Source organism: uncultured Bradyrhizobium sp. (assembly GCF_936943645.1).
Taxonomy (GTDB): Bacteria; Pseudomonadota; Alphaproteobacteria; order Rhizobiales; family Xanthobacteraceae; genus Bradyrhizobium.
In genome coordinates this window covers 1-56,908 of the sequence record NZ_CAKZJO010000067.1, presented here as the reverse complement: position 1 = coordinate 56,908, position 56,908 = coordinate 1, and the positions used below count along the sequence as shown (strand labels likewise).

48 protein-coding genes (1 of these 48 cut by a window edge) are annotated in these 56,908 nt (G+C 65.5%); 22 read left to right on the top strand and 26 right to left on the bottom strand.

The genetic code is table 11. The annotated features are described in order from the left end of the window. Positions 1 to 679, bottom strand: partial view of a creatininase family protein gene (locus Q0743_RS19510; protein WP_298243126.1) — the 5' portion only. The gene continues 128 nt to the left of window position 1, outside the view; only the first 679 of its 807 coding nucleotides appear in the window; it begins with the start codon at positions 677 to 679; the stop codon falls past the left edge of the window. A gap of 164 nt (positions 680 to 843) precedes the next feature. Here Q0743_RS19510 and Q0743_RS19505 point away from each other — a divergent pair, with 164 nt between their 5' ends. The 7 genes from Q0743_RS19505 to Q0743_RS19475 all read left to right on the top strand — a co-directional run bounded on the left by Q0743_RS19505 (position 844) and on the right by Q0743_RS19475 (position 6,082). Further along, positions 844 to 1,866, top strand: coding sequence for an ABC transporter substrate-binding protein (locus Q0743_RS19505; protein WP_298243125.1), 1,023 nt, complete (start codon positions 844 to 846; stop codon positions 1,864 to 1,866). Between the two features lie 10 nt (positions 1,867 to 1,876). After that, positions 1,877 to 2,692, top strand: a complete 816-nt coding sequence (locus Q0743_RS19500; RefSeq protein ID WP_298243124.1) for an ABC transporter ATP-binding protein — start codon at positions 1,877 to 1,879, stop codon at positions 2,690 to 2,692. After that, complete coding sequence (locus tag Q0743_RS19495; protein WP_298243123.1) at positions 2,689 to 3,507, top strand: ABC transporter permease; 819 nt, start codon at positions 2,689 to 2,691, stop codon at positions 3,505 to 3,507. The genes Q0743_RS19500 and Q0743_RS19495 overlap by 4 nt, the downstream gene beginning before the upstream one ends. After that, positions 3,507 to 4,496, top strand: a complete 990-nt coding sequence (locus tag Q0743_RS19490) for a 2-hydroxyacid dehydrogenase (protein WP_298243122.1) — start codon at positions 3,507 to 3,509, stop codon at positions 4,494 to 4,496. The genes Q0743_RS19495 and Q0743_RS19490 overlap by 1 nt, the downstream gene beginning before the upstream one ends. Next, positions 4,496 to 5,188 carry an AprI/Inh family metalloprotease inhibitor gene (locus Q0743_RS19485; protein WP_298243121.1) on the top strand — a complete coding sequence of 231 codons (693 nt, stop codon included), beginning with the start codon at positions 4,496 to 4,498 and terminating at the stop codon, positions 5,186 to 5,188. Before Q0743_RS19490 ends, Q0743_RS19485 begins: the two co-directional genes overlap by 1 nt. 89 nt (positions 5,189 to 5,277) lie before the next feature. After that, a complete protein-coding gene (locus Q0743_RS19480) occupies positions 5,278 to 5,652 on the top strand; it encodes a hypothetical protein (protein ID WP_298243120.1) in 375 nt (124 codons plus the stop codon). A 121-nt stretch (positions 5,653 to 5,773) separates the two neighbouring features. Continuing rightward, on the top strand, positions 5,774 to 6,082 hold the full coding sequence (locus tag Q0743_RS19475) for a hypothetical protein (protein WP_298243119.1): 309 nt from the start codon (positions 5,774 to 5,776) through the stop codon (positions 6,080 to 6,082). A 71-nt stretch (positions 6,083 to 6,153) separates the two neighbouring features. Here the strand turns inward: Q0743_RS19475 and radC are convergent, their stop codons facing one another. The 4 genes from radC to Q0743_RS19455 form a co-directional block, all read right to left on the bottom strand. After that, positions 6,154 to 6,867, bottom strand: coding sequence for a DNA repair protein RadC (gene radC / locus Q0743_RS19470; protein ID WP_298243118.1), 714 nt, complete (start codon positions 6,865 to 6,867; stop codon positions 6,154 to 6,156). Between the two features lie 101 nt (positions 6,868 to 6,968). After that, a complete protein-coding gene (locus tag Q0743_RS19465) occupies positions 6,969 to 8,624 on the bottom strand; it encodes an ATP-binding protein (protein ID WP_298243117.1) in 1,656 nt (551 codons plus the stop codon). Positions 8,625 to 8,725: 101 nt separating this feature from the next. After that, complete coding sequence (gene map, locus Q0743_RS19460) at positions 8,726 to 9,544, bottom strand: type I methionyl aminopeptidase (protein WP_298243116.1); 819 nt, start codon at positions 9,542 to 9,544, stop codon at positions 8,726 to 8,728. A 135-nt stretch (positions 9,545 to 9,679) separates the two neighbouring features. Then, positions 9,680 to 10,996: a mechanosensitive ion channel domain-containing protein gene (locus Q0743_RS19455; protein ID WP_298243115.1), complete on the bottom strand. Its 1,317-nt coding sequence runs from the start codon at positions 10,994 to 10,996 to the stop codon at positions 9,680 to 9,682. Between the two features lie 316 nt (positions 10,997 to 11,312). On the opposite strand from Q0743_RS19455, the gene Q0743_RS19450 reads away from it, so the two are divergent. Next, positions 11,313 to 13,106, top strand: coding sequence for a potassium/proton antiporter (locus tag Q0743_RS19450; protein ID WP_298243114.1), 1,794 nt, complete (start codon positions 11,313 to 11,315; stop codon positions 13,104 to 13,106). Between the two features lie 212 nt (positions 13,107 to 13,318). Here the strand turns inward: Q0743_RS19450 and modC are convergent, their stop codons facing one another. From modC to mepA, 5 genes are all read right to left on the bottom strand, one after another. Then, entirely contained in the window at positions 13,319 to 13,981 is a 663-nt protein-coding gene (modC, locus tag Q0743_RS19445; protein ID WP_298243113.1) for a molybdenum ABC transporter ATP-binding protein, read from the bottom strand. Between the two features lie 2 nt (positions 13,982 to 13,983). Continuing rightward, positions 13,984 to 14,679, bottom strand: a complete 696-nt coding sequence (modB, locus tag Q0743_RS19440) for a molybdate ABC transporter permease subunit (protein WP_298243112.1) — start codon at positions 14,677 to 14,679, stop codon at positions 13,984 to 13,986. Positions 14,680 to 14,706: 27 nt separating this feature from the next. After that, the gene (gene modA, locus Q0743_RS19435) at positions 14,707 to 15,492 is read right to left on the bottom strand and encodes a molybdate ABC transporter substrate-binding protein (protein WP_298243111.1); all 786 of its coding nucleotides are present in this window, start codon (positions 15,490 to 15,492) and stop codon (positions 14,707 to 14,709) included. Between the two features lie 193 nt (positions 15,493 to 15,685). Continuing rightward, on the bottom strand, positions 15,686 to 16,189 hold the full coding sequence (locus Q0743_RS19430) for a hypothetical protein (protein WP_298243110.1): 504 nt from the start codon (positions 16,187 to 16,189) through the stop codon (positions 15,686 to 15,688). A 352-nt stretch (positions 16,190 to 16,541) separates the two neighbouring features. Next, the gene (mepA, locus tag Q0743_RS19425; RefSeq protein ID WP_298243109.1) at positions 16,542 to 17,486 is read right to left on the bottom strand and encodes a penicillin-insensitive murein endopeptidase; all 945 of its coding nucleotides are present in this window, start codon (positions 17,484 to 17,486) and stop codon (positions 16,542 to 16,544) included. 543 nt (positions 17,487 to 18,029) lie between these two features. Here mepA and Q0743_RS19420 point away from each other — a divergent pair. Beyond that, the gene (locus tag Q0743_RS19420) at positions 18,030 to 20,192 is read left to right on the top strand and encodes an EAL domain-containing protein (RefSeq protein ID WP_298243108.1); all 2,163 of its coding nucleotides are present in this window, start codon (positions 18,030 to 18,032) and stop codon (positions 20,190 to 20,192) included. A 166-nt stretch (positions 20,193 to 20,358) separates the two neighbouring features. On the opposite strand, the gene Q0743_RS19415 is transcribed toward Q0743_RS19420, so the two are convergent. Both Q0743_RS19415 and Q0743_RS19410 read right to left on the bottom strand, forming a co-directional pair. Next, on the bottom strand, positions 20,359 to 22,323 hold the full coding sequence (locus Q0743_RS19415; protein WP_298243107.1) for a methyl-accepting chemotaxis protein: 1,965 nt from the start codon (positions 22,321 to 22,323) through the stop codon (positions 20,359 to 20,361). Between the two features lie 195 nt (positions 22,324 to 22,518). Beyond that, positions 22,519 to 23,673, bottom strand: coding sequence for an acyl-CoA dehydrogenase family protein (locus tag Q0743_RS19410; RefSeq protein WP_298243106.1), 1,155 nt, complete (start codon positions 23,671 to 23,673; stop codon positions 22,519 to 22,521). A gap of 199 nt (positions 23,674 to 23,872) precedes the next feature. Between Q0743_RS19410 and Q0743_RS19405 the strand changes: the two genes are divergently transcribed. Next, positions 23,873 to 25,651, top strand: coding sequence for an alkaline phosphatase D family protein (locus tag Q0743_RS19405; RefSeq protein ID WP_298243105.1), 1,779 nt, complete (start codon positions 23,873 to 23,875; stop codon positions 25,649 to 25,651). Positions 25,652 to 25,709: 58 nt separating this feature from the next. Here Q0743_RS19405 and Q0743_RS19400 read toward each other — a convergent pair whose 3' ends face one another. Further along, positions 25,710 to 26,138 carry an amidase family protein gene (locus tag Q0743_RS19400; RefSeq protein ID WP_298243104.1) on the bottom strand — a complete coding sequence of 143 codons (429 nt, stop codon included), beginning with the start codon at positions 26,136 to 26,138 and terminating at the stop codon, positions 25,710 to 25,712. Between the two features lie 135 nt (positions 26,139 to 26,273). Between Q0743_RS19400 and Q0743_RS19395 the strand changes: the two genes are divergently transcribed. The 3 genes from Q0743_RS19395 to Q0743_RS19385 all read left to right on the top strand — a co-directional run bounded on the left by Q0743_RS19395 (position 26,274) and on the right by Q0743_RS19385 (position 29,255). Next, positions 26,274 to 26,735 (top strand): GNAT family N-acetyltransferase, encoded by a 462-nt coding sequence (locus tag Q0743_RS19395; protein WP_298243103.1) that lies wholly within the window; start codon positions 26,274 to 26,276, stop codon positions 26,733 to 26,735. 39 nt (positions 26,736 to 26,774) lie between these two features. Continuing rightward, positions 26,775 to 27,932, top strand: coding sequence for a helix-turn-helix domain-containing protein (locus Q0743_RS19390; protein ID WP_298243102.1), 1,158 nt, complete (start codon positions 26,775 to 26,777; stop codon positions 27,930 to 27,932). Between the two features lie 78 nt (positions 27,933 to 28,010). Beyond that, a complete protein-coding gene (locus Q0743_RS19385) occupies positions 28,011 to 29,255 on the top strand; it encodes an acyltransferase family protein (RefSeq protein WP_298243101.1) in 1,245 nt (414 codons plus the stop codon). Positions 29,256 to 29,281: 26 nt separating this feature from the next. Here the strand turns inward: Q0743_RS19385 and Q0743_RS19380 are convergent, their stop codons facing one another. Beyond that, a complete protein-coding gene (locus Q0743_RS19380; RefSeq protein WP_298243100.1) occupies positions 29,282 to 30,502 on the bottom strand; it encodes an MFS transporter in 1,221 nt (406 codons plus the stop codon). Positions 30,503 to 30,696: 194 nt separating this feature from the next. On the opposite strand from Q0743_RS19380, the gene Q0743_RS19375 reads away from it, so the two are divergent. After that, positions 30,697 to 31,992 carry a serine hydrolase gene (locus tag Q0743_RS19375; protein WP_298243099.1) on the top strand — a complete coding sequence of 432 codons (1,296 nt, stop codon included), beginning with the start codon at positions 30,697 to 30,699 and terminating at the stop codon, positions 31,990 to 31,992. A 163-nt stretch (positions 31,993 to 32,155) separates the two neighbouring features. Then, on the top strand, positions 32,156 to 32,569 hold the full coding sequence (locus Q0743_RS19370) for an SRPBCC family protein (protein ID WP_298243098.1): 414 nt from the start codon (positions 32,156 to 32,158) through the stop codon (positions 32,567 to 32,569). A 210-nt stretch (positions 32,570 to 32,779) separates the two neighbouring features. Here Q0743_RS19370 and lepA read toward each other — a convergent pair whose 3' ends face one another. Beyond that, complete coding sequence (gene lepA / locus Q0743_RS19365) at positions 32,780 to 34,591, bottom strand: translation elongation factor 4 (RefSeq protein WP_298243097.1); 1,812 nt, start codon at positions 34,589 to 34,591, stop codon at positions 32,780 to 32,782. A gap of 126 nt (positions 34,592 to 34,717) precedes the next feature. Between lepA and Q0743_RS19360 the strand changes: the two genes are divergently transcribed. Then, positions 34,718 to 36,346 (top strand): glycosyltransferase family 39 protein, encoded by a 1,629-nt coding sequence (locus Q0743_RS19360; RefSeq protein ID WP_298243128.1) that lies wholly within the window; start codon positions 34,718 to 34,720, stop codon positions 36,344 to 36,346. Between the two features lie 123 nt (positions 36,347 to 36,469). Here the strand turns inward: Q0743_RS19360 and Q0743_RS19355 are convergent, their stop codons facing one another. The 5 genes from Q0743_RS19355 to Q0743_RS19335 form a co-directional block, all read right to left on the bottom strand. Then, positions 36,470 to 36,787, bottom strand: a complete 318-nt coding sequence (locus tag Q0743_RS19355; protein WP_018316388.1) for an HPr family phosphocarrier protein — start codon at positions 36,785 to 36,787, stop codon at positions 36,470 to 36,472. Next, positions 36,784 to 37,185: a PTS sugar transporter subunit IIA gene (locus tag Q0743_RS19350; protein WP_007597752.1), complete on the bottom strand. Its 402-nt coding sequence runs from the start codon at positions 37,183 to 37,185 to the stop codon at positions 36,784 to 36,786. Before Q0743_RS19350 ends, Q0743_RS19355 begins: the two co-directional genes overlap by 4 nt. A gap of 133 nt (positions 37,186 to 37,318) precedes the next feature. Continuing rightward, positions 37,319 to 37,873, bottom strand: a complete 555-nt coding sequence (locus Q0743_RS19345) for an HPr kinase/phosphorylase (protein ID WP_298243096.1) — start codon at positions 37,871 to 37,873, stop codon at positions 37,319 to 37,321. Beyond that, a complete protein-coding gene (locus tag Q0743_RS19340) occupies positions 37,870 to 39,666 on the bottom strand; it encodes a sensor histidine kinase (protein WP_298243095.1) in 1,797 nt (598 codons plus the stop codon). The genes Q0743_RS19345 and Q0743_RS19340 overlap by 4 nt, the downstream gene beginning before the upstream one ends. A gap of 197 nt (positions 39,667 to 39,863) precedes the next feature. Continuing rightward, a complete protein-coding gene (locus tag Q0743_RS19335; protein ID WP_008542552.1) occupies positions 39,864 to 40,565 on the bottom strand; it encodes a response regulator transcription factor in 702 nt (233 codons plus the stop codon). 241 nt (positions 40,566 to 40,806) lie between these two features. On the opposite strand from Q0743_RS19335, the gene Q0743_RS19330 reads away from it, so the two are divergent. The 3 genes from Q0743_RS19330 (at position 40,807) to Q0743_RS19320 (ending at position 46,117) form a co-directional block, all read left to right on the top strand. Then, entirely contained in the window at positions 40,807 to 41,541 is a 735-nt protein-coding gene (locus Q0743_RS19330) for a DUF2470 domain-containing protein (protein WP_298243094.1), read from the top strand. 77 nt (positions 41,542 to 41,618) lie between these two features. After that, positions 41,619 to 44,213 (top strand): CHAT domain-containing tetratricopeptide repeat protein, encoded by a 2,595-nt coding sequence (locus Q0743_RS19325; RefSeq protein WP_298243093.1) that lies wholly within the window; start codon positions 41,619 to 41,621, stop codon positions 44,211 to 44,213. Positions 44,214 to 44,500: 287 nt separating this feature from the next. After that, positions 44,501 to 46,117 carry a phosphoenolpyruvate carboxykinase gene (locus Q0743_RS19320; protein ID WP_298243092.1) on the top strand — a complete coding sequence of 539 codons (1,617 nt, stop codon included), beginning with the start codon at positions 44,501 to 44,503 and terminating at the stop codon, positions 46,115 to 46,117. Positions 46,118 to 46,378: 261 nt separating this feature from the next. On the opposite strand, the gene Q0743_RS19315 is transcribed toward Q0743_RS19320, so the two are convergent. After that, positions 46,379 to 47,194 carry a thioesterase family protein gene (locus Q0743_RS19315; RefSeq protein WP_298243091.1) on the bottom strand — a complete coding sequence of 272 codons (816 nt, stop codon included), beginning with the start codon at positions 47,192 to 47,194 and terminating at the stop codon, positions 46,379 to 46,381. 97 nt (positions 47,195 to 47,291) lie between these two features. After that, positions 47,292 to 49,808, bottom strand: a complete 2,517-nt coding sequence (locus Q0743_RS19310; RefSeq protein WP_298243090.1) for a glycogen/starch/alpha-glucan phosphorylase — start codon at positions 49,806 to 49,808, stop codon at positions 47,292 to 47,294. A 205-nt stretch (positions 49,809 to 50,013) separates the two neighbouring features. Here Q0743_RS19310 and Q0743_RS19305 point away from each other — a divergent pair, with 205 nt between their 5' ends. After that, positions 50,014 to 50,259, top strand: coding sequence for a hypothetical protein (locus Q0743_RS19305; RefSeq protein WP_298243089.1), 246 nt, complete (start codon positions 50,014 to 50,016; stop codon positions 50,257 to 50,259). 57 nt (positions 50,260 to 50,316) lie between these two features. Here the strand turns inward: Q0743_RS19305 and Q0743_RS19300 are convergent, their stop codons facing one another. Next, positions 50,317 to 51,180, bottom strand: a complete 864-nt coding sequence (locus Q0743_RS19300) for a LysR family transcriptional regulator (protein WP_298243088.1) — start codon at positions 51,178 to 51,180, stop codon at positions 50,317 to 50,319. Positions 51,181 to 51,276: 96 nt separating this feature from the next. Here Q0743_RS19300 and Q0743_RS19295 point away from each other — a divergent pair, with 96 nt between their 5' ends. Together Q0743_RS19295 and Q0743_RS19290 are read left to right on the top strand one after the other, a co-directional pair. Continuing rightward, the gene (locus tag Q0743_RS19295) at positions 51,277 to 52,188 is read left to right on the top strand and encodes a DMT family transporter (RefSeq protein WP_298243087.1); all 912 of its coding nucleotides are present in this window, start codon (positions 51,277 to 51,279) and stop codon (positions 52,186 to 52,188) included. 13 nt (positions 52,189 to 52,201) lie between these two features. After that, complete coding sequence (locus tag Q0743_RS19290) at positions 52,202 to 52,975, top strand: MBL fold metallo-hydrolase (RefSeq protein WP_298243086.1); 774 nt, start codon at positions 52,202 to 52,204, stop codon at positions 52,973 to 52,975. A gap of 249 nt (positions 52,976 to 53,224) precedes the next feature. Here the strand turns inward: Q0743_RS19290 and Q0743_RS19285 are convergent, their stop codons facing one another. The 3 genes from Q0743_RS19285 to Q0743_RS19275 form a co-directional block, all read right to left on the bottom strand. Further along, on the bottom strand, positions 53,225 to 53,995 hold the full coding sequence (locus Q0743_RS19285; RefSeq protein ID WP_298243085.1) for a TIGR02186 family protein: 771 nt from the start codon (positions 53,993 to 53,995) through the stop codon (positions 53,225 to 53,227). Next, positions 53,992 to 54,909 (bottom strand): sulfite exporter TauE/SafE family protein, encoded by a 918-nt coding sequence (locus tag Q0743_RS19280; protein WP_298243084.1) that lies wholly within the window; start codon positions 54,907 to 54,909, stop codon positions 53,992 to 53,994. Before Q0743_RS19280 ends, Q0743_RS19285 begins: the two co-directional genes overlap by 4 nt. 426 nt (positions 54,910 to 55,335) lie before the next feature. Next, a partial coding sequence (locus Q0743_RS19275) for a tetratricopeptide repeat protein (protein ID WP_298243083.1) occupies positions 55,336 to 56,908 on the bottom strand: 1,573 nt, incomplete at its 5' end.

The window sequence follows — 56,908 nt, the reverse complement described above, 5'->3', positions numbered from 1 at the left end:
TGCCGATCGCGCCGCTGACGTGAAGATCCTGCGCCTGCCAGGCGAACGGTGCCGGGCGCTGCGTCGACAGCCAGCGATATTGTTTCTCCATGGCGATGCTGCTCGCGGGAAAATCCGCAATCGCATCCTTGCGCACCTGATCGGGATAGCGCGCCAGCATGATCGAGGTCTCGACGGCACCACCGTGAATGCCGTGGCGTACCTCTTCGGTGGGGAACAAGCTGTCGGCGCCTGACAGCCGCGACCACGACGTCGTCACCACGAACAGTTTTTGGTGGGCGCGAAGGTCTTGCGCCACCAGCATCATGGCCGCGCTGTTGCCGCCATGGCTGGTGATGATGACGAGCTTCTTCACGCCGCGCCGCGCGATGTCCTCGCCGATACCAGTCCATCGCCTCAGTGCGGTTTCAGTCGGCAGCGTCTGCGTGCCCGGATAGTCGATATGCTCGGTGGAAATCCCGATCGGCTCAACCGGCAGGAAGGTCGCCGGAACGCTTCCCGGCAGCCGCTCGCGCACCCGCGCCAGATAGGCTTCCGCAATCAGCACGTCGGTTGTGACAGGCAGATGCGGGCCGTGCTGCTCGGTCGCCGCCAGCGGCAGCACGGCGATCCAGCGCGCCGTCTCCGCGGGGGTCGCATCGGCCCAGCGGATTGCGGTCCAGTCGCGAGACGGCATCATTGAGGTTTCTTTGGAGGTTTCATTGCCCGAATTTGTCACGTAATTTGGGGTATCAGGGGACGCGGGCCCGGCCGGCTCGCGTCCCCTGATGTCATGCGGTTTTATCGCGTTGCGTTCACATGAGCCAGCCGCGATTGGCCGGAAGCGATCGACGGAGTGCCATTATGTCTTCCTTTCATCTGTGGCGAGCGTTCGCAGCGGGCCTGATGGCCGCTTTTGTCTCTCTCGCGCCGGCGCGGGCCGAGACGCTCGACAAGGTCACCTTCGGCACCAACTGGGTCGCCGAGGCCGAGCATGGCGGCTTCTTCCAGGCGGTCGCCGACGGCACCTACAAGAAATACGGGCTCGACGTCACCATCGTTCCGGGCGGGCCCAACGAGAACAACCGGATGCTGCTGATCGCCGGCAAGATCGATTTCTTCATGGCCGCGAACACGCTGATGTCGTTCGATGCGGTCGCCAACAATGTTCCCGTCGTGACCATCGCCGCGATCTTCCAGAAGGATCCGCAGGTGATGCTGACGCAGCCGGATGCCAAGGTCGGCAAGATCGAGGACCTCAAGCCGCTGACGCTGTTCGTGTCCAAGGAGGGCATGGGCAGCTATTTCCAGTGGCTGAAGTCCGAATACGGCTTCAACGAGAAGAACGTCCGCCCCTATAATTTCAACCCGCAGCCCTTCATCGCCAATCCCAAGAGCGCGATGCAGGGCTACGTCACTTCCGAGCCCTTCGCGGTGGAGAAAGCCGCCGGCTTCAAGCCGAACGTGCTGTTGCTGGCCGATTACGGCTTCAACACCTATTCGACCCTGATCGAAACCCGCCGCGACATCGTCGAGAAGAAGCCCGACATGGTGCAGCGCTTTGTCGATGCCTCCATGATCGGCTGGTACAATTACATCTACCGCGACAATTCCGCCGGCAACGCCATGATCAAGAAGCTCAATCCGGAGATGACCGACGATCTGCTCGCCTATTCCGTCGCCAAGATGAAGGAGCATGGCATCGTCGATTCCGGCGACAGCTTGAAGAACGGTATCGGCGCCATGAGCGACGAGCGTTACACCTCCTTCTTCAACAAGATGGTCAAGGCCGGCGTCGTCAAGCCCGATCTCGACTTCCGGAAGTCCTACACGCTGCGCTTCGTCAACAAGGGCGTCGGCGTCGAGCTGCGCCCGAACAAGCCGTAGCGCAGGGGCGATGTCTTCAGGCAAAACCTCGTCCGCCGTCGAGACCGGCCTGACGCATCTCGCCGTCAGCCTGCGTGGCGTGACGAAGACCTACGACAACGGCGTCATGGCGCTCGGGCCGTTCGACCTTGCGGTCCGCAAGGGCGAGTTCATCTCGCTGCTGGGCCCGTCCGGCTGCGGCAAGTCGACGGTGCTGCGGCTGATCGCGGAGCTCAGCGCGCCATCCTCCGGGATCGTGCGGGTGGCGCGCCACGAAGGCGAGGTACAGCCGGGACACGGCATCGGTTTCGTGTTTCAGGAGCCGACCCTGATGCCCTGGACCAGTGTGCGCGAGAACGTGCGGCTGCCGCTGAAGCTTGCCAGCGTGCCGAAGGCGGAAGCGCGCGCGCGTGCCGACGCGGCGCTGGCGAGCGTCGGGCTTGCCGATTTCGCGGACAGCTTCCCACGCGAGCTCTCCGGCGGCATGAAGATGCGGGTGTCGCTGGCACGCGCGCTCGTCACCGATCCGGATATCCTCTTGATGGATGAGCCGTTCGCCGCGCTCGACGAGATCACGCGCTTCCGTCTCAACAACGATCTGCTCGCGCTGTGGCGGACGCTCGGCAAGACCGTCATCTTCGTCACCCATTCGGTGTTCGAATCCGTCTATCTGTCGCAGCGCGTGGTGGTGATGACGGCGCGGCCGGGCCGCATCCAGGCCGACATCCGCATCGAGACGGTCGAGCCGCGCGGCGAGGCGTTTCGCACCTCCGCTGCCTATTCCGACTATTGCCGGAAAGTGTCGGCGGCGCTGGCGCCGTCCTATCAGGGGCAATCGACGCTATGAGTGCGCAGGCGGACGTCACAGCGAAGCCGCAAGGCGCGCAACGCGCGATGCGCCTGGTGCTTCCCGTCATCGTGTTCGCGGCCGGCCTAATCGCCTGGGAGCTGGTGGTTCGCATCAAAGGCATTCCGCCTTACGTGCTACCGGCACCGTCCGTGATCGTGCTGACCCTGATCAAGGACTGGGCGGTGCTGTCGCAATCGCTCGCCACCACGCTCCTGACCACGCTCGAAGGTTTTGTCGCGGCCAGCATCGGCGGCATCGCGCTGGCGCTGCTGTTCAACCAGTCGAAATGGGTGGAATATTCGCTGTTCCCCTATGCGATCGTCCTTCAGGTCACCCCGGTGATCGCGATCGCGCCGCTCCTGCTGATCTACCTGGAACAGCAGACCGCGGTCGTGGTCTGTGCCTTCATCGTCGCCTTTTTCCCGGTGCTGTCCAACACCACGCTCGGGCTCAATTCGGTCGATCGCAACCTTGCCGGCCTGTTCCAGCTCTATGGCGCGTCCAGGCCGCAGACATTGCGCTTTCTGAAGCTGCCCGCGGCGCTGCCCTACATTCTGGGCGGCCTGCGGATCGCCGGCGGCCTGTCGCTGATCGGCGCTGTCGTCGCCGAGATCGCGGCGGGAACGGCGGGCGCCGGCTCCGGGCTCGCCTATCGGATCGCCGAATCCGGCTATCGATTGAACATACCCCGCATGTTCGCAGCGCTGCTTTTGTTGTCGCTGGCCGGGATTGTCATCTATGGGGTGCTGGCGCTAGTTTCGCACCTCGTTTTACGGCGCTGGCATGAGAGCGCGCTTGGAAAGGAAAACTAATGGCTGCCGGTTCGATTTCGTCCGAAAAGATCGACCTTCTGATCTATGGGCCGGTGCGGCCGATCCTCGAGAACGGGTTTTCCGATCATTTCGTCGTGCACAAGGCCGAGACGCGCGGCGACCTCGAGCGCCTGACCCCGGCGATCCGCGAGAAGATCCGCGGCGTCGCCGTGACCTATCATACGGTCCGTGCCGACAAGGACTCGCTGTCGCAGCTGCCCAAGATCGAGATGGTGGCGAGCTTCGGCGTTGGCTACGACCATATCGATGCCAAATACGCGGCCGAGCACAACATCATCGTCACCAACACGCCCGACGTGCTGACCGAGGAGGTCGCCGACGTCGCGATGGGTCTTCTGATCTCCACCTTGCGCGAGTTCATCAAGGCCGACCGTTATGTGCGCTCGGGGCTGTGGCAGACCCAGAACTATCCGCTCAGCGTCGGCTCGCTGCGCGACCGCAAGGTCGGCATCGTCGGCATGGGCCGGATCGGCCAGGCCATCGCGCGCCGGCTGGATGCCTCGCTGGTGCCGGTGGTCTATCACTCGCGCAACCCGTCCAAGGACGTCTCCTACAAGCACTATCCCGACCTGATCGAGATGGCGAAGGCGGTGGACACCTTGATGGTGATCGTGCCCGGGGGCGCCTCCACCAACAAGATGATCAATGCCGAGGTCTTCAAGGCGCTCGGCCCGCGCGGCGTGCTGATCAACGTCGCGCGCGGCTCGGTGGTGGACGAGCCGGCGCTGGTCCAGGCGCTGAAATCCGGCACCATCCTCGCCGCCGGCCTCGACGTGTTCGCGGCCGAGCCGACCGTGCCGGACGAGCTCAAGACCATGCAGAACGTCGTGCTGCTGCCGCATATCGGTTCGGCCTCGGTGGTGACGCGCAATGCCATGGACCAGCTCGTGGTCGACAACCTCAAATCATGGTTCTCGGGCAAGGCGCCGTTGACGCCGGTGGCCGAAACACCGTTCAAGGGGCGTTGATGTCCGTTCTTCGGGGTCTCGCATTCGCCGTCGCGGCCTCCTTGGCCGCGATCGGCATCGCGCATGCGCAGGATGCGACGACCCTGAAGAAATCGATGCCAGGCCAGTGGGAGCTCTCGACCACCGAGCGCAGCAAGACCTGCGTCGTCACGATGAAGGGCGACGCCGCAGGCCAGGGCTTCAAGCTGGAGCTTGAGCCGGCCTGCAAGACCGCGCTGCCCTTCACCAAGGACATCGTCGCCTGGAGTGTCAGGGGTCTCGATATCGTCCGCCTGCAGGACGCGACCGGTGAAGCCGTGATCGACTTCACCGAGGTCGAGGCCGGCATCTTCGAAGGCCTGCGCCAGGGCGAAGGCGTCTACATCCTGCAGGATCTCGCCGCAGCCCGCTCGATGGCCAAGTCGATGGACCAGATGATCGGCGACTGGGCGATGGTGCGCGGCAACGGCCAGCCGGTGTGCGGCTTGACGCTGACCAACACCGAGGCGGCGCCGGATAATTTCCAGGTCTTTCTCAAGCCGAAATGCGACGCGGCCATCGCGCAGTTCAACCCGACGCAATGGCGGCTCGAGCGCGGCCAGATCATCCTGATGTCGAAATCAGGCGGGACCTGGCAGTTCGAGGCCGACGACAATGCGCAATGGCGGCGCGTCCCCGACACCGCCGATCCCCTGATCATGCTGCGTCAATAGGCGGCCCGACATCCGCCGCCGCGCGAAAGCGGAACCCGCCGACCGGGGAGCTCGTTGACGGGAGAGGTGATTTCGTTGGGAGATCCGGCATGGCCAAGCGCGTCCTCGCGATCGGCATCGAGCCCGGCAGTGCCGACTATAGCGCGTTCCCGCAGCTGACACCGGAGCTCGTGCGCCATTACATCGAGGCGCAGCTGCTGCGCCTGCGCGATCTCGGCTTCGAGGTCACGAGCTGCCTGATCGATCTCGACGCCACCGCGGAAGCCGGCGTTACCGCGGCCCTGCGCGACGAGCGTTTCGACTGCATCGTGATCGGTGCTGGCCTGCGCGAGCCCAAGGAGCGCCTCGTGCTGTTCGAGCAGGTGCTCAACCTCGTCCATTGCCTCGCGCCTGACGCCGCGATCTGCTTCAACACCACCCCCGCCGATACCGCCGAGGCGGTGCAGCGCTGGATCGAGCCGTGAGAGCCGGCTTACGCTCGCCCTGTAGTCGGTGAGCCTCGATTCGCAAATGCAACCATCCGTTGACGACCCGGACTTGATCGCCAATCATGCTCGGGGAATCGTCGCCGGTGGGAAATCTTTCATGTCCAGATTTGTGCTGCTGCTCGTCTGCGCAACCATGCTTATGGGCTGCGACGCTCTCAGCACGGTGACGGAAGGGGTCAAGCAGGCGAAGGCCGTGGCGGCCGACCTCGAGCAATCCACCGGCGTCAAGCCAGAGGTCGGCTTCAATTGGCACAATGGGCGGCTGGTGTCGGTCACGGTCCAATTCCCGCGTCCCTATGACGACAAGCCCCTGAATCAGCTCGCAGGTCTCGTTCGCGACGCCGTCGCCAAGGATTTCAAGCAGACGCCCCAGCAAATCGTGCTCGCATTCGCAGTCGACAAGTGAGGTCGGCGCGACGGGCAGACGCACCCGCACGGCTGGTTCGCCGCGCCGCCTGCCGTCAGCACGTTTTCGTCCTAGATCAACCGCATCCCGCGCAGGCTCGCATGTCCGCCCTTGCCGACGATGATGTGGTCGTGCACGGCGATCCCGAGCGGCTTGGCGATGTCGATGATCGCCTTCGTCATCTGGATGTCGGCCTGCGAGGGCGAAGGATCGCCGCTGGGATGGTTGTGCACCAGGATCAAGGCGGTCGCCGATAATTCCAGCGCGCGCTTGACCACCTCGCGCGGATAGACCGGGGTGTGGTCCACCGTGCCGGTCTGCTGCACCTCGTCGGCAATGAGCTGGTTGCGCTTGTCGAGGAAGAGCAGGCGAAACTGCTCCTTGTCGGCGAACGCCATGCTGGACCGGCAATAGTCGATCACCTCGTTCCAGGACGACAGCGCGTTGCGGCTGTTGACCTCGCCCTTGGTCACGCGGCTCGCGGCGGCGGCGATCAGCTTGAGCTGGTTGATCGCGGATTCGCCGACGCCGTCGACCTCGCGCAGGCGCGCGACCGGGGCGTGCACGACCTCAGCGAACGAGCCGAAAATCTTGATCAGCGTTTTCGCCAGCGGCTTGGTGTCGCGCCGCGGCAGCGCCGGAAACAGCGCCATCTCCAGCAGCTCGTAATCGCTCAGCGCATCCGCACCCGCGCTGTAGAAGCGCTCGCGCAGCCGTTCCCGGTGGCCGTGATAATGCGGCGCGTCCTCAGGCTTGCCGGTGTCCTGGTTGGATCTCGAAGACATAGCGCTCAACCATGCCGTATCGGGTGCGTTTTGCAACCGGGAAGTGCCGCCGCGTCGCCGGGGATCCAGCACATGTGCCTCCCCGGCGGAGGAGGCCTTACTCAGGTCGTTGCAGGCTTCTGTGTCGCGATCGACTTGGTCGCCTCGATACCAGGCTCGAAATCGAGATATTCGGGGGGGCGTTGGGCCAGGCGCGCGCGTTTGATGCCGGCCTTCACGAATTCCTCGATATGGGCGGGAACGAGGTGCAGTCGGCCGAAATCGCGTGTGAGCGTCTGTTGCAGCCGGCGCCGGGTCAACTCATCGGTTACGGCGAAACGATCGAGATAGAGCTCCAGAATGCGCCGCTTGTCGTCGTCGCTCGGATAGCCCATCCGGATATGCGCATCAAAACGGCCGGCTCGTTTTGCGAGCGCTTCGTCAATGGCCTCGGGATGGTTCGTTGTGGCGATCGTGATGATGTCGTCGTAGGCCGAGCCTCCGGACAGGACCTGAAGCAACTCGCCGGTGACGTCATCCTTGTTTGTGCCCGCATAGGGATTCTGCCGGCTCTTGGTCATGAGGTCCAGATCTTCGAGAATGACGACGGCGGGAGCCAGCGTCTGCGCGAGATGATAAATTGAGCGGATATGCTCAACCGCCTCGACGATCAAAATCGTAGCCTCGCCCGCAATGTCGTTCACGAAGCATTCGATCGCAGTAGATTTTCCGTCGCCGGGTGGTCCTGACAGGAGGAGCCCGCGACGAATGCTGAGGCCTTCTGCCTTCAACATATCGCGGTTGCGAATCGATGCGGCGATGAAGTCGAGTTCGCCGCGGGCTTGCTCGTGGGGAATGACATCGTTCCAGGAGCGGTCCGACATTCGCGAACGGACGGTACGCAGGTCGCGGTTGATGAGCACCACCCTGCCCTTGAATGGCGTCGATTCGCGGAGCAGTTGACGGACCAACGCCACGACAGCCGCTTCGTCCTGCTCGTGATAGATCAATCCGACGCTGTCGAGCGAGCTTTGACCGTAGTAGCGGCGCTCCGCCATCTGGACGACGAGCATGAATTGAGCGCCGGTTTCCGGGACCGTGCCGCGAAAGACGCTACGGGGTCGAATGACCTGCAACTCGCCGTCAATGGTGAGAGTCACTTTGTCGGGCCGCCAAGCTGGAATGACGGCTTTGCGCTCGGCGGAGCCGAGACCGGGAAGCTCGCTCAGCCACATCCAGCCGGGAAGATCCGCCAGCTTCCGGGTAAGGATCGCGATGGTGGCATCGTCGGTAGAAAGCGACAGCGTGCTTGGGTCCTTGCCGCCGCAGAAGATGCGGAACAAGGTCGAATAGCCGATCTGCGGCGTCGCCGAGCGCTTGATCTGCTTGTGCTGGGCAACGATGTAGCCGAGCGCCGCCGCCATGGTCGCAAAGCCCTTGATCGTGTCTTCAGGGATCTCCGCAAGCAGCTGGTCCCGGAGAGTCAGCGACGCCGCGGCGGATTCGGCGTAGAGCTTCTTGATCAACGGGTCGTTCGCGACAGCGGCTCCTTCGCTGACCTCGTAGACGCCATAGACGAATTCACCATCGGCGTCAGAGCCATAAACGGTCGCCGTCACATTGAGCGACGAAGCCAGGATTTCGGCAGTCTTGCGGGCCTCGGTAACCCCCTTGACCAGCCGTTCCTCGATCACGGCCTTGCCGGCAATCTCCGAGTTGCAGCGGATGGCGAATTTTTGACCTGTCGACGATCGGGCCTGCTCGACCTTGAACCACATGTCCGGTGAACCTCCAGCACGCCTATTGCTCGCGGCGTTGTTGCTGGCGATTTCCTATCAGACAACTTTTGCGTGTTCCAGCGCGCGTGACCGGATCAGGCTCACCCGATCTGCTTCTCGCCGTGCCGTTCCGACAGCGTGAAGATCTCGACGCCGGTGGCGGTGACGCCGACGGAGTGCTCGAACTGCGCCGACAGCGAACGGTCGCGCGTCACGGCGGTCCAGCCGTCGGACAGGATCTTCACATGCGGCTTGCCGAGATTGATCATCGGCTCGATCGTGAAGAACATGCCGGGCTTGAGCTGCACGCCTTCGCCGGGCCGGCCGATATGGATGATGTTCGGCTCGTCGTGGAACATGCGGCCGAGGCCATGGCCGCAGAAATCGCGCACCACGCTCATGCCCTGCGGCTCGACGAAGCTCTGGATGGCGTGGCCGATGTCGCCGGTGGTGGCGCCGGGCTTCACGGCCGCGATGCCGCGCATCATCGCTTCATAGGTCACCTCGATCAGCCGCTCCGCCTTGCGGGCGATCGGGCCGATCGCATACATGCGGCTGGAATCGCCATACCAGCCGTCGACGATGAAGGTGACGTCGATGTTGACGATGTCGCCTTCCTTCAGCGGACGGTCGCCGGGCATGCCGTGGCAGACCACGTGGTTGAGCGAGGTGCAGGTCGAATAGCGATAGCCGCGATACATCAGCGTCGCCGGAAAGGCCCCGTGGCTGAAGGCAAACTCGCGGACGAACTGGTCGATGCGCTCGGTCGGCACGCCGGGGCCGACGATGTCGGTGAGCTCGTCGAGGCACTTGGCCACCAGCGCGCCCGCCTTGCGCATGCCGGCAAAGGCGGCCGGCCCATGCAGCTTTATCTGTCCGGTCTTGCGCAGCGAGGTATCGGTGGCTTCGACGTAGCTCATGCTTAAGCGGTCTTCCTTGGGGCGGGCTTTTCGGGCTGATCGCGATGTCGGCGGAAAGGCTTGATTTCAGGCCCCAATTTAATGATTGCGGGCTCTCATGCAAGCCGACCGTGGTCCTTGGGCCCGAAAGCGGGCCTAATTCGGGACTTCTACGGTGGTTTCCACCGGCAGCGCGCCGCCGCGGATGCGGATTTCGCGGACCGGATAGGGAACCCGGATGCCCTCGCGCTTGAAGGCGTCCCACAGCGCCAGCATCACGTCGCTCTTGACCTTGTCCATGCCGTCGGGGTCGGCGATCCAGAAGGTCAGCGAGAACTTCATGCCGGCCTCGGCGAACTCGGTCAGGATGCAGGTCGGCGGTTTGCCCTTCTGCGCGCGCGGATGGGCTTCCGCGGTCTCGGCGGCGAGCTTGCAGACCAGCTTCGGGTCGGCGTCGTAATTGGTGCCGAACGCGATCTTCACCAGCGTGTTCTTGTCGGTATAGGTCCAGTTGACGACCTTCTGCGTCACCAGATCCTCGTTCGGCACCAGGAATTCGCGGCCGTCACCGGCCGCGACGGAAATATAACGCGTCTTCATCGCGCTGATGCGGCCGGTGTTGTCGCCGATGGTGACGAGGTCGCCGGGCTTCACCGACTTGTCGGCGAGCAGGATGATGCCGGAGATGAAGTTGGCGACGATCTTCTGCAGGCCGATACCGATACCGACGCCGACCGCGCCGGAGAACACCGCGAGTGCGGACAAATCGATGCCGACGGCGCCGAGCGCGATGACGATGGCGACGGCCAGCAGCCCGATGCGGATGATCTTGACCAGCAGCACCTGCACCGACGGCGTCAGATCGGTGGTCGCGTTGATCCGGCTCTCGGCGAAATTGCTCGCGATGTTGGTGGCCCAGAGCGCGATGAGGAGCAGCGCGCCGGCCTTGAGCACCAAGAGCGGGGTCAGCCTGAGGCCGCCGAGCACGATCGCGTAGGAATCGAGCAGGTCGACCGTCGTATCGAGCTGGCCGAGAATAGAGAGCGCGGCGAGAAACCACGCCGTGATCGACACCAGGCGGACGATGAAGGCATTGCGCAGCACCGAGGTGACGAGCCGGATCACGAGCCAGGCCAGCCCGAGCTTGGCGGCGACCATCAGGAGATAGGACCGGCTCGGCCAGGTCGCGTGGTACATCACGAGGCGCGAGATGATCACGAGCAGGGTGAACACGGCCGTCGAGGCGCTGGAGACCATCACCCGGGCGAAGTGCCGGAGCGGCAGCGGCCAGCGCATCGTCAGCGCGGCCATGTCGACCCGGTTGCGCACGCCGGTCTCGGCCGCATAGGCGATGCCGGCCGCGGCCAGGATGAGACCGAATTGCAGGTAGAACCAGGGCGAGGAGATTTCCGCCCCGACGCTGCGCGCGGTGGTCTGCACGAACTCCATGAAGTCCTTGAGGTCCATGTCCATAGGTCTCGTCGGCAAGCGGGGAGGGATTGATTCGAGGGGGCCGCGGAATCCCACAAAGGGTGCGGCCGAGCCATCGATACACCGGCATGTGATGTACGTTAAGGCCGTAAAATACGGGCAGATTGCCGCGAGATGCGAAAATGGGTTGGCGTGCCGTGGCGGCGACGATAGAGATGCTGAAGCAGGATGATTGTTGGTCGAATAAGGCATCGCCAAGAACGCTCTTCGCCTCTCCCCGCAAGCGGGGCGAGGGGGCGCGCTGCCAGTGCGTCCCTAGTGCCATCTCGTCCGATATCGGAGTAACCCGCAGCACCGCATGGCCTCTCTCGACTCCGTCAGCCTCGCCATATTGCTCGGCGCCGTCCTCGTCATGGCCGGCATCCTGTCGAGCCTGCTTGCGTTGCGCTTCGGCGCGCCGCTGCTGCTCGTCTTCCTCGCGGTCGGCATGCTCGCGGGCGATTCCGGTCCCGGGCAGATCCAGTTCGACGACGTCCGCACCACCTATCTGGTCGGCTCGGTGGCGCTCGCGCTGATCCTGTTCGACGGCGGCCTGAAGACGCGTTTTGCCAGCATCCGCACCGTGCTGGCGCCGTCCGTGGTGCTGGCGACCGCCGGCGTGCTGCTGACCGCGCTGATCACCGCGCCGTTCGCCAAATTCGCGCTCGATCTCAACTGGACGGAATCGCTACTGGTCGGCGCCGTGGTGGCCTCGACCGACGCCGCGGCCGTGTTCCTTCTGGTGCACACTCAGGGCCTGCGCCTGCGTCCCCGCGTCGGCGCAACGCTGGAGGCCGAGTCCGGCACCAACGACCCGTTCGCGATCTTCCTCACCTTGATGCTGGTCGAGTACATCTCGCTAGGCTCGAGCTCGGCGAGCCACGTGGTGATGGAGTTCATCCAGGAGGCGGTGCTGGGCGCCGTCGTCGGCGTCATCGGCGGGCGTCTCGTCGTCATTGCGCTCAACCAGGTGGCGCTGCCGCAGGGCCTGCATGCGCCCTTCGTGACCACGGGCGCCCTGGTGATCTTCGGCGGCTCGCAGATGATGCATGCCTCCGGCTTCCTCGCGGTCTATCTCGCCGGCATCATCATCGGAAACCGGCCGACCCGCGCGCATAATTCGGTGGTGGCTTTCCTCGACGCCGCGACCTGGCTGGCGCAGATCGTAATGTTCGTGCTGCTCGGCCTTTTGGTCTCGCCGAGCCGGCTCGGTACCAGCGTGCTGCCGGCAATCGGCGTCGCCTTCGTGCTGATGCTGGTGGCGCGGCCGATCGCCGTGTTCGCCTGTCTTGCGCCGTTCCGCTTCAACTGGCGCGAGAAGATCTTCATCGCCTGGACCGGCCTGCGCGGTGCGGTCGCGATCTTCCTGGCCTCGATCCCGATGCTGGTCGGCCTGTCCAAGGCCTATCTCTATTTCGACGTCGCCTTCGTCGTGGTCATCATCTCGCTGCTGCTGCAGGGTTGGACCCTCGCGCCTGCCGCGCGCAAGCTGCACGTCGCGCTGCCGCGCGCCGAGCGCGGCCCGCGCCGCGTCGAATTGGACCTGCCCGGCCAGCTCGAGCAGCAGCTGGTCGGCTATCCCGTTCGGCCCAAGAGCCTGTATTTCCGCCGCGGCCTGATCCCGTCCTGGTCCAAGCCGACGCTGGTGATCCGCAACGAGAACATCCTGACGCCGCTGGAGGCCGACCCGATCGCGCCCGGCGACTACATCTACCTGCTGGCGCCGCCGGAAAAGGCCGAGTCGCTCGACCGCTTCTTCGTCGACATGCAGCCGAGCACCGCGCCGGACCCGCATCTGCTCGGCGACTTCATGGTCTCCGGCGAGCACACCCTCGCCGAGCTCGCCGGGATCTACGGCGTGAAGGTGAGCGAGGACGAGGGCAAGCTGACGCTTGCGGATTATTTCGACGTCCATCTCGACCGCGCGCCGAAGGAGGGCGCCGAGCTTGCGCTGGACGAGATCGTGCTGGTCGCCCGCAGCATCTCCGGCGGCCGTGTCAGCGTCGTCGGCCTGCGTCTGCCGGAAGAAGACGAGACGCCGCCGCCGCTGACGCGCACGCAGGCGCTGCGCAAGAAGCTCGCTGATGTCTGGGCCTCGGTGGCGGGGGTATAGCGAGGCGCGGTGCCTCGCCAATCTCCAGTGTCGTCCCGGCGAACGCCGGGACCCATAACTACAGGCAGGAATTTGGCGAAGACTCGCAGTTGCTCCTTCTTCGCCGGCATTTGCACCGGAATCCCTCGCTAGATCACGCGGTATGGGTCCCGGCGTGCGCCGGGACGACAGTGTTGGGTGTTGCGCCAGCCCGGCCCCACACGCACTCCCCCTCAGGCCAGCATCTTCACCCCGCCGAAGCTCGTCACCCGCCCCTGCTTCAGCATCACGATCTGGGTGGCGAGCTGGCGCAGCTCGGCGGCGTCGTGGCTGACATAGACCATGGGGACATTGGCCTCGTCGCGCAGCCGGACGAGATAGGGCAGGATCTCGAGCTTGCGGCCTTCGTCGAGCGCGCCGAGCGGCTCGTCGAGCAGCAGCAGCCGCGGCCGCGATAGCAGCGCGCGGCCGAGCGCAACGCGCTGACGCTCGCCGCCGGAGAGTTTTCCGGGACGACGATCGAGCAGCGCGCCGATGTCGAGGAGGTCGATGACGCGCTTGTGCTGCACCGGATCTGGCGCAAGGCCGTTCATGCGCCGTCCGTAGTCGAGATTTTGCGCGACGTTGAGATGCGGGAATAGCCGCGCGTCCTGGAAGACATAACCGATGCGTCGGCGCCAGGTCGGCACATGGATGCCGGCGGCGGTGTCGTCGACGGTCTCGCCGTCGATCACGATGCTGCCGCGGTCGGGCCGCAACAGCCCGGCGATCATGTTGACCAGCGACGTCTTGCCGGAGCCCGAGGCGCCGAACAGGCCGATGACGCGGCCTTCGCTGCTGAAGGAGGCCTGGAGCGAGAACTCGCCGAGCTGTTTTTCGACGTCGACGCGCAGCATGGTCAATTCCCGTGCAGTCGCGCGGTGGCGCGGCGGGCGAACCACTCGGCTGCGATCAGCGCGCCCAGCGCCAGCACGATCGAGACGATCACGAGCCGGCCGGCCGCGGCATCGCCGTCCGGCGTCTGGATCAGCGAATAGATCGCCGACGAGATTGTCTGGGTCTCGCCGGGGATGTTGGAGACGAAGGTGATGGTGGCGCCGAACTCGCCGATCGCCTTGGCAAAGCCCAGCACCATGCCGGCGAGCACGCCGGGCAGCGCCAGCGGCAGCGTCACGGTGAAGAACACTTTCCAGGGCGCCGCCCCCAGCGTCTCCGCGGCCTGCTCGAGCCGGCGATCGATCGCTTCGATCGACAGCCGCATCGGCCGTACCAGTAGCGGAAACGACATCACGCCGCAGGCGAGCGCGGCGCCGGTCCAGCGGAACGAGAACACGATGCCGAGATGATCGGCGAGAAAGCCGCCGACCAGGCCTTTGCGACCGAACGTCAGCAAGAGCAGATAGCCGGTGACGACAGGCGGCAGCACCAGCGGCAGATGCACGAACGCGTCGAGCACCGACTTGCCCCAGAAATCGCGCCGCGCCAGCAGCCACGCCAGCGCGATGCCGAAAGGCGTCGCGACCAGCGTGGCGATGATCGCGACCCTGAGCGAGAGCAGGATCGCGGTCCATTCGGCGGGAGAGATCTCGAACATCAAGTGCTGAATATCAGATCGAAGAAATTAGGTTGTCGGGCTGACCAGGAACTTGAAGCCGTATTTTTCCAGAATGGTCTTGGCGGCCGTGGAGCGCAGGAAGGCGAGATAGTCATTGGTCTCGGCCTTCGCGGTCGTGGTCGCGGCAACGGGATAGATGATTGCGGGATGCGACTCCGCCGGGAAGGTGCCGACGATCTTCACCCCGGGCTCGACCTTGGCGTCGGTGGAGTAGACGATGCCGAGATTGGCCTCGCCGCGCGCCACCAGCGTCAGTGCGGCGCGCACGCTCTCGGCCATGGCGAATTTCGGCTCGGCGGCCCGCCAGGCGCCGAGCTTTTCCAGCGCGGCCTTGGCATATTTTCCTGCTGGCACCGACTTGACGTCGCCGGTCGCGATCCGGCCGTCGCCGGCGAGTTTTGCGAGGTCGAAGCCTTGCGCGATGGTGACGTTGTCGATCTTGGAATCCTTCGGCGCGATCAGCACGATACTGTTGCCGAGCAGGTTCACGCGCGTCGGCTCGTTGATGGTCTTCTTGGAGATCGCGTAGTCCATCCAGTCGGTGTCGGCCGAGACGAACACGTCGGCCGGCGCGCCCTGCTCGATCTGCTTGGCGAGCACGGAGCTCGCGGCATAGCTGACGCTGAACTTCACGCCGGTCTTGGCGGTATAGGCGGCGTCGATCTCGTCGAGCGCGTTCTTCATCGACGCGGCGGCGAACACGGTGATGGTCTTGTCCTCGGCGGCGGCCGGCGAAAGGCTTGCGCCCGCGAGGATCACGAAGGCGGTGAAAAGTCCTGCAATGCGTAACATGGAGCGCTCCCGGCGAATCCGCGCACGCGGGATGCGCGCGCTGGACTGGCGTTGGTGGGTCGGTCGCGACGGGTGGAAGCGCTGCTCCACGGAGCCCTGGCTGCGGCTTACGGCCGGCAGGGATATCGCAATTGCGAAGATAGCAGGGGCCGCGGCCTCAGGTCAAAGGGGGCCGCTGGTCCGGCCAACAGCGCTATTGGACGGGCAGGATCGCGATTGCGACCGCATCCTCCCTGGCGCCACTGATCTGGAGCACGAAAGGCTGCGCCGACAGCTGGTATTTCACGGTCTTACGGATGCCGCTGCAATCGGTCGCACCGCTGAAGGCCAGGGGTTTCAGGACATGCCCATCCTGGACCACGTCGATCCAGGCGCCGGCGGACAGGCTGATCGTGTAGGGCCCGGCCGTGGCGGATTTGATGCTGGTGAAGCCGGCAAAGGTGCCATCCTTTGGCGCCCGCTCCGGCGGCGAGGGCAGCTTTGCCTCGCTGGGGACGACCAGTCCGAGCCTGATGGCCGAGGACGGCAAGGCCGCCTGCTCGCTGCCTGATGCGAGCCTGGCGATGTCCGGTGCGGTGAGCGCGGCACGCTCGCGCTCGATCGGCCATTTGAACTTGTCGCAGCCGCTGGGCTCGTCGGCGGCGGATGCGGAGGTCGCGCTGAACGATAGCGCAGCGAGGAGGGCGAGGACGCGCATGGGAGATCCCATCGTTGGCCTCGCGAAGGGCGCGAGGCTTGCGGTCAGGTTTTTTGAATGACGGGATGCGCGTCCCGGAATGCCGCGGGCTTACGGCGCAGCGGCGTAGGCATGTTAGCGCATTTGGTCGTTACGAACCAACCAACGAGTTCGTCATCCGGCAGCCATGCCTCAATCACCACCGTCGTCCCGGACAAGCGGAGCGCCGATCCGGGACCCATAGCCACAGGCGGGTGTGGCTACGGGGATTCGGAGTGACCTGCTTCGCGCAATAACCACGCCCTGTGGTGATGGGTCCCCGCGTTCGCGGGGACGACATCGAGAGTGTGGTGACCACCGCCATCCGCTAAAATTACGGCTTCGCATCACCCGCGTGCAGCACCGCCTTGCACGCCGCAGGCATCTGCGCCAGCGTCATCGGCGGTCGTGGCTTCGGCGGCTCCGGCGGCGGCTTGGGGTGCAGCACGGCGTCGGAGAACCAATAAGCGAGATCGGCGGGCTTGCAGCCTTCGTCCTCGGACTGCGACGGCTGGCCCTCGCATTCGCCGGCGCCCGCCGGGCAGCGCATGCGGATGTGGAAGTGGTAGTCGTGGCCCCACCAGGGGCGGATCTTCGACAGCCAGGCGCGGTCGCCCTTGGCCTCGCGGCACAGCGCCTTCTTGATCGCGGCATTGACGAAGATGCGCTGCACCGCCGGCTCACGCGCCGCATCGCGCAGCACCAGCACATGGCTCGCCGTGAACACCTTCGGATCGATGTCGAGCCGGTCGTGCCGCACCATCATCACCGCCGACATGTCCTCGCGCTCCTCGCGCGAGAGGCGGCGGTCCGGCATCGGCGTCAGCCAGATGTCGGCATCGAGACCGATCTGGTGGCTGGCATGGCCTGATAGCGCCGGCCCGCCGCGCGGCTGGGCGATGTCGCCGACCAGGATGCCCGGCCATCCCGCGTCCTTGTGCGCCTTGGCTGCGAGCCGCTTGATCAGCGCGATCATGTCGGGATGGCCGTAGCTGCGATTGCGCGACAGCCGCATCACCTGCCAATGATCGCCGTTGGCGGGAATCTGCTCCGCGCCGCCGATGCAGCCCTTGGTGTAGGAACCGATGACGTGGGCCGGCCCCTTCGACGGCAGCAGCTTGCGCGCGAACAGCTCCTTGGCGGCGACATCGGGGTCGTTCGGATTGGCGAGCGGCGGCAGCGGCTTCGGATTGACGCTGCCCTTGTCCTGGGCCAGCGCGCCGCCGGCGGCCAGAAGCGTCATGACGAGCAGGAGAGGGGCGAAGCGGCGGGGATTCATGCTGATTCCCCTTATAGCCCAACACCGCCTCAGGGTTAAGAATGTGGCTTTCGCCCGGCCCCAATCTCACGCCGTCTTTACGACTGTTGCCTCAGCGCAAAGCTCGCCCGACACGACGGCCTCCGTGTTCCATGAGCTCGTCGGAAAGTCCGCGTCGTTTCGCCGGCCGGCCCGGTTCTTAACAATGCGATAACCGTATCCTGCATTGACCAAAATTCGTGCGCGGAAAGAGGTTCGCCTCGATCCCGTATACAATCGAATGCGGGCTCGGAATTGATTCATGGAGAGGGCGTGTTTTTGCGCCACCTCTCTCCTCGATTGCGACGAGGCCGCACATTTGGCGCGTCGCGTGGTCCGCTTGCGCCTCGCAAACAGGCAAGAGAGCCCGGCTCTCGGTGCTCGCAAGGCGCTGTCCTGGCGCGCCGGGTCACCCAAGATTACTTTTTTTTCAGACACTTGCCCCAAAACTTGCGCCGCCGGGCGCGATTGGGACGAGTGAAGTTGGGTTTGAAGTCTCGAAAAGCAAGAAAACGAAACAGAAGCGTGCTTCCCCGGGCCGGCCAATCGCCGCGCAAGCCGCGCTTCGCGCGCGTGCCGCGAGCCCTTTCAGAGCGCGACGAAGTTTTGCGCAGCCGTGCCGAGGTGGAAGCCGCGATCGCGGACGCGCGCAAATCGCATGAGCGCCTGCGCCAGGCCATCGACATCCTGCCGCAGGGCATCGTGTTTCTCGATGCCGAAGGCCGCTATGTCCTCTGGAACAAGCAATACGCCGAGATCTACAGCAAGACCGCCGACCTGTTCGAGGAAGGCGCCCGTCTCGAAGACACGCTGCGCATCGGCGTCGCCCGCGGCGACTATCCGGAGGCCTTGGGCCACGAGGACGAGTGGATCGCCGAGCGGCTGCAAAAGCTCTATCAACCCGGCGCGCGCCACGAGCAGAAGCTGTCGGACGGCCGCGTCATCCTGATCGATGAGCGCCTGACCGAGGACGGCGGCGTCGTTGGCCTCCGTGTCGACATCACCGAGCTCAAGCAGCGCGAGGCCTCGTTCCGCCTGCTGTTCGACGGCAATCCCGTTCCGATGATCGTCTGTGCGCGGGACGACGAGCGCATCCTCGGCGTCAACGATGCCGCGATCGCGCATTACGGCTATAGCCGCGCCGAGTTCGAGCGGCTGAAGATCCGCTCCCTGCAGGCCTTCGACAGTGAGCCGCCCTGGACCGTCGACCGCTCCAGCGAGGAGCAGGCCGGCCGCACCTGGAAGCACGTCAAGGCTGATGGCGCGCTGATCGACCTTGCGATCTATTCCCGCGAGTTGACCTATGCCGATCGACCTGCGGTGCTGCTCGCGCTGATGGACATCACCGAGCGCAAGCGCGCCGAGGCGCGGCTGGCCTTCATGGCCCAGCATGACGCCCTGACCGGCCTGCCGAACCGCACCCTGCTGCGCCAGCAGATGGACGAGATGCTGCTGCACACGCGGCGCAGCGCCGAGAAGGTCGCGCTGCTGATTTTGGGGCTGGACAATTTCAAGGCGGTCAACGACACGCTGGGACACGCGGTCGGCGACAAGCTCTTGCGCGGCGTCGCCAAGCGGCTGCGCTCGACCTTGCGCGAGGAAGATGCGCTGGCGCGGCTCAACTCCGACGAGTTCGCGATCCTGCAAAGCGGCCTGGCGCGGCCCGAGGATGCGGTGGGACTCGCCAAGCGCCTGCTGGAAGCCATCGCCGATCCCTATCTGCTCGACGGCCATTCCGTGGTGATCGGCGCCTCGATCGGCATCGCGATGGCGCCGGGCGATGGCGAGGAGTCCGAGAAGCTGCTCAAGAGCGCGGACATGGCGCTGTCGCGGGCCAAACTGGATGCGCGCGGCAGCTTCGCCTTCTTCGAGGCCGCGCTGGATGCGAAAGCGCAGAGCCGCCGCAAGATCGAGGTCGAGCTGCGCGACGCGATCCGCAACGACGTGCTGCGGCCGTATTATCAGCCGCTGATCGACCTCTCGAGCGGCCGCATCACCGGCTTCGAAGCGCTGGTGCGCTGGCCGCATGCCGAGCGCGGCATGGTCTCGCCGGCCGAATTCATTCCGGTCGCCGAGGATACCGGTCTGATCAATCCGCTCGGCAGGCTGATGCTGCGCCGGGCGTGCCTGGATGCCGCGGCCTGGCCGGACGACGTCCGTGTCGCCGTCAATCTGTCGCCGCTGCAGTTCCGCAGCGGCAATCTGCTCTCGATGGTGACGGACGCGCTCAAATCTTCCGGCTTGCCGCCGCGCCGGCTCGAGCTCGAGATCACCGAGACGCTGCTGCTGGAAAAGAGCGCGCAGGTGCTGGCGACGCTGCATGCCTTGCGCGCGCTCGGCGTGCGCATCTCCATGGACGATTTCGGCACCGGCTATTCCAGCCTCAGCTATTTGCGCAGCTTTCCCTTCGACAAGATCAAGATCGACCAGTCCTTCGTGCGCGATCTCGGCGCCAATCGCGAGGCCCAGGCGATCATCCGCTCCATCGTCAGCCTCGGCAAGGGCCTCGGGGTCACTATCACCGCCGAGGGCGTCGAAACCGAAGCCGAGCTGAGCTGCCTGCGCGCCGAGGGCTGCGACGAAGGCCAGGGCTTTCTGTTCAGCAAGGCCCGGCCCCATGCCGAGATCGTCAGCCTGCTCGCCGCGCAGCGCGGCATCGACGGCGACGAGGACGCGCTGGTGGCGTGAGCGGCAGCTACGAAGCCGGTGTGCTCCCCCTCGCCCGCGTGCGGGAGAGGGGGGTCTCCGCAACGAGATAGTCCCCGAGAGGACAAGGCCCTCACCCGCCGACCTCCCCCGCAAGCGGGAGAGGTGCACCGAGCTCGCGACTCAACCCTTTAAATCAACTCGGATATCAAGCCGCCCGCAGCCCTGCCAGGAACCGATCCACGCTTCGCATCAGCGCCGATGCATGCTGCCCCAGCTCACCGGACGCTACCATCACATTTCCGGCCAGTGCCCGCGATTGGTCGGCGGCCTGGCTGGCGCCGGCAACATTGGCCGAGACGTCCGTGGTGCCGGCCGAGGCCTGCTGCACGCTGCGCGCGATCTCCCGCGTCGCGGAGCCCTGCTCTTCGACCGCGGCGGCGATCGTGGTGGCGATGCCGCTGATCTCGCGGATGGTGTCGCTGATGCCGGAGATCGCGGTGACGCAATTGCCGGTGGCAGCCTGGATCGCGGTGACCTGGCTCGCGATCTCGTCGGTCGCCTTCGCGGTTTGGCTCGCCAGCTCCTTCACCTCGGAGGCGACCACGGCAAAGCCGCGGCCGGCTTCGCCCGCGCGAGCCGCCTCGATCGTGGCGTTGAGCGCAAGCAGGTTGGTCTGGCTCGCGATCTCGCTGATCAGCCGCAGCACGTCGCCGATGCGCTCGGCGGCGGTGGCAAGGCTCGTGACCATCTCGGTTGTCTCGGCTGCCTTGACCACGGCGCCGCTCGCGACCTCACTGGAATGCGTGACCTGACGGCCGATCTCGCTGACCGATGACGCCAGCTCCTCGGTCGCCGCTGCCACCGCATTCACGCTGGTCGAGGCCTCCTCGGAGGCCGTCGCTGCGGCGGAGGCGCGCTGCGAGGTGCCGTTGACGCTGGTGGTGATCTCGCCGGCCACGCTCTGCATGCCTTCCGTCGCCTTGGCCACCGCGGCCACCACGCCCTTGACGTCGGCCTCGAAGCGGTCGGCCATCTGTCGCTGCAGGACCTGCTTCTCGATCTCTGCCCTGGCCTTGTCGGCCTCCTGCGTCTCGCGCAAGGTGCCCGCTTCGAGCATGTTGCGTCGGAACACGTCGACCGCCTTGGCCATGGTGCCTAGCTCGTCCGGGCGTTCGCTGCCGGGAATGGTGACGCTGGTATCGCCGCTCGACAGCCGGTTCATGACCGCGGTGATTGCGGTGAGCGGCCGCGACAGGCCGCGCCCGAGCAGCAGCGCCAGCACGATCGCGACAGCGAGGATCGCAACCGTGCCGAGGATCAGGTTGCGCTCCGCCGTGGCGAACGCGGCCTCGTATTCGGTCGTGTCCTTGATGATCTCGATCACGCCGACCGGCGCTCCAGCGTAATTCTTGATCGGCCCCGCATAGACCTCGACCGGGTGACCGTCGAGCTCGGCCTCGTGGCGGACCGCCGAACCGTCGATCGCAGCTTTCAACTGATCCATGGTGGTGACGACCGTGCTGCCGAACGTCGAAGACAGCTTGTTCAGGTTCTTGCCGTCGAGCGAGTAGACCGCGAGGTCTATGCCAAAGCGCTTCTTGGCACGGTCGACGAATTCCTTGCCGAAGGCGGCGCCGATATCGACGTTGGCGACGCTTTTTCCGTCGCGCATGATCGGTGTCATGCCGAAGATGCCAAGCGCCTCGCGGCCCGGCTCCACGCCGACGATCTGCCGGCCGCCCTTGATCGCTTCGACGACGGTCTCGCGGCGCGCCGAGACGTCGTCGCCGAACACCTTGGGAGCATGCACCCGGTAGAACGCGACCGCGGGCGGAACCTGGAAGGTGATAAGCGGGATACCTTGCGCCTTCAGGGATTTGTTGGCCTCGCCGAGCAGTGCGGCCAGGCCGTCGCGGTCGCCCTTGGCGATGGCGTCGCCGACCGGCGGCAATGCCGCGATCACGGCGGAGACGGCCAGGGCCGAGCGTCCCTCATAGTCGATCGCCGCGATCACGCTCTCATACTGCAGCCTGAGCTGCTGATCGAGCGCCATCCGGGTCAGCGCCCGTTGCTGGCTGATCGAGAAGCCGGAGAGGATGGCGCATGCCACTGCAACGGTGAGTGCGATGGCGAGAATCAGGCGGGCGGCAATCGATTTGATCTTGAACATCGAAAATTCCCAGGCATTTCCAAATCTTGCTTTGGAGAAAAGTCCCAGAAATTGCTTAACAACAAGGCCGGAGTCGCCTCCGTGTTTCAACGGAGTCGCTCCCATGCTTTTGCATGACTCGATGCAATGGGCGCATGGATGGCCGGTTGTTCGTCGCACGCAGAGGCAATACGACGCAGCCATGCCTGCCGGCGACTAGTGGTCCCCGGTCAGGATCGCCTTCCCCACGTCTTCATAATGCGTATCCCGCGCCTGGATCTGCTGGGCGATGGCGTGAATGTCGCGGAAGCGGCGCTCGAACGGGTGCTTGCGGAACACCGCCGTTGCCCCCGCCATGTGATAGGCGGTGTCGACGACCTTGGCCGATTGGTGGATGGTCCAGGTCGCGGCCAGCCGGACCGCGCTGCGATGCGCGGCGCCGAACTCGCCGGTCGCGGACAGCTCGCGCCACATCGCCTGCGCGGTGGCATAGAGATAGGCGCGTGCGGCCCGCAAGTCGCCCTCGGTGCGGCCGATCAGGCCCTGGACCGCTGCGTTGTCGCGCATGGCACTGGCTGCGAGCGAAGCATGCTTTGCGCGTGCCAGTGCGATCGCCGCATCCAGCATGGCGCGCGCGACGCCGAGCGAGACTGCGGCAAAGCCGAGGCTGAAGGTCGAGCCGGTGCCGATCCTGTAGAGCGGTCCCGGCTCGCGCAGCGCGGCCGTCACGTCGCGAAAGGCCGTGAAGCGTTCGGGAACGAAGAGGTCGCTCACCTCGTAGGAATCCGTGCCGGTGCCGGCAAGGCCAATCGCCTGCCAGACGTCGTGCAGCGTCGCGCTCGCGACGGGAAAGAGGATGGTGCGCACCTCCGGCGAGCCGTCGGCATTTTTCCGCGGCGTGCCGTCGCTGCCTACGATGCGCACATGCGCGCCCAGCCAGCTCGCTTGCCGCGAGCCCGAGGCGAAATCCCAGCGCGCCGTGACGCGATAGCCGCCCTCGACCGCGCGGGCCTCATGCGCGATCGCGCCCCAGGCGAGGATGCCGGGCGCCGTATTGAAGATCTCCTGCGCGGTCTCGTGATCAAGCGACGCCGCGATCATCGCGCAGACCGTGCACTGGCCGAGACACCAGGCGGTCGAAGCGTCCGCCTTGGCGACCTCCTCCAGCATCTGCATGAAGATCTCGATCGGAGCTTCAGCGCCGCCGAGGCTCTGTGGCAGCAGCGCACGATAGAGCCCGTTCTCGATCAGGCCGTTCACGACGACAGGCGTCAGCCGCCGCGTCCGCTCGATCTCGTCCGCCTCGCGCGCGATCAGGGGGCCGAGAGACCGCGCTCGCTCGACGAGGCCGATTGCCCTGGTCTTGTTCATGCCTCTTCCCGTGCCCTTCTTGATTGCGGTTCGACGGGGCAGGCAGATGGTGGCCCATTCGTCGGGCTCGATCAAGATTTCCGCGCCTGCGCTGCGGAAATCCTGCCTCGCGCAAAATGCCTGTCCGGCCAAACACGTTTGAGTTGCGTTACGGTCCGTTCTGAACTCTACTGATTGTTTTCAGGACGGGAGAATTTTCATGGTCAGTTTGCGCGAACCGGGATTGGGACCGATTGTCGGTCACACCACTGATACGACGGCCAGGATTTGGGTCCGCGCCGCGGACCCCGCGGATGACAGGGCGCAGCTCGACGAGAACAGGCGCACCGTCGGCGTGATCGGGATCGTGGACAACGACAAGATCGATGTCGCCTGGTACTTTCGGCTGAATCGGGAATTTGACCGCACGGGGACCTTCGTCCTCGGCTCGGACGTCCAGCTCGGATACTATGACGCGACCGACCTCGACAGCGTGGAAGAAGTTGCGGTTGCGGTAACCCTCGACAAGAACGTGGCGGCAAAGCCGCTCACGCCGAATACGGCGTACACCGTTCTCGTCGGCGTGCTCACGGTCGACGATCCCACGCCGAACACGTCCCGGACCTCGGATCTGGATCTCATCGCGAGCTTGCCGGACATCAACATCATCAAGAACGATCTGTTGAGGCTCGACAGGTCAAAATGCGAGGCGACGTTTCGCACCTTCCCGCCGTCGGGGCAGATCGCCGACTCTCTCGCCTTCCTGCTCGGATCGTGCCGCTATCCGGGGCTGCTTTGGAAGATCAAGGAGGCCGACCAGATTTTCGGACCGATGTCCCAGCACTTCAAGGACAGTCCGATCGGTCCGGCCGCCTCTTTCACAGTGATGTGCGGCGACCAGATCTATGCCGACATGCTCAATCGCTTCGTTCCGATCCTGCGCGCCGAGCGCTATGACGAATTCCAGGAGCGCTATACGACGGCCTATTCGGCGCAGAACCTGCGCAATCTGCTGCAGCGATCCAGCACCTACATGATCCTCGACGACCATGAGATCGAGGACAACTGGACCCAGGACCGGCTGAAAGGCGATCCCGGCAAGCACATGGTGTTCAACTACGCGGTCACTGCCTACATGAACTACCAATGGAGCCACAGTCCGCGCACATGGGGGCGCCTGCTGTATTACAAGTTCGATTGCGGCGGCTACCCGTTCTTCGTTCTCGACACGCGCACGCAGCGCTACAAGAACAACAGCGACCGCCAGCTGGATCACGGACTCCGCGACAACTACATGCTCGGCTATCCGACCATCGACGAGCATCATCCCGGACAAATGCGCAGGCTGAAAGACTGGCTTTCGCAGATGCAGAGGGAGCGCGCCAACGTCCCGAAATTCATCGTCTCGTCCAGCGTATTCGTTCCGAATGCGATGGACGAACGGATCGGTGACCGCGCGAAGAAAGGTCTCGATGCCCTGCTGTTCGAGGTGAACGGAAACAATCGCGACGACAGCGACAGCTGGCCGGCATTTCCGCAGACGCGAAAGGACCTGCTCGATCACATCGTCGACGAATCCATTCAGAACGTCGTCTTTCTGTCCGGCGACATTCACTGCTCCAATGTCGCCGAAATTACGTTCGAGCGGGATCAGGGCCAGAAGAAGAAGATCCTGCCCCTCAAGGCATTCTCGGTCACGTCATCGGCGTTCTACTGGCCATTTCCGTTCGCCGACGGAGACCCGAACGGGTATGTGCACGATTCCCGGCAGAGCGAGCAATGGGATGCGTTTCCGCTCAAGGATGGCAAGACGCGCATGCACTACAAATCATGGGGCTTTACCCAGGACGACAATTTCGCGCGTCTCGAGATCGACAAGACGAATTCGCAGCTCAAGGTTCGCGTGTTCGACCGCAACGGCAAACCGGTCATGAATACCGATGCCTCTGGCGCGAACGTTCGGCTGGAGACCGACCTGCAGCTGGAGCCTTGGCTTTAGCCGTGAGCAAGCCCCCTTGTGACCGCCGCGCTGCGGGGGCGTCGCTCGACCGGAAGACTCAGCGCTCCGGCGGCGGCTTGCGCGCGCGAGTTGCCTGCTCGAAGGCATACGCCAGCCGCAGCAGCTTGTGCTCGCTCCAGGCGCGCGCCCCTTCCAGCGCCAGCGAGCCCGCCGTGGTCTGCTGCTTGTCGGCGGTGGCGATGTTGTCCTTGAGCAGAATCGGCACGCCGGCCGGCGGCCGCTTCACCGATGGCCTGATGCCGTCGCGCTCGCCCGCGATCGCGCGCGCCTCGGGAATGAGCGCGCGAACCGAATTGAGCGCGGGCCCGTTGCGGTCATGGGCCTCGATACGCGCGAGATAGAGCTCGGTTAGCAGCGTGGCGGTGATCCGTCCGCCGGCCAGGGCGTCGATGATCTCGCTCATCGGCGCTTGCTGCGGCGTCGGCATGGCCGGCGCCTTCGCATCGCCGCGGATCGGCTGGTCCATCGCGTCCTCTCGGTCGGCTTGCTACGAATATGCTACCAATGGTAGCGTTGGGCTTGCTCGCGCGACAAGCCGATGGTCGGTCGTGCGGTGCAGGGTAAGGTTCCAGTCCTTCCAGCGGTTTCAGACAAGCGATCCATGGAGTGCACGATCCGGCCCGCGCGCGAAGACGACGCCGATGGCATCAGTGAGGTCATCGTGCGTGCGCTGCGCGAGACCAATGCCAAGGACTACACGGACGCGATCATTGAAAGGATCGAGCGCAGTTTTGGCCCGGACTCAGTCAGGCAGCTGATCGGGCAACGCACGGTCTTCGTTGCGGCCGTCGGCAGCCGCATCGTTGGAACGGCAGGCCTCGATGGCAGCGTCGTCCGTACCGTCTTCGTGGCACCCGATGCCCAGGCCCGCGGTATCGGCAAGCGGCTGATGGCGGAGGTCGAGCGTGTCGCACGCGAGCGAAACATTCCGGCCTTGACGCTCTCGTCCTCGGTCACCGCGGAGATATTCTATGCCAGGCTCGGGTTCAGGGTGGTGCGCGACAGCTACCATGGTGACGAACGCACGATCGTCATGGAGCGCGAGCTTGATGACACGCCATAGATCCGGTTCGGATCGGCCGCCGTCTTCGAGGGGAAGTGCATGGCACAAGGTGTGACCGCGATGGGGCTCACGGCTGTCGATCTCGGGCTGCGCGGCGCGGTGAGCGGGGTGTTCCTGCTGATCATTATCGTGGCGCTGCTGCGTCGAGCCACCGATCAGCACACGTTGTTGGGCATGGCCATGTCGGCCGGTGGCGTGTTCTACGCCATCACGACCGCGCCATACTTTCCCAAGGCGTTCTGGTGGTGGGTGTTGCCGATCCTGTCGGCGCAACCCGCCGTGTTCTGGCTGTGGGCGCGCGCGGCGTTCGACGACGATTTCGTGCTGAAGCGATGGCACGGCGCGGTCTGGCTTGCCATGGTCGCCTTCGGATTCGCGCTCACACTGGGTTGGGCGAACTGGCCTGCCTTGGCCGGGGCCGGTGGTCGGGTTCTGTCATTGGTCACTCTGGGACTGGCGGTCGCAGCCGCGGTCCAGACCGTCAAGACCTGGCGCGTCGATCTGGTCGCGCAGCGACGCCGGCTGCGGCTGGCGATGCTCGCGATCAATGTCGGGCTCATTGCGGTGGTGGCCGGTGCCGGCTTTGCGGCGATTCCCGTCGTCGTCCCCGGTGGCGCCGGGAGCTTTCCGACCGCGTTCTGCCTGTTCGTGGTGGCCATGCTGGCCGGCGTGGGGACTTTTGGCATGCCGACGGCCGTCACGGCCAACGACGCCACGGCAGCGATTGCGCCAGGTGACATCAGCCCGCAGGCCCGAAGGGCCGATCGTGCCACGACCGGCGGAGTAGCGGTCGATCCCCTCCTGCTCCGGCGGCTCGATCATGTCATGACCGTCGAGCGGGTCTACCGGCAGGAAGGACTTGCAATCGGGGCGCTCGCCGCGCGGTTCGACGTTCCCGAGTATCGGCTCAGGCAGGCGATCAACGAAGGCCTCGGCTATCGCAACTTCAATGCCTTCCTCAATCGTTATCGCATCGAAGATGCCAAGACGGCGCTGTCCGATCCGGCCCAGCGCGAGGTGCCGGTGCTGACCATTGCGATGGATGCCGGCTTCCAGTCGATCGGTCCGTTCAACCGCGCCTTCAAGGCCGAGACGGGCATGACGCCGAGCGAATTTCGGCGCGACGCCCTGGTCCAAACGGCGCCGGGCTCGGCGCGCGACCAGGAAATCGGCCAGTGGCGCCGGGACATCGGTTAGCCGATTTCCGGATTCGGCGAGAAGGCGCGGGCGTGATTGGGCAGGCTGTGAGGCGAGACCTCATCAGCGAGCCTGACCATGCCCCCTCCGATCGCCGTCAATTCTGCGTCCGAACGATTGCACGCCCTCGATGCGGTCCGGGCCTTTGCCTTGCTGCTTGGCATCGTCCTGCACGCGGCGTTGTCGTTCGTACCCGTCTCGCCCCGGTTCTGGTTCATCCAGGACACCCATCCAAGCCTTTACGTGGGCTTCCTGTCCTTCTCCATTCATGTGTTCCGGATGACGACCTTCTTCCTGATGGCGGGCTTCTTTGCCCGGATGAGCTTTCATCGCCGGGGGATTGGGGGCTTCGTCAGGGACCGATTGCAGCGCATTGGGCTGCCGCTGGTGATCTTCTGGCCCATCGTGTTTCCGGTCATGGCGTTGGCCGTGAATTGGGCATCACAGTTTCCGAATGGCGGTCCGACGGCCGGCATGCGCAACTGGCCGGTGCTGCCGAATTTCCCGCTCGCCCATCTTTGGTTTCTCTACGTGCTGCTGGAGCTCTATGCCGCCGCCCTTCTGCTGCGCAGCCTCGTCGTTTGGCTCGACGCGTCAGGCGCTCTGCGAACGGCGCTGGATCGTCTCTTCGCGGGGATCATGCAAGGCCCGTTGGCCCCGCTGGTTCTCGCGATCCCGATCGGCATCGCCTTCAGCCTCGATCCGAGATGGGTTGGCGCGGTCGGCGTGAGGACGCCGGATCAATCGTTCGTCACCAACGTGCAGGCCTGGATCGGCTTCGGCGCGGCTTTCGCCGTCGGCTGGCTGCTGCACCGGCAGATCGACTTGCTGCGGATCCTGGAGCGGCGCTGGCTGTGGAATCTCGTGCTGGCGCTTGGGCTGATCCTGACCAGCTTCGTGCTGTCAGGCGTGATGAGCTCAGCGCCGGGTGCGCCGAAGCCGCCGGTCCGCGCCGAGACGCTCAGGCTCGTCGCCGCCGTGCTGTATGCGCCGGCGATCTGGATTTCGACCTTCGCCTTCATCGGCCTCGCGCTCCGGTTCATGTCCGGCTTCAGCCCGATCAGGCGTTACCTCGCCGATGCCTCCTATTGGATCTATCTGATCCACATGCCGATCGTGATGGCGCTGCAGGTCGCGGTGTCGCAGCTTGCCTGGCCCGGGCCGTTGAAGTTCACGATCATCCTCGTCGCGGCGCTCGTTCCGATGCTGGCGAGCTATCAACTCCTGGTGCGCTTCACCTTCATCGGCGTGTTGCTGAACGGGCGTCGCGCGCCGCCCGAGACGGCGCCCACCGCCGCGGTCACCGGCGCGGCCGTGCCGTGATGCCCGGCTGCCGGCCCGCCCGGTCGTCACGCCGCCGCGCGGCCAAGGTCGAGCAAGGGCCTGCGCTTCGTCGGAAAGCTCAGCGCCACCGCGACGGCCGCGAGCCCGATCGCGAAGGAGCCGACGTGCAGCCATGTGTAGCGCTGGAAATTGTCGAACACGAGCCCGCCGGCCCACGGGCCGAGCGCCATGCCGAGGCTGGCAAAGGCCGAGACCGCGCCGAACACGGTGCCCATGATCCGCGCGCCGAAGAACTCGCGCACCAGCACCGCATAGAGCGGCATCACGCCGCCATAGGCGAGGCCGAACACGACCGAGAGCGCGTAGAATTCGCCGAGCTGCGCCACCGCGAGATAGGTCGCGATGCACATCGCCTGCACGAACAGGCCGCCGACCAGCACGGGCTTTGCGCCGATGCGATCGGCGAGCGTGCCCAGCAGCAGGCGGCCGCCGAGGCCGGAGACGCCGGCGACGCTGTAGACCGTCACCGCCGTGAGCGGGGCGATGCCGCACACCATCGCATAGGACACCATGTGGAAGATCGGGCCGGAATGCGCGGCACAGCAGGCGAAATGCGCCGCGGCGAGCGCGACGAATTGCGGCGTGCGCAACGCCTGCGCCACGGTCAGCTCGGCTTCTGGTGCCGCGTTCGCGGTCGCGGCGCCTGCCGCTGCCGGCGCCGGTCGTACCAGGAAGCAGGCGGGAATCAGCAGCGCCCATGCGGCGATGCCGATCACGAGCATCGCGGTGCGCCAGTCATAGGCCGTGATCAGCCAGCTCGCGGTCGGCGCGATCGTCACCGGCGAGACGCCCATGCCGGCGGAGACCAGTGCGACCGCAAGGCTGCGGTTCTTCTCGATCCAGGCGCTCGCGAGCGCCATCATCGGCGCGTAGAAGCTGCCGGCGGCAATGCCGATCAAGACGCCAAAGCAAAGCTGGAACTGCCACAGGCTCGTCGCCTGGCTCGCGGTGACCAGACCAAGCCCGAGCAGCACGCTTCCCGCGAGCACCACGATGCGCGTGCCGAACCGGTCCGACAGCGTGCCCCACAGGAACGCGGCAAATCCCATGCAGAGGAAATCCAGCGTCGCCGCCGCCGATACCCCGGCGCGCGACCAGCCCATCGCTTCCGAAATCGGCTGCAGGAATACGGCCAGCGACAGCATCGTGCCGAACCCGACGCAGGTCATCAGCGCGCCCGCGGCGACGACGACCCAGCCATAGTCGAAGCGTGATGCCTTGCTCATGCGTTTCCTCTGCGCTTTTGATTTTGTGGTGGTGCGCGGGAGGGATGGTGGCTGATCCGCCGGGCGGGAGCAAGGCGGGTTGCCACCGCAAGCTGACACCGCTCGTCCGCAATGATAGCATAGCTCCCGTTACCGGCGCGCAATGCTGTCTCATGATTGCACGCACACACACGAAGGTGCGAGGAGCAAGTCCAATGAAGTGGGGAGCGCTCGACAGGCCGGGTGGCTGCCGCAGCCTTGCCCTGCCGGTCATTCTTGCCGCCGCAGTTTGGGCTTCCTCAGCGTATGCGCAGGACGTCCGAAGCGCCGGGCCCGGACCGGTGTTTTCGGAGGGCGGCCCCGATGCCGAGCTCTACGGCGCGGCGCAGGGCTATCCGGTCGGCACGCGGGGAGGCGCCCCCCAGCTCGACAAGCTGGTCGGACAGTACACCCATTTCGGCGAGCTCTACCCTTCGCGTGCGGTTGGTCGCGCGGCGACGTCCTGGCAATTCAAGCGCGCGGCGGAGCCATCGATCGCCTACAGCTTCGACAACGAACGGCTGAGCATCGCGGACTACCTCAAGCGCAATCCGGTGACGGGGCTCCTGATCGCCAGGGACGACACCATCCTGTACGAGCACTATCAATATGCGCGGACCGACCACGACCGCTTTCTCTCGCAGTCCATGGCGAAGACGCTGGTCGGCATGCTGGTCGGGATCGCGGTCTCGGAAGGACGGATCAAGTCGATCGACGAGGTCGTCTCGACTTACGTTCCCGCGCTTGCAGGAACGGAATATGGCAACACGTCCATCCGGGCCTTGTTGAACATGTCTTCAGGCGTCGAATTCTCGGAGGTCTATGACGGCCACGATGACATCGCCCGGCTGGGGCGGGCCCTGTTCGTCGACGAGCCCAAGGATCCCGCGACCATCGTCGCGCAATTCAACACGCGCACCGCCCCGGCGGGGACCAGATGGCACTATGCCAGCGTCGAAACCGAGATCCTCGGCCTGGTGCTGCGCGCCGCCACGGGCACGCCGGTCGCCGATTATCTCCACGACCGGATCTGGAGCGCGATCGGTACCGAAGCGGATGCCTCATGGGCGATCGACGGGAGCGGGCAGGAGATCGCCTTTTGCTGCTTCAACGCCACCTTGCGCGACTACGCGCGCCTCGCCCGGTTGCTCGCAAACGACGGCGCCTGGGACGGCCGTCAATTGATCCCCCGGCAGTGGCTGCTCGATGCCACGACGGTCAGACCCGCCGACGGTCATCTCGCGCCGCGCGTGGCCACGCCCTATTTCGGCTATGGCTACCAGGTGTGGCTCCTTCCGGGCGAGCAGCGCAGATTTGCCCTGCTCGGCATCCGCGGTCAGATCATCCTGGTTGATCCAGCCTCGAAGCTCATCATGGTTCACACCGCCGTTCGCCAGAAGCCGTCCGAGCCGGGAAGCCTCAGGGAGCCGCTCGCGCTGTGGTCCGCCGTGCTTCAACAGCTCGGGCAATGATGGTCTGAGGGCGCCTCGATCCCAGATTTTCGCGACGGACATGTCGGCGCTGACCGGATTCGATCGTCCTTGGTTGGACACGTTCGGAAGGAGCGGGGACGGCCCCGCACACCTGAATTGAGGCCGGCGCCTCGACCGCAATAAATGAACTGGAGCAATGTCCATGAGGATCACCGTCGAAACCAGCGTCGCAGCCCCCATCGATCGGGTCTGGCAGGCCTACACGACGCCCGCCGACATCGTGAAGTGGAATGCCGCGTCCGACGACTGGCATACGACCAGGGCGACGGTCGACTTGCGCGAGGGCGGCGCCTTCTCGTCCCGGATGGAAGCCAAGGACGGCAGCATGGGTTTTGACTTCGCCGGCACCTACACGAAGATCGTCGAACACAAGCGGATCGAATATGCGTTCGGCGACCGCAAGGCCGAGGTCGAGTTCGTGCCCGGCTCGAACGGCGTGGTCGTCCGCGTCGTGTTCGATGGCGAAACGACGCACTCCGAAGAGCAGCAGCGTGGTGGCTGGCAGGCGATCCTCGACAGCTTCGCGCGATATGTCGAGACGAAGCAGAAGGCCTGATTGGTCAGGAAGCGGACGCTGAACGATGGCGGCATCACAGAATTTGTGATGCTGCCGCCAACGCGGTGTTTTGCCCGACGGAACAAGCGGGTTTTGCTAGGTCGAAAAAAACGCAATGCCGCCAAGGGGGCGGCTACTGTGCATGGGGTTGTTTTCGCGATTTTTGTTTGTCGACCCCGGAGACCGGGCCGGCCAGTCCCGGATGTCGCCTCAGCTATCCACCTTCAGCGCGGCAATGAAGGCTTCCTGCGGGATGTCGACCTTGCCGAACTGTCGCATCTTCTTCTTGCCTTCCTTCTGCTTCTCCAGAAGTTTGCGCTTACGCGTGATGTCGCCGCCGTAGCATTTCGCGGTGACGTCCTTGCGCAGCGCGCGCACCGTCTCGCGCGCGATCACCTTGCCGCCGATCGCCGCCTGGATCGGGATCTGGAACATGTGCGGCGGGATCAGCTCCTTCATCTTCTCGACCATGGCGCGGCCGCGGCCTTCGGCGCGGGTGCGATGCACCAGCATCGAGAGCGCATCGACCGGCTCGGCATTGACCAGGATCTGCATCTTGACGAGATCGGCCGGCTTGTAGTCGGTGAGATGATAGTCGAACGAGGCGTAGCCCTTGGAGACCGACTTCAGGCGGTCGTAGAAGTCGAACACCACTTCGTTCAGCGGCAGATCGTACTTCACCATCGCGCGGGAGCCGACGTAAGTGAGCTCCTTCTGCGAGCCACGGCGGTCCTGGCAAAGCTTCAGCACGCTGCCGAGATATTCGTCGGGCGTCATGATCGTCGCCTCGATCCAGGGCTCCTGGATCTCCTCGATCTTGACGACGTCGGGCATGTCGACGGGATTGTGGATCTCGAGCTCGGTGCCGTCGGTGAGCTTCATCTTGTAGATGACGCTCGGCGCGGTCGCGATCAGGTTGAGGTCGAACTCGCGCGACAGCCGCTCCTGGATGATCTCGAGGTGCAACAGGCCGAGGAAGCCGCAGCGGAAGCCGAAGCCGAGCGCGGCCGAGGTCTCCATCTCGAACGAGAAGCTGGCGTCGTTGAGGCGCAGCTTGCCCATCGCGGCGCGCAGCGTTTCGAAGTCGTCGGCGTCGACCGGGAACAGGCCGCAGAACACCACGGGGATCGCCGGCTTGAAGCCCGGCAGCATCTCGGTGACGGGCTTCCTGTCGTCCGTGATGGTGTCGCCGACGCGGGTGTCGGCGACTTCCTTGATCGCGGCGGTGATGAAGCCGATCTCGCCGGGGCCGAGTTCCTCGACCTGCTGCATCTTCGGCGTGAAGAAGCCGACGCGCTCGACGTCGTAGGCGGCGCCCGTGCCCATCATGCGCACGCGCTGGCCCTTCTTCATGGTGCCGTCGACGATGCGCACCAGCACGACGACGCCGAGATAGACGTCGTACCAGCTGTCGACCAGCAGCGCCTTCAGCGTCGCGTCGCGATCGCCCTTCGGCGGCGGCAGGCGGGTGACGATGGCCTCCAGCACGTCGGGAATGCCGAGGCCGGTCTTGGCCGAGATCATCACCGCGTCGGACGCATCGATGCCGATGACGTCCTCGATCTGCTGCTTGACCTTCTCGGGCTCGGCCGCGGGCAGGTCGACCTTGTTCAGGACCGGGACGATCTCGTGATTGTTGTCGAGCGCCTGGTAGACGTTGGCGAGCGTCTGCGCCTCGACGCCCTGGCTGGCGTCGACCACCAGCAGGGAACCTTCGCACGCCGCCAGCGACCGCGAGACTTCGTAGGCGAAGTCGACATGGCCGGGCGTGTCCATCAGGTTGAAGACGTAATCCTTGCCGTCCTTGGCGCGGTACTGGAGGCGCACCGTCTGCGCCTTGATGGTGATGCCGCGCTCGCGCTCGATGTCCATGGAATCGAGCACCTGCTCCTTGCCCGCCATCTCACGGTCGGAGAGGCCGCCGGTCATCTGGATCAGGCGGTCGGCCAGCGTCGATTTGCCATGGTCGATATGGGCGACGATGGAGAAATTGCGGATGTTGGAAATGGGGACGGTCGTCATGGGCGCGGGATACCACTCACATCCCCGTGCGGCAACCTTATTGCTGTATTTTCAGGGCCTTTGTTCACGCCAAGCTGATTCCACGATCGCTCAAAACGCGCTAGGCAACGGCCCATGTCCAGGCCCATGTCGACCACCTCGATCCCCACCGTCAGGGCGCGTCCGAAGACCCGCCTGAGCTTTGACCGCTTCCGGGCCTGGCTGGTTGCCTGCGCGGTCCGCCCCGAGGCGCGATTGTGGCTGGTGATCCAGCTCGCCATCCTGCATGCGGTGCTCTGGACCTTCATCCTGATCAATCTGAAGGCGGCGCAGGACGTTCACATGGACGTCGCAGAAGCCTATGGCTGGGGCCAGAAATTCCTCTGGGGCTACGGCAAGCATCCGCCGCTGTCGGGCTGGGTCGCCGGCCTCTGGTTCAAGGCATTCCCGGCGGCGGACTGGGCGACCTATGCGCTGGCGATGGCGACCGTCGGCGTCGGCATGGTGATCTGCTGGCTGGTGGCCTTGCGCGTCGTGGATGCGCGCCGCGCCTTCCTGGTCGTGGTGATGGTCGCGCTCTACCCGATCTTCAATTTTAAGGGCTTCAAGTACAACCCGGATCTGCTGCAGCTCGTCACGCTGCCGCTGCTGGTGCTCGCCTATCTCGATGCGTTCGAGAAGCGGAGCTGGCAGTCAGGCATCTGGCTCGGGCTCGCCGGCGCGCTGGCGCTGATGACCAAATATTGGGTGCTGACGATGATTGGCGCCATCGGCCTTGCCGCGCTGATCCATCCCGAGCGGCTGAAATTCCTCGCCTCGCCGGCGCCATGGGTCGCGATCGCAACGATGGTGGTGGCGATGATCCCGCACATCGTCTGGCTGGCGGAGGCGCATTTCGTGCCGCTGACCTATGCCGGCGACACCTACAGCCTCCAGGACGCGAGCCAGGTGCATCAGCTGGTCGCCGGCTACGCGCTGCATAATATCGGGCTGCTGGCATTGCCGGTGGCGCTGGCCGCGCTGGCGATGGCCCTGGTGCCGCCGTGGATGACGCTGCTCGCGCGCGCGCCCATGCGCATCGTCACGCGCGCCTGGGCACGCGGCGCCAATCCGGGCGTCAATCGCGCGCAGGCGCTGAACGTCTGGATCATCCAGATCATCGTCGCGCTCGGCCCGCCGCTCGGCGCGCTCCTCTTCAGCATCTACATGAAGACCGATTGGGGCATCTCGCTGTTCTTCCTGGTGCCCCTGGCGCTGGTCGCGATCCCCACCTTGCGTGTGCAGGCTGCGAGCCTGTTCAACATCGCCGCGATCTGGCTCGTGCTCAGCGTCGCGACGCTGGTCGCCTCGCCCTGGATCGCCGCGCGCGAGATGGCGGCCAATGCCGGCAACACCGCGACCTATGGCGCGCGCTCGGATCTGGCGCGCGAGTTGACCCAGGCCTGGCACGCGCGCTTCGCCTCGCGCTGGGCGGTCGTCGCGGGGACGATGGAGACGATCCAGCCGATGGTGTTCTACAGCCCCGATCATCCGAGCCCGTTCACGCCGAACGAGGCCTGGGCCTCCGGCTTGACCTCGCTCGACGACGTCAAGCGATACGGCTTCATCGGCGTGGTCGATGCGACCGACGAGCGCCTGCCGAAATTCGAGAAATGGGTGTCCGAAACCGCGCCGAACGCCGAACGCATGGTGATGACCACGCGCCGCTTCACCCACGGCAAGGCCGGCCCGTCGATGACGTGGAACGTCTACATCGCGCCGCCGGGGAAGCAGTGAAGGTACCGCAGCTGCCGTAGGGTGGGCAAAGGCGCGAAGCGCCGTGCCCACCATCTGTCGCTGATCGCACGCAAATCGTGGGCACGCTTCGCTTTGCCCACCCTACGGCACCGCGCGTGCGGCTCAGATCCCTTCCTCGTTGAACTTGCTTTCAACGAGCTCGGTGATCGCAGCTAACGCGGCTTCGGCATCGGTGCCGGCGGCGGCGACGGTGATGGTCGTGCCCGGTCCTGCGGCCAGCATCATCAGGCCCATGATCGAGGTGCCGCCGACGGTCTCGCCGCCGCGCGTGACCCAGACCTGCGCGTCGAAGCGCTCGACCGCCTGGACGAATTTCGCGGAGGCGCGGGCGTGCAGGCCGCGCTTGTTGATGATCAGGAGATCCTTGGAGATCGCGCCCGCGGGCACGCCTGTCCCCGCTTGTGGCGCCTCGTCGCTCATTTGCCGGCGAGCACGCGGCTGGCGATGGTGACGTATTTGCGGCCGGCTTCCTGCGCCATCGCGATCGCATCGGGCAGCGGACGCTCCTCGCGCACCTTGGCGAGCTTCACCAGCATGGGCAGGTTGATGCCTGCGAGCACTTCGACCTTGGGCCGGCTCATGCAGGATATTGCGAGGTTCGACGGCGTGCCGCCGAACATGTCGGTGAGGATCGCAACGCCGTCGCCGGAATCGACGCGGTTAACCGCCTCGATGATGTCGCTTCGGCAGAGATCGGAATCATCTTCGGCACCGATCGTGATCGCTTCGATTTGCTTTTGTGGGCCCATGACATGTTCAAGCGCCGCCTTGAATTCGTCGGCAAGGCGCCCGTGGGTCACAAGTACTAGACCAATCATCGGAAAACTCCTCGCGGGCGCTTTTGGTGCACCGCACGAACGCGCCACTTTGACCATCCAGAGCCCCCGCGCAAGAGGGGATGTTGCGTATCTCCCTGAAACTAGACGGATGGATGAGGGGAGCTGCGCCGGTCTATTCGGTCGCGATAGTGGGGTTCATATGGTTACCATTTCCCTTCAAACAATCGCCGGAAGGGTTAACGGAAGATGAACTCTTGGTAGTGGTCAAGGCCGCGACAACCAGCGGGAGGGGCGAAGTGTCGCGGGCAACGGGAATTCGCGGTATTTCGACACCGGAAATGCTGGTTTTCAGGGCGTCGGCCGGCGGCAGGCGCTCCGCGTCCGCGGCGTCCAGATCGACCACGAGACCGACGGTCGCATGGCCTTCGAAGTCGCAGCGGCGAATCCCGAGGCCCCGGATCTCGATCAGACCGGCCAGGCGCGGCGCGGGGCGGACCTCAATTTCACCGCCGACTGTCGCCAGATGGACACGGTCGTCCCCGACCAGAACGGCCCTTTCGATCACCCCAGCGCGGCCCGCCATGATCAAATCAAAGGCAAGGCGCGACTTCCCGGAGCCGGAGGGCCCGCGGATCAGCACGGCCAGATGCCCGACCTTGACCGCGGAGGCGTGAACGCTCGGCCCGCCTTCGCTCGAGCTGCCGTCGTTCAAGCTACCTTGGGTCATAGCGCCGGCAGCCTCACCACGAAGCGCGCGCCGGTGACGGTCGGAACGCCCTCGTCGTCCGGCGGGCCTGCGCGGTTCTCGGCCCAGATCCGTCCGCCATGCGCGTCGACGATCTGCTTGGAGATCGACAGGCCGAGGCCGGAGTTCTGGCCGAAGCCCTGATGCGGACGATCGGTGTAGAAGCGCTCAAAGATGCGCTCCAGCGCATCGTCGCGGATGCCCGGGCCGTCATCGTCGACCACGATCTCGATCTCGCTGCGGACGCGGCGGCAGGTCAGGCGCACCTTGCTGCCGCGTTCGGAGAACGATTGCGCGTTGGAGAGCAGGTTGGAGACGACCTGTCCAAGCCGTGAATCGTGGCCGCTCACGGCGAAGGTGTCATTCGCGCTGCGGCCCTCGAAGCGCGTCTCGACCGCGACATCGTGGCCGAGCTTTGTTTCGTTGGCGACCGAGACCAGCGTCGTCAGCAGCCGGCGCAGATCGACCGGGATCGCATCCTGGCGCTGCAATTCGGCATCGAGACGGCTGGCGTCGGAGATGTCGGAGATCAGGCGGTCGAGCCGCTTGACGTCGTGCTCGATCACCTCCAGCAGGCGCGCGCGGCTGGTCTCGTTGCGCGCCAGCGGCAGCGTCTCGACCGCCGAGCGCAGCGAGGTCAGCGGGTTCTTCAGCTCATGCGCGACGTCGGCGGCGAACATCTCGATCGCCTCGATGCGGCTGTAGAGCGCGCTCGTCATGTCGCGCAGCGCGCCGGAGAGATGGCCGATCTCGTCGCGGCGGCGGGTGAAATCGGGAATTTCGATACGGGCCTTGATGCGGCGGCGGACGCGCTCGGCGCTGTCGGCGAGCCGGCGCACGGGGCCTGCGATCGTGCTCGCGAGCAGCAGCGACAGCATGATCATGACGGCGGCCGCGACGCCGCCGACCTTGAGGATGGCGAGGCGTTCGGCGGTGACCATCTGGTCGATGTCGTCGCCTTGCGTCGACAGCATCAGGGCGCCGCGGATGGCGCGCGAGCGCAGCACGGGGACCGCGACCGAGACGATCACCTCGCCGCGCGCATTGACCCGCACCATCGAGCGCTTCTGGCCCTGGAGCGCGTCGGCCACCTCCGCATAGCCGTTGCCGTTCTCGGGGCCGAGCTCGCGATAGAGCGGCAGGTCGCCGCGGTTCAGCCAGGTGCGCACCGCGACCATGCCGCGCTCGACGATGCCGGGCTTGTCGGCCGGCGGCGGCAGATTGTAGCGCAGCACGTTTTCGAGGTTGCGGCTGTCGACCAGCAGGCTGCCGTTGGGATCGTAGATGCGGGCGCGGGTCTTGGTCGGCGAGATCAGCGTGCGCAGCACCGGCGCGACGCGCTCCGGATTGATCGGGAAATCCAGCGGCGAATATTCGTCCGGGCCGCCATAGGTCTCGCCCGGCTTGAGGTCGAGCAGCCGGTCGGGGTCGATGGTGATGGCGTTGGTCTGCACCGTGGCGGAGGCCGCGATCGCGCCGGCGATGATCTCGGCCTGCACCAGCAGGCTCTGCGCCCGCGCGTCGATCAGGCCGGCGCGGAATTGCGAGAGATAGAGGATGCTGGCGACCAGCGCGACGAGGCCGGCGAGGTTGAGCGAGACGATGCGGCGGGTCAGGCTCGAGAACGACAGTGCGAAGAAGAACTGCCCGGCGCGCTTCAGCCAGTTCAGCGGCCGGAAGCCCTGCGGCTTGTCTTCGGCAAATTGCTCAGGAATGCCGCCGGATGCGACATCCTCGGCGCTCTGGTTTGGATCAGGCTGCGTTCGGTCAAGCAATGCTTACGCCCGCGTTAGGACAGCTTGCGAGAAGGTCCCCGCATCCTAGAGCATGATCCGGAAAAGTGTGTAGCGGTTTTCCGAAAAGATCATGCCTAAACGATAACCCAAAGCGCGACGATCTCGTCGCGCTTTGGAGCGATCCCGGTCCCGACGGCATCAGAACCGACGATGTTCTCAGTGAGGCTGCGCGAGCCTCAGGCTTCCTTGAAGCGGTAGCCGACGCCATAGAGCGTCTCGATCATCTCGAACTCGTTGTCGACCACCTTGAACTTCTTGCGCAGCCGCTTGATGTGGCTGTCGATGGTGCGGTCGTCGACATAGACCTGGTCGTCATAGGCGGCGTCCATCAGCGCGTTGCGGCTCTTCACCACGCCTGGGCGGGTCGCCAGCGCCTGCAGGATCAGGAATTCGGTGACGGTCAGCGTCACCGGCTCGTTCTTCCAGGTGCAGGTATGCCGTTCCGGATCCATGCGCAAAAGGCCGCGGTCGAGCGCCTTGGCGTCGTTCTCCTTCGGCGCGACGGTCGGGTCCTTCGGCGCCGAGCGGCGCAGCACGGCCTTGACGCGCTCGACCAAAAGGCGCTGCGAGAACGGTTTGCGGATGAAATCGTCGGCGCCCATCTTGAGGCCGAACAGCTCGTCGATCTCCTCGTCCTTGGAGGTCAGGAAGATCACCGGCAGGTCGGACTTCTGCCTGAGGCGACGAAGCGTCTCCATGCCGTCCATGCGCGGCATCTTGATGTCGAGGATGGCGAGATCGGGCTGGGTGGTGCGGAAACCGTCAAGCGCGGAGGCGCCGTCGGTGTAAGTCATGATGCGGTAGCCTTCGGCTTCCAGCGCGATCGAGACGGATGTGAGAATGTTGCGGTCGTCGTCGACCAAAGCGATTGTGGGCATGAGCCTCTGCTTTCTGCTTTCCGTTTGGGTCGTGGCTTGAAACGGCGAGCAATCCACTGATGCGCCGCATACATGGGTGCCGATGTCGGCGTTCGAACCTTGTCACCGAGCAATGCAAGCTGGGCTGAAGTGTGACCAAGTTCCACGAAACACGGCAGATTCGCCGCATGTCGACCCATAACCGGGCCCCCGTTTACCCGAAAAAAGGCCCCCCTTGCAACCACCTGAGCCGAGAAAGCCGATGCAACCGACCCCTGATTTCGACCCCGGAAAGCTCGCCAAATCCCTGCTGCGGCGATCGCGACAGGGGGCGCTCGCAACCCTCATGACCGGCAGCGGCGATCCCTATTGTTCCCTGGTCAATCTGGCCAGCCACCCCGACGGCTCGCCGATTCTGCTGATCTCCGGCCTCGCCGTGCACACGAAGAACATCCTGGCGGACAGCCGGGTCTCCCTGATGCTGGATGAGCGGGCGGCGGGCGATCCGCTGGAAGGGGCCCGGATCATGCTGTCGGGCCGGGCGGAGCAGGCCGATACCGACAAGGAGCTGCTCCAGCGGCGGTATCTCAATGCCCATCCGTCGGCGGAAGACTTTGTTTCCTTTAAGGATTTCTCTTTCTTCCGAATTCGTCCCACGGGAACCCATCTGGTGGCCGGCTTCGGTCGAATCGTCGACCTCAAGCCCGAGCGGTTCCTCACGGATCTTGCCGGCGCCGAGGAACTGTTGGCGGCGGAGGAGGGCGCGGTCGCGCACATGAATGCCGACCATCGCGAGACCATGGGCCTCTACGCGACCAGGCTCCTGGGCGCGCCCGTGGGCGACTGGCGCTGCACCGGTTGCGATCCGGAAGGTCTCGACATGCAGGACGGCCAGACCGTGCTGCGGCTGGACTTCCCGGAACGGGTCACCGACGGCACGTCGCTCCGCAAGATGCTGGTGCGCCTGGCCGGCGAAGCCCGCACGAAGATGGACTGAAGCGCAATGCGTTGAACGCCGCTCCCCATCGCTGCGACCCAAGACGGTAGGTCTTGAGGCTCACAGCGAGAGGGTTGATGACGCGTCGTCGTTTGGCATGGACTGCGGGTCTGGCGCTCGCGATCACCACGTCGTTTGCCGCGCCCGGTCTTGCCCAGAAGGGCGACCTCTCGGCGCAGAGCGCGCGCATCAATGCGCTCCGCAGCGCCGGCAAATATTCCGAGGCGCTGCCGCTGGCGCAGGCCATGGTGGCCGGGCTCGAGAAGACCAGCAACAACCGCGACCTCGCCGCGGCGCTCAACAACCTCGCGCAGATCCACGCCGACCAGGGCCGCGACGATCAGGCCGAGCCGCTCTACAAGCGCGCCGTTGCGCTGATGGAGAAGGGCACCGGTCAGGGCAGCGTCGAAATCGCGCCTCTCCTGAACAATCTTGCGGCGCTCTATCAGCGTCAGAGCCGCTTCACCGAGGCCGAGTCGCTGTTCAAGCGCGCGCTCGCCGTCCGCGAGCAGGCGCTGTCGCGCGAGCATCCCGACGTCGGCCAGTCCCTGAACAACCTCGCCACGTACTACGTCAAGCAGCAGCGTCAGGCCGAGGCCGAGCCGCTGTTTCAGCGGGCGCTTGCGATCTACCAGAAGGTTGGCGGCCCCGAGCATCCCGCGGTCGCAACCGTCCTGAACAACATTGGTCAGGTCGATCGCGACCTCAACCGAGACGCAGAGGCCGAGGCGCCGATCAAGCGTTCGCTCGCGATCCGCGAAAAGGTGCTGGGAGCCGATCATCCCGACGTGGCGCGCTCGCTCAACAATCTCGCCGGTCTCTACGAGCACGAGCAGCGCTATGCCGATGCCGAGCCGCTCTATCGCCGCGCGCTTGCCATCCGCGAGCGCGCGCTGGGACCCGACCATCCCGATGTCGCGACCTCGACCAGCAATCTCGCCCATTTCCTTCAGGTGTCGGGCCGGACCGCGGACGCCTTGCCGCTCGCGCAAAGGACGCTTGCCGGCAATCGCGCGCAACTGCCCGTCGTGCTGCCGATCCTGTTCGCTGCGCGCCAGCAGGCGCTCCTGCCGAGCGACAAGGCGCTGGACGACGCGCTCGCCGCGATCCAGCGCGGCACACAATCCTCCGCCGCCTCCGCGGTGAACAAGCTCGCGGTGCGGCTGGCGGCCGGCAGCGACCGGCTCGCCGAACTGGTGCGCCGGGATCAGGATCTCGCCGCCGAGTCCGAGGCGCTCGACAAGGCGATTATCGCCGCGGTGTCGAAGCCCTCGGCGCAGCGCGATGCGGCAACCGAGCAGCGCAGCCGCGCGCGGATCGCTGCGATCGCGAACGAGCGCGCGGGCCTGCAGAAGACCCTCACGCTCGAGTTTCCCGACTACGCCTCGCTCTCCAATCCGCTGCCGCTGGCAGTGAAGGACATCCAGCCGCTGCTGTCGGCCGACGAGGCGATGGTGGTCTATTCCGTTGTCGACAAGCAGAGCTATGTCGTCGCAATCACGCGCGAGGGGGCCGACTGGAAGGAGATCCCGCTCGGCACGGATGCGATGACGCAGAAGGTCACGGCGTTCCGCAAGGGGCTGGATGTCGGCAAGGCGCGCGATGCTTCCGGCAAATCGGGCCTGTTCGATCTTGCGCTCGCCAACGAGCTCTATGTCGCACTGCTCGGCCCGGTCGAGGCGTTGACCAGGGATAAGCGCAATTTGCTGGTCGTGCCGTCGGCGGCGCTGACGGCTCTGCCGTTTCATCTCCTGGTGACGGAGAAGCCGCAGGCGGCGATTCCCGACAGGCTCGAAGGCTATCGCAACGCCGCCTGGCTGCTGCGGCGCCAGGCCGTCTCGGTGCTGCCCTCGGTGATCTCCCTGAAATCGCTGCGTGCCTTCGCCCGCAAGGATCAGGGCGTCAAGCCGATGACCGGCTTCGGCGATCCCGTCTTCAATCCCGCCGCGGAAGGACCTGTCGACCGTCGCGCTGCAGGCGGCAAGGTCGCCGCGCGCAGCATCGCGACGATCGCCTATACCGACTTCTGGCGCGGCGCTGGCGTCGATCGCGCGCGACTGGCGCAGGCGTTGCCGCAGCTTCCCGACACCGCGGACGAACTGAACGCCGTGGCGAGGGACGTCGGCGCGGCTGAAGCCGACATCCATCTGGGACGCGATGCCAGCGAAACGACGCTGAAGCGTGCAGCGCTTGCTCAATACGACATCATCTACTTCGCCACCCACGGCCTCGTGGCCGGCGACGTCAAGGGACTGGGCGAGCCTTCGCTTGCGCTGTCCATTCCCGATCAGCCGTCGGAGCTCGATGACGGTCTTCTGACCGCGAGCGAGGTGGCTCAGCTCAAGCTCAACGCCGATTGGGTGGTGCTGTCTGCCTGCAACACCATCGCCGGTGACAAGCCCGGCGCCGAGGCGCTGTCGGGATTGGCGCGCTCGTTCTTCTACGCAGGTGCCCGCGCGCTTCTGGTCTCGCACTGGGCGGTGGATTCGGAAGCCGCCACCCGCTTGACCACATCGACTTTCGATTTGCTCAAGAACGAACCGGGGATCGGGCGTGCCGAAGCCCTGCGCCGCGCGATGTTAACTTTTGTCGACGACGCCTCGTCGCCGCGCAACGCCTACCCTGCGATGTGGGGGCCGTTCGCACTGATCGGCGAAGGCGAGGTAAGATAACACGACACCGCGGGGATTGTGCGTCGCAATAACCCGATCTAACGCGCAAACGCGCATTTGGTTGCGCGATCATTTGCGTTTTCTCGTCGCGTTCGTTCAAGGCTGACATGCGCGACGTTTGGCGCGGTCCTTGAATAAACCAAATCCTGCGGGATCAGCTTGGCAACGCCAGCGTTCATCAGTATTAGGTCGTTCAGCCGAGGCCGAATGGCCCATTAATCACGGTGACTGCGATGGCGGCCAAACTTGGTCGCGCTGGATGTCGCGGGTTCTAGGAGGACTTTTTCGTGCAAGAGACGGGCGTGCGCAACGGTGCCTTCGGCGCCGACAAATTCGGCTTAAAGAATCTCAAGCAGGTTCACTGGAACCTCGGTGCGCCGCAGCTCTATCAATACTCGCTCGCGGCGGGCGAGGCGGTGCTCTCTGCTGACGGCGCTCTCTGCGCCGACACCGGCGAGTTCACCGGGCGCAGCCCGAAGGACAAGTTCACGGTACGCGACGCCACCACCGACAAGAAGATGTGGTGGGCCGGCAACCAGTCGATCACCGCAGAGCAGTTCGAGACGCTGTATCAGGACTTCCTCAAGCACGCCGAAGGCAAGAAGCTGTTCGCGCAGGATCTCTACGGCGGTGCCGATCCCGCTTACCGGATCAAGACGCGCGTCTTCACCGAGCTCGCCTGGCACTCGCTGTTCATCCGCACGCTGCTGATCCGCCCCGAGGCGATCGAGCTGTCGACCTTCGTGCCGGAGCTCACCATCATCGACATGCCGAGCTTCCGCGCCGATCCCAAGCGCCACGGCTGCCGCTCGGAGAACGTCGTTGCGATCGATTTCGCCCGCAAGATCGTGCTGATCGGCGGCTCCTACTACGCCGGCGAGATGAAGAAGTCGGTCTTCACCACGCTCAACTACTATCTGCCCGAGCGCGGCGTGATGCCGATGCACTGCTCGGCCAATGTCGGCGCCAAGGGCGACACCGCGATCTTCTTCGGCCTCTCCGGCACCGGCAAGACCACGCTGTCGGCCGATCCGAACCGCACGCTGATCGGCGACGACGAGCACGGCTGGGGCCCGAACGGCGTCTTCAACTTCGAAGGCGGCTGCTACGCCAAGTGCATCAAGCTGTCGCAGGAAGCCGAGCCCGAGATCTTCGCGGCCTCGACCCGCTTCGGCGCCGTGCTCGAGAACTGCGTGCTCGACGAGGACACCCGCATCGTCGATTTCGACGACGGCTCCAAGACCGAGAATACGCGTTCGGCCTATCCGCTCGACTTCATCCCGAACGCCTCGCGCACCGGCCGCGCGCCGCAGCCGAAGAACGTGGTGATGCTCGCCGCCGACGCCTTCGGCGTGCTGCCGCCGATCGCAAAACTCTCGCCGGCGCAGGCGATGTATCACTTCCTGTCCGGCTACACCGCCAAGGTCGCGGGCACCGAGCGCGGTCTCGGCAACGAGCCGCAGCCGGAATTCTCGACCTGCTTCGGCTCGCCCTTCCTGCCGCTCGATCCATCCGTCTACGGCAACATGCTGCGTGACCTCATTGCCCAGCACAATGTCGATTGCTGGCTGGTCAACACCGGCTGGACCGGCGGCAAGTACGGCACAGGTTCCCGCATGCCGATCAAGGTGACGCGTGCGCTGCTCACCGCCGCGCTCGACGGCTCGCTTCGCAACGTCGAATTCCGCACCGACAAGTATTTCGGCTTCGCGGTCCCGACCGCATTGCCGGGCGTGCCGGCCGAGATCCTGAACCCGGTGAACACCTGGAAGGACAAGGACGAGTTCGACAAGACCGCCCGCGCGCTGGTCGGCATGTTCCAGAAGAACTTTGCCAAGTTCGAAGCCCAGGTCGACGCCGACGTGCGCGCCGCCGCGCCGGACGTGAAGCTCGCGGCGGAGTAAGCGCTGTCGCTTGAAATGCAAAAGGGCGGCCGCGAGGCCGCCCTTTTTTGTTTATCGGTTCTTGTGATCTCCGGCGCAACCACACACTCGGTGTCGTCCCTGCGAACGCAGGGACCCATACCGCGTGATCCATCGAGAGAGTGCAGAGCGCGTACCGGCGAAGAAAAGGCAACTCCGAATCTTCGTCAAACCACTCCCTGTGGCTATGGGTCCCGGATCTGCGCTCCGCTTCGCTGTGCTTGTCCGGGACGACGAGCGGGGCTACGCCTTGAAATACGCGATCTGCGTCGTCGTCGCGAGCAGGCGGCCGTTCGGCGACCACAGCTCGGCGTTCTGGTCGGCGTAGCTCTTGTGCATGATCTTCGAATCCGCCGTCGCCAGCACGCGCGTGATGTCTTCCGCCGCGAGCTCGTCGCTGTCGGTGTGGAAATAGGTCGTCAGCGACACCGTGCCGAACGGCACCAGCTCGCGCCGCGCGTGGAAGATGCGGCCGAAGAAGGCGTCCGACATCGACATCAGCGACAGCATGTCGAGCTTGCGCGGCGTGCGGTCGCTGATCCAGATCTTCGAATAGGTGCTGGCGAGCTCGGCCTGCGGCGGGCCGATCCGCATCTCGCCCTCGACGAAGCGGAATTCGTACTGGTTGGCCCAGGACGCCTTGATCTTCGGGAACGGCAGCGTCTCTTCGTACGGCTTGGCTTCAGGATATTGCGCCACCCGGTGCTCCCAGGACGGCCGCCGCTCGGCGAACACGGCGGTGGCGAGCGTTGCGACCTCGCCGCCGCCCTGGCTGAGCTCGACGCTCCAGTGCTGGCTGGAGCGGTTGGCCTTCACCAGCCGCAGGTCGAGATCGAACGGGCCCTTGGCGATCGGCGCGCAGTAATTGACGGTCAGCGCCAGCGGATCGCCGGCGGCTTGCGGATGCTCGATCAGCGCACGCAAGATCGTCGCGGCCGTGGCGCCGCCGAACGGGCCGACGAAGGCCCAGTAATCGTCGCTGGTGTGCCCCTGCCAGCTCGAGTCGCCCGCGGTGATGCGGGTGGCGTCGTCGAAGGGGTGCGGGAGCTTGGCGTGCATTGTTTGATCCGGCTTTCAATGACGGACGTCATATCACGTCCGGCGCCGGTTTGTGCAATTACCTCTGGGGTAGCCGCGCTTCCACGCCGCGGAAAAATCAGCCGGTGGCGTCGCGGACGTTCGGCAGCAGCGGCGTGGTCGGGTTGACCGGCACGTTCCAGATCTCCTCGGCATATTCGCGGATGGTGCGGTCCGAGGAGAACCAGGCCATGCGCGCGACGTTGAGGATGGAGGCGCGGGTCCAGGCCGGCGTCACCTGCCAGCGTGCGTCGACCGCGCGCTGCGCCTCGTAATAGGAATCGAAATCGGCGCTGACCATGTAATGGTCGAGATAGCGCAGCGCGTGCGAGATCGATTCGAAGCGGCCGGGATCACCCGGGGAGAACTCGCCGCTACCGATCGCGTTGATGGCGCGCTGCAGCTTCGGCGAATTGCGGATCACGTCGGAGGCGTCGAGCCCCTGCTTGCGGCGGATCATCACGTCGCCGGCCTCCATGCCGAAGATCGCGATGTTCTCCGCGCCGACATGGTCGCGGATCTCGATATTGGCGCCGTCGAGCGTGCCGATGGTGATGGCGCCGTTGAGCGCCAGCTTCATGTTGCCGGTGCCGGAAGCCTCCATGCCCGCGGTGGAGATCTGCTCGGAGAGGTCGGCCGCGGGAATGATCACCTCGGCGAGGCTGACATTGTAGTCGGGCAGGAACACGACCTTGAGCTTGCCGCCGATCGCAGCGTCGTTGTTGACGACCTCCGCGACGTCGTTGATCAGCTTGATGATCAGCTTGGCGTAGCGATAGCTCGCCGCCGCCTTGCCGGCGAAGATCTTCACCCGCGGCACCCAATTGCCGTTGGGATCGTCCTTGATCGCCTGATACAGCGCGACCGTCTCGATGACGTTGAGCAGCTGGCGCTTGTATTCGTGGATGCGCTTGATCTGCACGTCGAACAGCGCGGTCGGGTCGACCTTGATGCCGAGCCGCTCGCCGATCAGCCGTGCCAGCGCGTTCTTGTTGTGCAGCTTGACGCTGCGGAACTTCTTCTGGAATTCGACGTCGCTGGCCCGCGCCTCGATCAGCGACAGCTGCGAGGGATCGTCGAGCACGGCCTCGCCGCAGGTCTCGCGCAGCAGGTCGGTCAGCTTCGGGTTCGCCAGCATCAACCAGCGGCGGAAGGTGATGCCGTTGGTCTTGTTGGTGATGCGGCCGGGATAGAGATGGTTGAGGTCGTGGAACACGGTCTCGCGCATCAGGTCCGAATGCATGCCCGAGACGCCGTTGATGCGGTGCGAGCCGACGAAGGCGAGCTGGCCCATGCGCACGCGGCGCCCGCTCTTCTCGTCGATCAGCGAAACCGAGGCCCGGAAGTCGATGTCGCCGGGGCAGCGCGCTTCCGCGAGAGCCAGATGCTGCACGTTGATGCGGTAGATGATCTCCAGATGTCGCGGCAGCAGCCGCTCGAACAGCTCGACCGGCCAGGTCTCCAGCGCCTCGGGCAGCAGCGTGTGGTTGGTGTAGGAGAGGGTGGCGACCGTGATCTTCCAGGCCTCGTCCCAGCGGAAATTGTGGAGGTCGACGAGGATGCGCATCAGCTCGGTGACGGCAAGGCTCGGATGGGTGTCGTTGAGCTGCACCGCGACCTTGGACGACAGGCTGCGCAACTGGCCGTCGGAGGCGAGGTGCCGCTTGATCAGATCCTGCAGCGAGGCCGACACGAAGAAATATTCCTGGCGCAGCCGTAATTCGCGGCCCGCCGGGCTCTCGTCGTTGGGATAGAGGAATTTGCAGATCGCTTCCGCGCGCGACTGCTCGGCGCTGGCGCTGACATAGTCGCCCCGGTTGAAGGCGTCGAGCTTGAGCGGGTCGGGCGAGCGCGCCGACCACAGCCGCAGCGCGTTGACGTGCTGGCCGCGCCAGCCGACGATCGGCGTGTCATAGGCGATCGCCTGCACGGTCTCGGCCGGATGCCAGATCGCGCGGTCGCGGCCCTTGTCGTCGACATGCTCGACGCCGCCGCCGAAATTGATGTCGTAGATCACCTCGGGCCGCTGCAATTCCCAGGGATTGCCGAAGCTCAGCCATTCGTCTGGATATTCCTGCTGCCAGCCCTGATTGATGATCTGGCGGAACAGGCCGTAATCGTAGCGGATGCCGTAGCCGATCGCGGGGATCGACAGCGTCGCCATGCTCTCCATGAAGCAGGCGGCAAGCCGCCCGAGGCCGCCATTGCCGAGGGCTGCGTCCGGCTCGCATTTGCGCAGCTCCGGCAGCGAGACGCCGAGATCGCCGAGCGCGACCTCGAAGATCTTCAACAGGCCCATGTTGTTGAGCGCGTCGCTGAACAGGCGGCCGATCAGGAATTCGAGCGAGAGATAATAGACGCGCTTGCGTCCCGCGTCGTAGCTGTGCTTCTCGGCGGTGAGCCAGCGATGCACGATGCGGTCGCGCAGCGCCAGCGCCGCGGCCTGGTACCAGTCGTGCTTTGTCGCCATGCCCGCATCCTTGCCGATGGCAAGTCGCAGCTTCGCCAGGATCGCGCCCTTGATCTCAGCCAGCGCGAGCTCGTCGATCGGCGGCGTGGGGGCGGGAAAATTGGGCTGGAACGATTGATCTTGCAAAGCCGTCACTTCCTGTCGAAAGAACACCACTCACCCTACGCGTCCTGCCCCTGCACCGGAACTGTCACTGGTGCGGCCGTGCACTGCGCTGGCGTAAATTTATGCAAGGAACGGGCCGCTTTGGGAACCCGGACGAGCACGGAGAAACCGGGATTCGGTGCTAGATTGCGGACAGATTCAGCCATCAGTGTGGAGGAACATTCCCATGAAACTGCTGAAGCGCGTGCTGATCGAAATCGCCGCGGCGGCCCTGCTCGTCGTCTGCATCAGCGCCTCCAGTGCCGCATTCGCCGCCGGCAAACCCGGTCGCAGCGCCGACGGCCTGAGCTGCGGCTTCACCGTTCCGCAGAATGCCTCGCCCGCGTCCCGCTGCGCCGCCATCAAGCGCCAATGCGGCGGCAAGTTCTATGCGAATGCGTGCGGCACCAGGCTGATGTCCGCGGTGAATTGAGGCGCGGGCGGCGGCGCTGAGGATTCAAGCCGCCTTCACGCTGCCTTCACGCTGCCTTCACGCTGCCTTGGCCTGCACTGCATCGCAAAACTCGGCGAGACGATCCGCAAGCCGCAGCGTCGCCGGGCTCGCATCCGGCGCGGCCATCAACGCGACCTCGGTCCTGTTGATCGGCGCAAAGCCGTCCTTTGCCGTCAGCACGCGGTGATCGGACTGGATGGCCATCTCCGACAGGATGCTCAGCCCCATGCCGGCCGCGACCGCGGCCTGGATGCCGGCGAGACTCGACGAGGTGTAGGCGGTGTGCCAGGCGCGGCCGGCGCTTTCCAGCGCATGGATGGCCCCGGCGCGATAGATGCAGCCGAGCGGAAAGCCGATCAACGGCACCGAAGCGACGCTGACGTCGATGGGATGGCTCTTGCTGGTGACCCAGTGCACCCGCTCCGGCCACACCGCGATCGCGCCGTTGGCCCCGGCCTCGCGCTTGAAGAGCGCAAGGTCGAGCTCGCCGCGCTCGAGATCGCGGGCGAGGTGCTTGCTCTGGTCGGCGCGCACGTCGAGCCGCAGGCCGGGATGCGAGCGCGAGAACGCGCCCAGCAATTTGGTCAGCCGGTACGCCGCGAAATCCTCGGGGATACCGAGCCGGATCGCGCCTTCGCCGCCGGGCTGGCGCAGCACGTCGCGCGCCTCCTCGGCGAGCGAGAGCAGCCGGCGCGCATAGGACAGCAGCCGCTCGCCGGCTTCGGTCGGGCGCACGGTCTTGCCGTCGCGATGCAGCAGCACCTGGCCGATGTCGTCCTCCAGCCGCTTGATCTGCTGGCTGACGGTCGACTGCGTGCGGTGGACGCGTTCACCGGCGCGGGTGAAGCCGCCGGCCTCGACCACCGAGACGAAGCTGCGCAGCAGCTCGAGATCGAGCATGGCCGCCTCCATTCGAAAATCCACTTATGCGCAGTTAATCATTTAATTTCCAAATGACAAGGCGCGTCCCTAGATCGAGGGCCCAGGAGATCATTCATGTCCCTCGCCCCCTCGATTTCAATTCCCCGCAGCCGCTTCAACACCTTGCCGCTCGCGATCGGCCTGTTCTGCCTGCTCTGGAGCTACGCCTTCGTCGCCGGCAAGATCGGCGTCACCCATTGCCCGCCGCTGATCCTGCTCGCCGCGCGCTTCTCGCTCGCCGGGGTCCTGATCCTCGGCGCCACGCTGATTCGCGGCGAGGCCTGGTCGCTGTCCTGGCGCGATGCCGCTGTTTTCGCCGTGCTCGGCATCGCCAACAACGCGCTCTATCTCGGCCTCGGCTACACCGGGCTGCAATCGGTCTCCGCCGGCCTCGGCGGCCTGATCGTATCGGCCAATCCGGTGTTCACGGCGGCGCTCGCCGCGCTGCTGCTTGGCGAAGGCATGACCTGGCGCAAGGCCGGCGGCCTCCTGCTCGGCGTCATCGGCGTGACCGCGATCGTCTGGCATCGCCTGGCGGTCGGCACCGATTCCCTGCACGGCATCCTCTTCACGCTGGCCTCGCTCGCTTCGATCGTCGCCGGCACCATTCTGTTCAAACTGCTCGCACCAAAGGGGAGCCTGTGGATCGGCAACGGGGTGCAAAACCTCGCCGCCGGCATCGTGCTCGCGCCGGTCGCGCTCACCTTCGCCGATATCCATGCGATCGATTTCACGCCCAGCCTGATCGGCGCCTTTGCGTTCCTCGTGCTGGGCGGCTCGATCCTGGCCTACTGGCTCTGGTTCCATCTCCTGAAAGTGTGCGGCGCGACCGCCGCCAGCGCCTATCATTTCCTGATGCCGCCGCTCGGCATGCTGTTCGCGTATCTCGTCCTCGGCGAGCACGTCGAGGCGCGTGACCTGCTCGGCATCATCCCGGTTGCGCTCGGCATCTACCTGGTGACGCGCCCCGCAAAGCCCGTCGTGTAAGAGGAGAATTGTCATGCCCATTGCCATCACCCTGATCGGCGGCCCGACGGCGCTGATCGAGATCGACGGCTTCCGCCTGCTCACCGATCCCACCTTCGATGCGCCCGGCGCCTATCAGCTGCCGCATGTGACGCTGGAGAAGACCATCGGCCCCGCATTGAAGCCCGATGCGATCGGCCCGGTCGACGCCGTGCTGCTCAGCCACGACCAGCATTCGGACAATCTCGACAATTCCGGCCGCAACTTTCTCCACAAGGTCAAGCGCGTGCTGACGACGGAGGCGGGCGCCAAGCGCCTCGGCGGCCATGTCGAAGGCCTCGCGCCCTGGGCGACCGCGCACCTCAAGGACGGCGACGGCAACATGCTGACCATCACCGCAACGCCGGCGCGTCACGGCCCGGCCGGAATCGAGCCGCTGTCGGGCGACGTCATCGGCTTCGTCGTGCAGTCGAGCCGCAAGGACACCAGCGCGGTCTATGTCAGCGGCGACACCACCTGGTTCGACGGCGTCGCCGAAGTCGCGCGCCGCTTCAAATGCGGCGTGGTGCTGCCGTTCGCAGGCGCGGCGCAGACGCGCGGGCCGTTCCATCTCACCATGGACACCAACGACACCATCGAGACCGCACGCGCCTTCCCCGACGCCACGATCGTGCCGGTGCATACCGAAGGCTGGGCGCATTTCCGCCAGAACAGCGAGGATCTGCGCAAGGCGTTCGACGTGCTCGGTTTCGGAACGCGGCTGCGTCTGCTGGAGCCCGGCGTGCCGACGGTGGTGGAGGCGCCGTAGCCGTCACTTCGCCGTTCTGACGGCGTTGCACGAACGCAGGCCTCGTGCCCCGGACGCAGCGCAGCGCCCCCGGCGATGCGAAGCATCGTCCGGTGCGGTGCGCTGCTGAGCCGGGGCCCATGCCTCCGCATTCCGTGGCTTTCTGGGTCCCGGCTCTGCGCCGCAACGCCAAGAGCGTTGCGACGCGTCCGGGACACGAGAGGAAGGAGCGCGATAAACGCAACCGTCCTCATTGCACTGACGATGTCGTCAATCCTTCCTGAACACGATCGACGCCATCCAGCCCGTCATCAGCGCCATCGCGGCGGTGGCGAGGCCGTAGATCAGGCCGTTCTGCCGCGCCGTCGTCGCGACGAACTGCTCGAAGCCGACCTTGACGATCTCGAACGCGGTCTCGGTCTTGCCGATGAAGGCGCCGTTCGCGAACAGCTTGATCTCGACGTCATAGGTGCCGATCGGCACCTCCGCCGGCAGCGGAATGCCGGTGCGGAACAGCGTCGGCGTCAGGAACGTCACGGCGCTGCCATCCTCGCGATAGAGTCCGCGCTGGGTGCGCAAGCGAATGAACGCGGACCGAAAAGCGTCGTTCGGCACCACGTCGGCAAAATCGCCGCTGACCCGCTGCGTCAGCAGCACGTTGTTGAGCCCGATCTGCTGCCGCCGTGCGATCTCGGGCGAGGTGATGGCCTCGAAGGGACGGTTGGCGAACAGCGCCAGATAGCTCGGCACTTGCAGGAACTGGCGATAGTCGGTGTTGATCCAGATGCCGAAGGTGCGTTCCTTCCGCCGCGTCACCATGTCGGCGCGCGGGCCCATCACGGTGACGACGAGATCATAGGCTTTGCGGTCGGCGGGCGTGGTGGCGTCCTTCTCGACGGAGCCGAACAGGACCAGCTCTTCGCCCGAATAGTTCGGCGTCACCGTGACGCGGTGGTTGGAGACCGACACGATCAGCTTCTCGGCGCGCGCGGCCGGGCCGAGCAGCAGGACGAACAGGAGTGCGAGTGCAGCGCGTCTCATCCGCTCACCCCCAGCTCGCGGATGGTGAAGAGATCCGAGGGTTGGATCACAAGCTCGATCGCGAAGCGGATTCCGACCGAGAGGATCAGAAGCCCGAGCAGCAGGCGCAGCTGCTCGCCGCGGATCTTCTGGCCGGCACGTGCCCCGAACTGCGCGCCGGTGACGCCGCCGACCATCAGGATCAAAGCCAGCACGGCGTCGACGAGATGGTTGGTCACCGCGTGCAGCATGGTCGCGAACAGCATCGTGACCAGCGTCAGCACCATCGAGGTCCCGATCACCGTCGAGGTCGGCACCCGCAGCAGATAGATCATGATCGGCACCAGGATGAAGCCGCCGCCAATGCCCATGATGGCGCCGATGAAGCCGATCACGATGCCGACGACCACCACGGGGATCACCGACAGGTAGATCTTCGAGCGCTTGAAGCGCATCTTCAGCGGCAGGCCGTGGATCCAGTTGTGGGTGCGCCGCGGCGGCACCGCACCGCGCCGGGTCCGCATCAGGGCGCGCAGGCCTTCGGAGAACATCAGGCTGCCCACGGTGGTCAGCAGCACGACGTAGGAGAGCGCGATCATCAGATCGAGCTGGCCGAGCGCACGGAGCTGGGTGAAGGTCCAGACGCCGAGCGCCGTGCCGGTGACGCCGCCGCATAACAACACGCTCGCCAGCGATGGATCGATCGCGCGCCGCCGCCAATAAGACAGTGCACCGGAGAAGGAGGAGGCCGCGATGTGGCTCGCCACCGAGGCCACCGCGACCGCCGGCGTGATGCCGATGAAGATCAAGAGCGGCGTCATCAGGAAGCCGCCGCCGATCCCGAACATGCCCGAGACGAAGCCGACGGCCGCGCCCATCGCCAGCACCAGGAAGACGTTGACGGGAAGATCGGCGATCGGAAGGTAGAGCTGCATCGAAGGACCACGCTCCGGCGAGACGGATCGACTATCGCGCAATGCCCGCCGGACGGTCGGAACGATTGCCGCGCCCCTCAATAGCGGAATTCGGAGGCGAGCGGGACCCGGAATTTCGGGCGTGGTGAATGGGCTTGAGCGTCAGATCCGCGATCGTCGCCACGACGAATGTGCGCTCCCTCCCCCGCTTGCGGGGGGCGATCGCATAAGGCGCGCACGATGCCGCGGCATCGGTAGTTAGCTCCCTCTCCCGCTTGCGGGGGAGGGCTGGGGTGGGGGTATCTCCGCGTCGGGATTGTCGGAGATTGCGGAGCAAATCCCAGCGTGGAGAGAGCCCTCACCCGCCGCGCTCTGCGAGCGCGTCGGCCTCTCCCGCAAGCGGGAGAGGCAAAGCAAGCCCGCGGCCCGTTTGGTCGGATCTAAAGCTTAATGCGCCGCGGACGCGGACTTCTTCGCCGCGACCGGCTTCGGCGCGGGCTTGGCGCTTGCCTGCGGTGCGCTGTCCCAGCCGCCGTTCGGGGCGGCGACGTTGACGGCATCGTCGGGCTGCGGCTCGGCGCTGAAGGTCTGGATCGCGAGCTTGGCGGCGGCGAGCGATTGCGGGTCGAGGCGCTTGGCGACGTCGTCGCGTTTGCCGGCGGCATCCGCATCACCCTGGGCGGCTGCCAGGCTGAACCATTTGTAGGATTCGGCGAGGTTCTGCTCGACGCCGATGCCGCGGGCATAGAGGATGCCGAGGTTGAACTGGCTGTCGGCGACGCCGCGATCGGCGGCTTTCCGGAACCACTGCGCCGCGCTCTTGTAGTTGGCGCCGCGTCCGCCGCCGTCGGCATCGAGCACCGCGAGATTGTGCATCGCCTTGGCGTTGCCGCGCTCGGCGGCCTGGGTGTAGTAGCGGCGGGCGATGTCGGCGTCCTTCTTCACGCCAAGGCCCTTTTCATAGAGCGTGCCGAGGCGGAAGGTGGCGGGGATCACGCCGGCCTGCGCGGCGCGGTCGTACCATTTCGCGGCTTCATCGTAGTTCGTGGCAACGCCCTTGCCTTCGGCAAAGCGCACGCCGATCTCATAGGCCGCGGTCGCATCGCCCTTCATCGCGGCGGTGCGCAGGCCCGGGCCGCCGATGCCGTCAGGTAGCTTCTCGCTCGGCGGCACCTGGATGAGGCTGAGCTTGGCGCGGCTCGTGCCGGACAGTGCACCCGTGATGTCGCTGCTCGCGGCAGGCGGCGGCACCGCTGCGGCCGGCGCCGGCGGAATTTCAACCGAGGCTGAGCTCGCCGGGGCGGGCGCGGCTGGCGCGGCATTGTTCTGGGATTGCCGGCCGATCGGCGTCGGCGAGGTCATCGACGGCGTGACCTGCTCGGGCGTGGCGGGCTTGTTCTCGATCACCGGCGGTGGCGGCGGAGCCTGCGGCGCGGGCTGGCTCATCGTGTTGTCCATGGCCTGCGGCGCCGGCGGCGGGCTGCCCTCGAGCAGGTTCATCGCCATCTTGAAGGTGCCGAGCACGATCACGACCACGCTCGCGCCGACCAGCAGCGAGCGGATCTTCGAGGTGAGGGTCGAACCGCCGTCCTTGCCCTTGTCCTTGGCGCGATCGGCACTGGCCTTTGCACCCTTGGCACCGCGGGCCGGCTTTTCCGGCTGCGCAGCGGCGGCCTGGGCGGCACGGCGGGCGGCCGCGATGAAGCTCGACGACGACACCGGCTCTTTCGGCGCGGCGGGAATTTCGCTGATCGCGTTCTCGGAGGCGGCGATGCGCTCCGAGGGCGTCGCCATGCGCGCGCCCGGCCGCGTGCCGGGCTCGAGCGGATGATCCGGCGGCAATTCCGGCGCGAGCGCCGCACGGGCCGTGTGCGGCTCCAGGATTTCGCTGATCGCGCGCGGCGGCAAGGGCGGTGCGGCTTGCGGAGCCGACGGCACCGGCGGCGGTGCGGCCTCGACCGGCGGCACCGGAGCGGCGTCGAGCGGCACATCGGCGGGCGGAGCCTCGGGCGGTGGCGGC

What these genes read in the sequence shown, in the direction of transcription:
- Q0743_RS19290 (WP_298243086.1), top strand. Translation starts at nt 52,202, where the DNA reads ATGCCCATTGCCATCACCCTGATCGGCGGCCCGACGGCGCTGATCGAG.
- Q0743_RS19455 (WP_298243115.1), bottom strand. Translation starts at nt 10,996, where the DNA reads ATGGACATGGACCTCAAGGACTTCATGGAGTTCGTGCAGACCACCGCG.
- Q0743_RS19350 (WP_007597752.1), bottom strand. Translation starts at nt 37,185, where the DNA reads ATGATTGGTCTAGTACTTGTGACCCACGGGCGCCTTGCCGACGAATTC.
- modC (WP_298243113.1), bottom strand. Translation starts at nt 13,981, where the DNA reads ATGCTGCGCGTCGACGTCGAAAAACAGCTCGGCGAGTTCTCGCTCCAG.
- Q0743_RS19375 (WP_298243099.1), top strand. Translation starts at nt 30,697, where the DNA reads ATGAAGTGGGGAGCGCTCGACAGGCCGGGTGGCTGCCGCAGCCTTGCC.
- Q0743_RS19485 (WP_298243121.1), top strand. Translation starts at nt 4,496, where the DNA reads ATGTCCGTTCTTCGGGGTCTCGCATTCGCCGTCGCGGCCTCCTTGGCC.
- Q0743_RS19300 (WP_298243088.1), bottom strand. Translation starts at nt 51,180, where the DNA reads ATGCTCGATCTCGAGCTGCTGCGCAGCTTCGTCTCGGTGGTCGAGGCC.
- Q0743_RS19405 (WP_298243105.1), top strand. Translation starts at nt 23,873, where the DNA reads ATGGTCAGTTTGCGCGAACCGGGATTGGGACCGATTGTCGGTCACACC.
- Q0743_RS19330 (WP_298243094.1), top strand. Translation starts at nt 40,807, where the DNA reads ATGCAACCGACCCCTGATTTCGACCCCGGAAAGCTCGCCAAATCCCTG.
- Q0743_RS19355 (WP_018316388.1), bottom strand. Translation starts at nt 36,787, where the DNA reads ATGAGCGACGAGGCGCCACAAGCGGGGACAGGCGTGCCCGCGGGCGCG.
- Q0743_RS19505 (WP_298243125.1), top strand. Translation starts at nt 844, where the DNA reads ATGTCTTCCTTTCATCTGTGGCGAGCGTTCGCAGCGGGCCTGATGGCC.
- Q0743_RS19450 (WP_298243114.1), top strand. Translation starts at nt 11,313, where the DNA reads ATGGCCTCTCTCGACTCCGTCAGCCTCGCCATATTGCTCGGCGCCGTC.
- Q0743_RS19390 (WP_298243102.1), top strand. Translation starts at nt 26,775, where the DNA reads ATGGCACAAGGTGTGACCGCGATGGGGCTCACGGCTGTCGATCTCGGG.
- Q0743_RS19400 (WP_298243104.1), bottom strand. Translation starts at nt 26,138, where the DNA reads ATGGACCAGCCGATCCGCGGCGATGCGAAGGCGCCGGCCATGCCGACG.
- Q0743_RS19465 (WP_298243117.1), bottom strand. Translation starts at nt 8,624, where the DNA reads ATGTGGTTCAAGGTCGAGCAGGCCCGATCGTCGACAGGTCAAAAATTC.
- Q0743_RS19380 (WP_298243100.1), bottom strand. Translation starts at nt 30,502, where the DNA reads ATGAGCAAGGCATCACGCTTCGACTATGGCTGGGTCGTCGTCGCCGCG.
- Q0743_RS19305 (WP_298243089.1), top strand. Translation starts at nt 50,014, where the DNA reads ATGAAACTGCTGAAGCGCGTGCTGATCGAAATCGCCGCGGCGGCCCTG.
- Q0743_RS19280 (WP_298243084.1), bottom strand. Translation starts at nt 54,909, where the DNA reads ATGCAGCTCTACCTTCCGATCGCCGATCTTCCCGTCAACGTCTTCCTG.
- Q0743_RS19500 (WP_298243124.1), top strand. Translation starts at nt 1,877, where the DNA reads ATGTCTTCAGGCAAAACCTCGTCCGCCGTCGAGACCGGCCTGACGCAT.
- modB (WP_298243112.1), bottom strand. Translation starts at nt 14,679, where the DNA reads ATGTTCGAGATCTCTCCCGCCGAATGGACCGCGATCCTGCTCTCGCTC.
- Q0743_RS19495 (WP_298243123.1), top strand. Translation starts at nt 2,689, where the DNA reads ATGAGTGCGCAGGCGGACGTCACAGCGAAGCCGCAAGGCGCGCAACGC.
- Q0743_RS19370 (WP_298243098.1), top strand. Translation starts at nt 32,156, where the DNA reads ATGAGGATCACCGTCGAAACCAGCGTCGCAGCCCCCATCGATCGGGTC.
- Q0743_RS19335 (WP_008542552.1), bottom strand. Translation starts at nt 40,565, where the DNA reads ATGCCCACAATCGCTTTGGTCGACGACGACCGCAACATTCTCACATCC.
- Q0743_RS19430 (WP_298243110.1), bottom strand. Translation starts at nt 16,189, where the DNA reads ATGCGCGTCCTCGCCCTCCTCGCTGCGCTATCGTTCAGCGCGACCTCC.
- Q0743_RS19385 (WP_298243101.1), top strand. Translation starts at nt 28,011, where the DNA reads ATGCCCCCTCCGATCGCCGTCAATTCTGCGTCCGAACGATTGCACGCC.
- Q0743_RS19490 (WP_298243122.1), top strand. Translation starts at nt 3,507, where the DNA reads ATGGCTGCCGGTTCGATTTCGTCCGAAAAGATCGACCTTCTGATCTAT.
- Q0743_RS19295 (WP_298243087.1), top strand. Translation starts at nt 51,277, where the DNA reads ATGTCCCTCGCCCCCTCGATTTCAATTCCCCGCAGCCGCTTCAACACC.
- radC (WP_298243118.1), bottom strand. Translation starts at nt 6,867, where the DNA reads ATGTCTTCGAGATCCAACCAGGACACCGGCAAGCCTGAGGACGCGCCG.
- modA (WP_298243111.1), bottom strand. Translation starts at nt 15,492, where the DNA reads ATGTTACGCATTGCAGGACTTTTCACCGCCTTCGTGATCCTCGCGGGC.
- Q0743_RS19285 (WP_298243085.1), bottom strand. Translation starts at nt 53,995, where the DNA reads ATGAGACGCGCTGCACTCGCACTCCTGTTCGTCCTGCTGCTCGGCCCG.
- Q0743_RS19410 (WP_298243106.1), bottom strand. Translation starts at nt 23,673, where the DNA reads ATGAACAAGACCAGGGCAATCGGCCTCGTCGAGCGAGCGCGGTCTCTC.
- Q0743_RS19345 (WP_298243096.1), bottom strand. Translation starts at nt 37,873, where the DNA reads ATGACCCAAGGTAGCTTGAACGACGGCAGCTCGAGCGAAGGCGGGCCG.
- Q0743_RS19415 (WP_298243107.1), bottom strand. Translation starts at nt 22,323, where the DNA reads ATGTTCAAGATCAAATCGATTGCCGCCCGCCTGATTCTCGCCATCGCA.
- mepA (WP_298243109.1), bottom strand. Translation starts at nt 17,486, where the DNA reads ATGAATCCCCGCCGCTTCGCCCCTCTCCTGCTCGTCATGACGCTTCTG.
- Q0743_RS19360 (WP_298243128.1), top strand. Translation starts at nt 34,718, where the DNA reads ATGTCGACCACCTCGATCCCCACCGTCAGGGCGCGTCCGAAGACCCGC.
- Q0743_RS19475 (WP_298243119.1), top strand. Translation starts at nt 5,774, where the DNA reads ATGTCCAGATTTGTGCTGCTGCTCGTCTGCGCAACCATGCTTATGGGC.
- lepA (WP_298243097.1), bottom strand. Translation starts at nt 34,591, where the DNA reads ATGACGACCGTCCCCATTTCCAACATCCGCAATTTCTCCATCGTCGCC.
- Q0743_RS19395 (WP_298243103.1), top strand. Translation starts at nt 26,274, where the DNA reads ATGGAGTGCACGATCCGGCCCGCGCGCGAAGACGACGCCGATGGCATC.
- Q0743_RS19480 (WP_298243120.1), top strand. Translation starts at nt 5,278, where the DNA reads ATGGCCAAGCGCGTCCTCGCGATCGGCATCGAGCCCGGCAGTGCCGAC.
- map (WP_298243116.1), bottom strand. Translation starts at nt 9,544, where the DNA reads ATGAGCTACGTCGAAGCCACCGATACCTCGCTGCGCAAGACCGGACAG.
- Q0743_RS19325 (WP_298243093.1), top strand. Translation starts at nt 41,619, where the DNA reads ATGACGCGTCGTCGTTTGGCATGGACTGCGGGTCTGGCGCTCGCGATC.
- Q0743_RS19315 (WP_298243091.1), bottom strand. Translation starts at nt 47,194, where the DNA reads ATGCACGCCAAGCTCCCGCACCCCTTCGACGACGCCACCCGCATCACC.